Here is a 55590-nt window from a genome sequence, read left to right as displayed (position 1 = left end):
AGCTCGTCATGATCCACTGCTCGCAGCTCAACGGCTGCGGGTACTGCACGCGAATTCATGTCGATCGCGCCCTCGCGGCCGGTATCGACACCGACACGCTCATGCAGATCGCGACCTGGCGGGAGAGCGGGGTCTTCTCCGAGCGCGAGCAGGCGGCGCTCGAACTGGCCGAGGCCTTCACCTTCATCGCCGAGGAGGGCGTGTCCGACGATGTGTACGACCGTGTCGGAAGCGTCTTCACCGAGAAGGAGTACGCCGCCCTGAGCTGGGCCTGCGTCTCCATCAACGCGTTCAACAGGGTCGTCATCGCGGGCCGCTACCCGGTGCCGCCCCGCACCGCCGAGGGGCAACCGTGACCGTGCTCGTGGTCGACGGCGTCACCAACGTCCGCGATGTGGGCGGCATCCCCGCCGCGAAAGGCAGCATCCGCACGGGCGTTCTGCTGCGATCTGGCCAGCTCTCGGGGGCGACGACGAGCGGGGCCAGCGAGCTGCGGGCCCGGGTGCGCCACATCGTCGATCTGCGCGACGGGGAGGAGGTGGCGGCGGAGCCGAGCGAGATCGACGGACCCGACACCACGCACCTGCCGCTCTTCCTGGGGTCGGTGCGCTCGTTCTTCGAAGCCGACACCAGCCTCGACGATCTCTACCTCCACCTGCTCGAAGAGAGCGGCGAGCGGCTGGTCGAGGCGATCCGGATCATCGCTGCGGGAGAGCCGACCCTGGTGCACTGCACCGTGGGCAAGGACCGGACCGGCGTGACCGTGGCGTTGGCGCTCTCCGCCGTCGGCGCCGATCGAGACGCGGTCATCGCCGACTACGCGCTGACCGAGTCCCAGCTCCCGCCGGAGCGGAATCGGCGCATCGCCGCCTATCTGCGGCAGCAGCATCCGGAGGCGGTGCACGCGATCGCGCTCGCGACGCAGTCTCCTGCTCCCGTCATGCGTCGGCTGCTCGACATGATCGACGAGCGGTGGGGATCGGCGGCGGGCTACCTGCGCGCACAGGGGATGACCGATGGCGAGCTGCGCGATCTCGAGGCCGCGCTCGTGGAGCCGGCAGCCGGAGCGAGCTGACGCGACGAACCAAGGTTAGGCATGCCTTGGTGGGTGTTACGATGGACGCATCATGGAAGCATCCCTCGACAGCCGCAGCGCGCGTGCCCGGCGGCGGGCAGCCCGTCGGCGTTCCCACCACCTGGTGACGGCCGACGAGAACTCGCTCGTCGATCTCGAGCTCTTCCTCTCCACCCTTCCGCTGTGCGCCTCGGGGCGTGTGTTCATCGAGGTCCCGACCGTGCAGGACATCCGTGTCATCGAGGCACCGGCACGCATGACCGTGACCTGGCTCGCTCGTGAGCAGCGGTCGGGCGCCCCCGGTAGCGGACGCTCGTGCGCTCCCGGCGAGGCGCTTGCACGGGCGACCTGCGCCTGGGCAGACGAGATGCTCTGCGATGAGGAGGACGCCACTCGGGTGACGCTTCTCGGCGGCTATCTCGGCTCCGCCGACATCGTCGACCACCTGACCTCCCGGCTCGGCGTCGAGGCGGGTCGCATCAGCGCTCCGGAGCGTTTCGGACTCCTCCCCGCCGAACGCTGACGTCAGGGGCGGCGAGGCAGGTAGTTGCCGTCCTGCAGGCCCGCCTCGATCTCGAAGCGGTTGCGCAGCGGATCGCGCCCGGCGAAGAAGTACAGGACGGGCATCAGGAAGCCGTAGCGCAGCCACTGCGCCTTGTGCACCCGCTCGTGTCGGAGCACGGCCTCGGAGGGCATGGCGTCTCCGGTCAGGAAGCAGCCGCCGACACAGACGCCGCCGCGGTTGAACGTCCAGGACGGCATGCCCCGGAAGATCCAGAGTCCCCCGCGGCGTTCGACGGGGCCGGTGCTCCAGAGCCCGCCCCAGATCCACCCGACGGCCGTTCCCCACGCATAGCCGACGCGGCTGATCGGCGATCGCAGGAGGAAGGACGGGATGCGGCGGTCGAGTCGACGGCCCCGTTCCAGCACGTCCGAGGTCGTGCGCTGATCGCTCATGCGACCGCTCCTACGAGGCGGAGCAGGGCTCCGAGGTCGTCCACCGCATCGGCCGGCGTGCGCGGTGCGAAGCCGGCGATGGTCGCCCCCGCGAGCGGGAACTCCTCGCGGAGGCGGCGGATCGCCGCGGCCAGCGTGGCGGGGGAGAGCCCGAAGGGGGCGGGGTCGGACACGCCGCCCAGCTCCGACGGGTCGAGCACGTCGACGTCGATGTGGACCCACACCCGCGACGCTCCGGTCGCCCGTACCGCATCGGCCAGCGCCTCCGCGCGGTCGAGGTGGGTGACGCGGAGGTTCGTGAGTCTCGAGAGGGCGTCCGGCTCGGCGTCGTCGAGCGTGCGCACCCCGACCGTCACGACGCGGTCGCGGGGGACGCCGGGATCGAGCGCCAGCTGAGGCTCGCCCTGGCCGAGGACGGCGCTCAGGGCCATGCCGGAGAAGGCCCCCGACGGCGAGGTCTCGGGAAGGTTGAGGTCGGCGTGCGCATCGCACCAGACGACCGCGAGGTCGTCGACACCGCCCGGGAGAGCCGCGAGCGCGGCGACCGTGATGCTGCAGTCGCCCCCGATGAGCACGGTGTCCGCGGTCAGGTTCTGTGCGACGAGCTCGCGTGTCCGCAGCAGCGCGCTCAGTCGGCGCACCCCGGTGCCGAGCGCCTCCCCGGCTTCGACGGGTACGTCGAGGACCGTGGTCGCCGCGCGGGGGAGATCCCCGGCGATCGCCGAGGCTCCGTCCACGAGGAGCATCGCGCGCGCCGCAGGAGAGCCCTGCCACTGGGGGACGACGAGAAAACGCACCATGGGTGCCTCCCGGAAGAGGAAGAGCGGATGCCCCGGACATCACGTCCGGGGCATCCGCGAGGGGGTCAGGAGCCTTCGATGGCCGAACGCGGTGCGCTGCCGCCCGCCTTGAGCTCGGCGAGGCGCGCCTCCACCTCGGTCAGCTCGCCGAGGTCCTCGAGGCTCTCGAACTGGGCGTCGAGGCTCGAGGCGGCCAGCTCGGCCTTGCCCTGCGCGAGCGCCTCCTGGCGACGCACCTTGTCCTCGAAGCGGCCCAGCTCGCTGGTGGGGTCGAGCACGTTGATCGAGCCCACGGCGTCCTGCACCTTGGTCTGCGCCTCGGCGACCTTGGCGCGCGCGAGGAGCTCGCTGCGCTTGTTCTTGAGCTCGCCCAGCTTCTCCTTCATGCCGTTGAGGCCGCTCTTGAGCTTGTCGACGATCTCGGTCTGCGCGGCGATCTGCGGCTCGGCACCGCGAGCCTCGCGCTCGGAGCTGATCTGACGCTGCAGGGCGATCTTGGCGAGACTGTCGAACTTGTCGGCATCCGCCGTGTTGCCGCTGGAGCGCATCTCGTCGGCCTTGCGGCTCGCGGCGAGGGCCTTGTTGCCCCACTCGGTGGCCGCCTGGACGTCTTCCTCGTGGTCCCGCTCGAGCAGACGCAGGTTGCCGATCGTCTCGGCGATGGCGGACTCGGCGTCGGCGATGTTGTTGGTGTAGTCGCGGACGAGCTGGTCGATCATCTTCTGCGGGTCCTCGGCGGAGTCGAGGAGGGCGTTGATGTTCGCTCGGACGAGCGTGGAGATACGTCCGAAGATGGACTGCTTGGTCATGCGAGGTTCCTTTCGAAGGGTCGGAGTCGAGGTCTGTGTGGGTGGTCGTTGCGGATCAGAAGCGTCCTCCTCCGGAGCTGCGGCGTCCTCCACCGGAGCGTCCGCCCCCGCCGCCGAAGCCGGAGCTGCGGAATCCGCCGCCGCTGGAGCGCCATCCGCTTCCGCGGGAGGAGCGCCCGCCCCCGCCGCTGGAGAGGATGCCGCCGATGATGCCGCCGAGGATGTCGCCGCCGAGGCCCGAGCCGCCCGAGCCGGAGCCCCCGCCGAACAGGCCTCCGCTCCACCCGCTGTCGTTCCACGAGGGCGAGGTGTAGGACGAGACGTCCGCCGAGGCCGCGGAGAGCGACTGGCGGGCGAGATCGAGAGCGCGTCTCGCCTCGGCGAGAGCGGGCTCGGGAGCCGTGGCCCGCAGGTTCAGCGCCTGAGTGAGGCTCGCCTCGGCCTGCGAGAGACGCGTGCGCGCGGTCGACCCGACGGTTCCTCGGCGGGTCTCGATGAACTCGCGCGCCGTGCGGATCTCGGAGTCGGCCTGGCCGAGCGTCTGGTCGAGCATCTGCTGGGCGCGCCGCGCCCGCTCGACGCTCTCGCGCCCTCGGTCGATCGCCCCGTCGATCTGCACGTTCGCGGCGGTCAGGGCGTCGAACGCGCGGCGCGGGTCACGGGCGCTGCCGACGAGGTCGGCCTGCGCGTGCTGCAACTGCTGGAGCGTCGCGGCGATCGCCGAGCCGATCGAGCCATCGGGATCGGGCAGCTGCCTGGCGGCGGCGACGTCCGCCTGCAGCTCGGTGACGAGCGCGGGTATCCGGGACTCCGTGCTCTGCAGATCGGCGGCCAGGGAGGAGATCGCCTGGACGAGCTGCGCCGCTTGCGCCGTGGACTGCTCGGCCGTGCGGATCGCGAAGGCGGCTTCTCCTGTCCGGCCGGCCGCGATCGCCTCCGCGGCGGCATCGATCGAACGGTCGGCGAGGGCCGCGCGCTCCTGCGCCTGCTCCGGGTTGTCGGCGACCGTGGCGAGGGCCGAGGCGTCATAGGTCGCCGAGAGGCCGGCGAGTGCCGCAGCGGCGCCGTCGAGCTGCGGCTGCAGCGCCGCCCGCTCGGCGCGCACGCGCTCCAGCTCCTGCGGGGCGTTCTGCTCCAGCTTGCGCAGCGCGTCGAAGGCCTCCGTGTTGGCGTCGAGCAGATCGTCGATCTCGTCCGCGATCCGGATGATCCGGATGTGCCAGGCCCGGCGATCGTGGATCGTGTCCTCGATCTCGTCATCGAGCTTCTGCCTGAGATCGAAGGCTTCCGACAGGCGCTCCTTGGCGGCGTCCACGGCCTGGACGAATCCGGCCGTGGCGTCGTCGCCGAACTGGGCGATCGCGAATCCGAGCTCTTCGCGGCTCGACGTGATCGCGTCGTCGGCCTGCACCAGCGCCGACCCCGCCTGTGTCTCGACCTGCTCGTCGGTGAGCGTCGAGAAGGGGTCGTGGGGGTCGGGATGCTCGGGCATCGCGCCGCGGCGCCTGATCTCGGCGTTGCGGCGACCGCGCCGGACCAGTGCGATCACGAGCCACACGATGAGGGCGAACGCGACGACGCCCACGACGAGGAGCAGCACTCGGAGGGCACCGGCTCCGCCGTCGCCCTGGATCTCGTCGGCGGCGACGAGGATCGCGCCGTCCCAGTCCTCCTGTGCGAGAAGCGGCTGGATCTTCTGCTCGATGTCGTCGAGCTTGTCGTTGCTGAGGGGACCGCCCTCGACCGCCGAGATGAAGTAGCTGCGCTGGTCCGTCGCGATCGCCAGCAGGTACTGGTCGGGTCCGAGGCCGTTGCGGGTCGCGACCGCGTCGGCCCACCCGACCCGGTCGGACGGCGAGGTGAAGGCGTCGACGAACACGACGAACAGGTCCGCCGAGGAGTTCTCGGTGAGCTCCTGCAGACGGGACTCGAGGGCGTCGTCCTCGCCCGCGCTCAGCACGCCCGCCCCGTCGGTGACGTAGCCGGCGTCGAGCGTCACCGGGTCGGTCGCGGAGGCCGACGACGACGCGAACAGGCTCGTCAGCGCGGCGAGCGTCAGCGCGGCCAGCGCCAGCCCCCGTGTCTTCATCGTGATCCCTCCGACCGGCAGCCGAGCCCCATGGCACGAGTCTATTCACAGAGCCCGACACGCGTCACCATCGGGCGGGGGATCGCCGTTCGCCCTCAGCGGAGGCGCATACGCTGGAGGGCATGGACGACAGGTACGGATCGGATGTACTCGCCGCGGGCTGGCGCGAGCGCGCCGCGAAGCCCGTCCCGACGGTGCCGGCCGAGGTCGACCTCGTCGTGGAGGTGGCGGAGGACGGGTACTGCGGAGCCGTGACGCGCGTGCAGGCGGGGAACGTCGAGCTCGAGGACTGGAAGGGACGCAGGCGCCTGTTCCCGCTGGGAGGCGGCTTCCTCATCGACGGCGCCCCGGTGCGGCTCGCCGCCCCGGCCGCCCGGCCGGAGGGGCCCAAGCGCACGGCATCCGGGTCGTTCGCGGTGGCCGATCAGCGGGCCCGCGTCGCGCTGCCCAGCCGCATCCTCGTGGAGGGCAAGCACGACGCCGAGCTCGTGGAGAAGGTCTGGGGAGACGACCTGCGTGTCGAGGGCGTCGTGGTCGAGTTCCTCCAGGGGGTCGACCTTCTCGACGAGCTGCTGGCAGCCGAGCCGCCGACGGCCCGACGCCGCTACGGCGTGCTCGTCGACCACCTCGTGCCGGGATCCAAGGAGTCCCGGATCGCGGATGCCGTCGCCCGGGGTCCGCACGGACGCCACGTGCGCATCGTGGGCCACCCGTTCGTCGACGTCTGGCAGTGCGTCACGCCGCAGGCCCTGGGCATCGCGCGGTGGCCGGAGGTCCCCCGGGGGACCGACTGGAAGACCGGGATCTGCCGCGCCTTCGGATGGCCGCACGAGACCCAGGCCGACACCGCCCGGGCCTGGCAGCGCATCCTCGCGTCGGTGCACAGCTACCGCGACCTCGAGCCGGCCCTCCTCGGACGGGTCGAGGAGCTCATCGACTTCGTGACGGCTCCGGCCGCCTGACCGCCGCACGGGGCGCGAAGGTTCCGCGGCTACCCTGGAACCATGCCCGAACCCCGCACCTTCCGTGACGAGCCCGTGTCCTTCGTGCGCCGGAGCGGGCGGATGTCCGAGGCGCAGGAGCGCGCCTTCTCGGACCTCGCGCCGCACTACCTGCTGGACGTTCCGCGGGATGTCGCCTGGACGTCGGTGCACCCCGAGGCGCGGCTCGACGTCGCCGCGGAGTACGGACGCGAGGCCGATCTGATCGTGGAGATCGGATCCGGACAGGGCCACGCGATCGTCGCCGCCGCGACCTCGCGCCCGGACGAGGACTTCCTCGCGGTGGAGGTCTTCCGCGCCGGCCTCGCCCGGACGATGCTCGACGCCGACCGCGAGAATGCCCGCAACCTGCGGGTGGTGGAGGCGAACGCCCCCGAGGTGCTCTCGTCGTACCTGCCCGAGGCGGCGGCCGCCGAGGTCTGGATCTTCTTCCCCGACCCGTGGCACAAGAAGAAGCACACGAAGCGGCGTCTCGTGCGCCCCGGATTCGCGGACAACGCGGCCCGCGCCCTCGCCGACGGCGGTCTGCTCCGCCTCGCGACGGACTGGGAGGACTACGCGCTGCAGATGCGCGAGGTGCTGGACGGCGAGCCGCTGTTCGAGCGCGCCTTCGCCGGTGAGTGGGCGGATCGCTTCGAGGGGCGCGTGATGACCGCCTTCGAGCGCAAGGGCATCGCCAAGGGCCGCGACATCCGCGACCTCGTCTATCGACGTCGGCCCCGCGCGTGAGTGCCGCACCGCGCTCGGTGGTCGTCGGTCCGGCGATCGCGCCCGCGGTCCTGGTGTGCGCGGCGGCGCCCGCGTTCTTCGTGCTGCAGGTGCCGTGGGTGGGCTGGCTGCTCCTCGCGCTCGGCATCGGGGCGGCCGCCTGGCTCGAGCGCGGACGGATCGCGGCATCCACGCCCTCGCTGACCCGCGACCTGTCGCTCATCGCGCTCGGGCTGCTCATCGTGAGCGTGATCCCGCTCGCGGCCGAGCTCGACAACCTGGCGATGCTCCGGTTCACGCTGGCGCTGGGCGGTGCCGTGGCCGTGCCCTACGCGGTCTCCCGCTTCGTGTACCGCGATCGGGCGATCTCATTCCCCTGGCGTGCGCATCGTCGCTGGGGTCGCCTGCAGTGGGGCTGGCTGGTCGCCGTGCTGGTGCTCGGCTGGGCGATCCTGCCGTTCTACTTCATCACGAGCGGCGTGTACCAGAACTGGCCGGTCGTCGACACGCCCGACCTGATCGCGCGACTCTTCGTGGGCGTCGGCGCCGTGGGCATCTGGGACGAGCTGTTCTTCATCTGCACCGTGTTCGCGCTCCTGCGCCGGCACTTCCCGGATGCGCTCGCGAACGTGCTGCAGTCGGTGGTGTTCGTCTCGTTCCTGTGGGAGCTCGGCTATCGCGAGTGGGGCCCGGTGCTGACGATCCCGTTCGCACTGCTGCAGGGCTTCATCTTCCTCCGGACGCATTCGCTGGCGTACGTGGTGACCGTGCACCTGCTGTTCGACGCCGTGGTGTTCGGTGTGCTGGTGCACGCGCACAATCCGGGGCTGCTGCCGATCTTCCTGGTCTGACTCGTCTTTGATTGCCGCGGGTCGCCGCGGGGCGCGAGAATCGGAGCATGCTCATCGCCGGTCTGGTCCTCGCGGCGGCTGCCGCCGCCTTCCACGTGTTCATCTTCGCCCTCGAATCGCTGAAGTGGACGGAGCCCGAGACGCGCCGGATCTTCGGTGTCGCGAGCGAGGCGGATGCCGTCACGATGAAGCAGCTGGCGTTCAACCAGGGCTTCTACAACCTGTTCCTGGCGCTGACGACGCTGTTCGGGATCGGCTTCGTGCTGTTCGGCTTCACCACGATCGGGCTGACGCTGACGTTCGCGGGAACGGGCATGATGCTCGCCGCCGCGCTCGTGCTCGTGCTCTCGGACCGCACGAAGGCGCGGGCGGCCGCGATGCAGGGCACGCTGCCGCTGCTGGCCGTCGTCGTCACGGCCGTGGGCGTCGCGATCGCGTGAGCGGGTTCAGTCGCGGAGCACCGCGGCGACCGCGCTGATCTCGATCACGGCGCCCGGGACACCGAGTGCGACCACGACGGCGGCCGTCACCAGCGGCGGAGCGCCGTCGCGTGCGAGCTCGCCGGCCACGGCCCCGTATGCGGCGCGGAGATCGGCGTCCTGATGGATCAGCACGGTCCAGTGGATGACGTCGTCCAAGGCGGCGCCGACGGCCTCCAGCGCCGTGGCGGCGTTCCGCACGGCACGCAGGGCCTGCTCGCCGGCATCCGTCGAGACGATGGCGCCGCTCTCGTCCACGCCGTTCTGCCCCCCGACGTGAATGGTCGTGGCACCCGGGGGCACGACGGCGACGTGGCTGAACGCGGGGCTGGTGACGAGCCCCGGAGGGCTGAGGAGTGTGATGTCCATGCCGAGATGATGCCCTCGGCCACTGACACTGCTGAGAGGCGCCCGGGTGCGGGACGAGGCGAGCGTGCCGCCCGCCTCGTCCCGCCATGCGTCAGAAGCGCAGCAGAACCTTGCCGACGCGCCCCGCGCTCTTGCTGAGCCGTACGGCGTCGGCGGCGTCCGCCGCATCGAACACACCGGCGACCGGGAGCGTCAGGGTCTCGTCGGTGACCCTCCGGATGAGTTCGCCGAACAGTTCGGCGCGGATGGCCGGATCCAGCTGCTGGATCACCTTGCTGCCCCAGAACCCCTTCACGGTCGCCTGCTTGAAGATCACGTCTCCGGAGGCGAGCTCCATGACGGGGGAGCCCATCGCGCCGAAGGCGACGAGGGTGCCGCCCTCGGCGAGGAGCGAGAGCACCTCCCCGGAGGCTGCACCGCCGACAGAGTCGACTCCCACCGCGGGCTCCGCGCCGTCCAGGAGCCGCGCGACCTCTTCACGCCAGCCGTCCTGATCCGTCGCGACGACGTTCTCGATGCCCTGGGAACGCAGCTCCTCGACCCCCTCGGCGCGCCGCACGAGTCCGAGCACGCGGACACCCCGCGCGGCGCCGAGCTGCGTGAGCATGCGGCCGACCGCGCCGTTCGCCGCGTTCTGGACGATCCACTGGCCTTCGGCGACGTCGAGGGACTGCAGCAGGCTGATCGTGCTGAACGGCATCGACACCAGCTGCGCGGCGCTCTCGTCGGAGAGTCCTTCCGGCACGGGGATGAGGCCGGCCGCGTGCGCCACGAGGTACGGGGCCCAGGCGCCGAAGGTGCCGCCGGTGGCCACGCGCTGGCCCATCTGGAGATGCTCGACCCCCTCGCCGAGCGCTTCGACGATGCCGAGCGCCTCGGTGCCCGCGGGGGCGGGGAGATCGGGCACGAAGCCGTACGTGCCGCGGATCGTCCACAGATCGTGGTTGTGGATCGGGGACAGCACGACGCGGAGCAGGACCTGTCCGGGGCCGGGCGTCGGGACCGGTCGCTCCTCGAGGCGGAGCACGTCCTCCGCCTCGCCGAACGAGGAGTGCACGAGGGCGCGCATGGTCGTCGGAGTACTGCGCGGCTCAGTCATCGGACACCGTGATCGTGACGTCGATGTTGCCGCGGGTGGCGTTCGAGTACGGGCAGACCTGGTGCGCCGCATCGGCGAGCGCCTGGGCCTGGTCGTGGGGGAGCTCGGGAAGGACGACCTCGAGCTGCACGGCGAGGCCGAATCCGCCTTCGCCGTTCGATCCGATCTGCACCCGGGCACCGACCGAGGAGTCGGTGAGGGTGACCTTCTGCGCCCGGGCGACGGCCTGCAGCGCCGAGTGGAAGCAGGCGGCGTATCCGGCGGCGAAGAGCTGCTCGGGGTTCGCCCCGTCGCCGCGGCCTCCCATCTCCTTCGGCACGGCCAGGTCGAATTCGAGACGGCGGTCGCTCGTGGCGACGCGGCCGTCGCGGCCTGCTCCGGTGGCGAGGGCCTCTGCGGTGTAAAGGGCTTCCATGTGTCGGTTCCTTTCTGGGGGTGGAGGGAGGGTCAGCGGTTCGCGCGGTCGTCCGCGCCGGGGAGGAGCGCGGTGAGCTCGTGGAGCTGGGCGATGAGGCGTCGCCGGTGGGCGTCGTCGCGCACGCCCAGCAGTCGCGCGATCTCGGCCGGGACGTGGGCGAGTTCCCCTCGGAGCTCCTGGCCGCGGTCGGTCGGCGCCACCTCGACGACGCGCTCGTCGTCTGCGCGGCGGCGCTTCGTCACGAGACCGGCGCTCTCGAGGCGGCGGATCAGCGGGGAGAGCGTTCCCGAGTCCAGCTGCATGGCGTCGCCGAGCGAGCCCACGGTCTGGACGCCCTCGTTCCAGAGCAGCACGAGCACGAGGTACTGGGGATAGGTGAGGTCCCACGGCGCGAGCAGGGCGCGGTACGCCTGCGTCGTCGAGCGCGCGGCGGAGTACAGCGTGAAGCAGACCATCTCATCGGTCACGGGCATGAGATAACTCTTGCACGCAATCGAATTGTGCACAACCGGATTATCCGGTGGCCTCGTCTCCCTTCTGCAGCGCGTCGCTCAGCCATCTCGCGTAGAGGTTCCACGGCTCTCCGGCCGCCTGGAGCCGGTGGATGTGCGCGGCGAGCTCCGGAGTGAGCGTGAACCACTCGCCGCCCTCGCGCGCGGCCGCGAAGTCGCGATGACGCTGCTGCTCGACCGCGCGCCCGCCGCGCTCGAAGGCGAGGAGCTCCTCGTGACGGATGCTGGACAGCCGTTGACGGGGGCGCCGGCTCGTCCCGATCTTCACGCGTCGGTCGAAGCGGATGTAGTAGACGACGTCGATGCGGGGGAGAGGGAGGTCAGGGTCGGGGGCGTCGCCGAAACGCCATCCGCACGTGGCGCACTCCCACCCGTCCGCCGTGCGTCGCCCGGCGCGATTCCCGCACAGGTTGCACGGGCCGGGAAGGGCGGGCGGCGTCGACATGTCCTCGACGGTACGCGCCGGGGCCGACATCGCACCGACCCGCCCCGCCGTCTCACGCGGGTACACCCTCGTCGGCGACGGGCGCAAGGGGTGGTCGCCGGTCGGACGGGTGTGACAGGTTGGGCGCATGCTCGCCCCGAGCGTGAGGAGACTTGCATGAGCACTGCTGCAGAGCCGGCGCCCGCCACCGCGTCCATCCCCATCCTGACGCAGGAGCCGTTCCCCGACACCCCGGGGAGCCCGGAACCCGAGTGGTTCAAGACCGCCGTGTTCTACGAGGTGCTGGTCCGCTCATTCAAGGACGGCGACGGCGACGGATCGGGCGACTTCCGCGGGCTGATCGACAAGCTCGACTATCTGCAGTGGCTCGGAGTCGACTGCCTCTGGATCCCGCCGTTCTTCCCGTCGCCCCTGCGCGACGGCGGATACGACGTCGCCGATTACACGGGCATCCAGTCCGACCTGGGCACGACCGCGGACTTCCAGCAGTTCCTCGACGAGGCGCATGCCCGCGGCATCCGCGTCATCATCGACTTCGTCATGAACCACACCAGCGACGAGCATCCGTGGTTCCAGTCGAGCCGGAGCGACCCCGAGGGGCCGTACGGCGACTTCTACGTGTGGAGCGACACCGACGAACTCTACGAGGACGCGCGCATCATCTTCGTCGACACCGAGCCGAGCAACTGGACGTGGGATCCGGTGCGCCAGCAGTACTTCTGGCACCGGTTCTTCTCGCACCAGCCCGACCTCAACTTCGACAACCCGAAGGTGCACGAGGCCATGATCGACGCCATGCGGTTCTGGCTCGACATGGGGCTCGACGGCTTCCGGCTCGACGCGGTGCCGTACCTGTACGAGCGGCCCGGCACGAACGGCGAGAACCTCCCGGAGACGCACGAGTTCCTCCGCAAGGTGCGCAAGGTCGTCGACACCGAGTACCCGGGCCGGGTGCTGCTCGCCGAGGCGAACCAGTGGCCAGCCGACGTCGTCGACTACTTCGGCGACCCGGAGGTCGGCGGCGACGAGTGCCACATGTGCTTCCACTTCCCGGTGATGCCCCGCATCTTCATGGCGGTGCGCCGGGAGTCGCGGTACCCCATCAGCGAGATCCTCGCCGAGACGCCGCCCATCCCCTCGGGGTGCCAGTGGGGCATCTTCCTGCGCAACCACGACGAGCTCACGCTCGAGATGGTCACCGACGAGGACCGCGACTACATGTGGAGCGAGTACGCGCAGGACCCCCGCATGAAGGCGAACATCGGCATCCGCCGTCGCCTCGCGCCCCTGCTCGACAACGACATCGACCGCATCGAGCTGTTCACCGCCCTGCTCCTGTCGCTGCCGGGCTCTCCCGTGCTGTACTACGGCGATGAGATCGGCATGGGCGACAACATCTGGCTCGGCGACCGCGACGGCGTGCGCACACCGATGCAGTGGACCTCCGACCGGAACGCCGGCTTCTCGACCGCGAACCCCGGCAAGCTCACCCGGCCGGTCGTGCAGGATCCGGTCTACGGGTACCTGGCCGTGAACGTCGAGGCGCAGCAGGAGGACCGGTCGTCGCTGCTGCACTGGACGCGTCACATGATCCAGGCGCGCAAGCGGCACCCCGCCTTCGGTCTCGGCAGCTTCAACGATCTCGGCGGCTCGAACCCGGCGGTGCTGTCGTACTCGCGTGAGCACACGAACGACGACGGCACGGTCGACGTCATCCTGTGCGTGAACAACCTGTCCCAGTTCCCGCAGCCGGTGGAGCTGGACCTGCGGCGCTTCGAGGGCCTCGTCCCCGTCGAGCTCGTGGGCGGCGTGCCGTTCCCGCGGATCGGCGAGCTGCCGTACCTGCTGACGCTGGGCGGGCACGGGTTCTTCTGGTTCCAGTTGCAGGCGACGACCGACGACGCAGAGGAGGTGGGGATGCTGTGATCGCGATCGACCATTCCCTTCTGGAGGATTATCTGGTGCGGACCCGCTGGTTCGCCGGAAAGAGCCGTCCGTTCCGCGTGACGCGCGTGCAGGCGCTCGCCGACGTGCCCGGCGGCGAGCGCGGACCCGATGTCACGGTCTTCCTCGTGACCGTCGAGTACGGGGATCAGGAGGCCGGCACCGAGCAGTATCAGGTGCCGCTCGCCCGCTACGACGACTTCGAGGAGCGCATCGGGCACGCGTTCATCGGCTCGGTCGAGGCGGACGGCCGCGTGCACCACCTGTTCGACGCGGTGCACGACCGCGACGCGATGTCGCTGTGGCTGGACGGATTCATCGGCGCCGAGCAGGTGGGCGTGCACGAGGTCGGCGGGCTGCGGTTCCGGCGGGTCGCGGGCGGCGACCCGCTCGATGCGGCGCTCCGGGGGTCGCCGATCTCGGGCGAGCAGTCCAACTCGTCGGTGCGCTTCGACGACACGGCGATCATGAAGCTCTTCCGCAAGGTCAGCCCGGGGGTGAACCCCGACATCGAGATCCACCAGGAGCTCACCCGCGGGCACTCCGAGCACATCGCCGCGCTGTACGGCTGGATCGAGACGGAGGTCGACGGAGAGGTGCTGCAGCTCGCCATGCTGCAGGAGTTCCTGCGCACCGCGGCAGACGGCTTCGAGCTCGCGACCGGCAGCGTGCGCACCCTTCTCGCCGACCCCGCGCAGAGCATCGAGGAGTCCGGCGGCGACTTCGCCGGCGAGGCCGCCCGGCTCGGAGCAGCCATCGCCGAAGTGCACGCCATGCTGCGCGAGCGCTTCCCTGCGGAGCGGCGCGGGGCCGAGGCGACGGCCGAGCTCGCCCGCGCTCTCGCCGAACGGCTCGATCGGGCGCTGCTCGCGGTGCCGGAACTCGAGCCGCATGCCGAGCGTCTGCGCGCCGCGTTCGGAGCCGTGGCGTACCTCGGCGGACTCGACGTCCAGCGCGTGCACGGAGACCTGCATCTCGGCCAGACCCTGCGCACCTCGCACGGCTGGCGCATCGTCGACTTCGAAGGGGAGCCCGGCCGCCCGTTCGGTGAGCGAGCCCTGCCGGACTCGCCGTGGCGCGACGTCGCCGGCATGCTGCGGTCCTTCGACTACGCGCCCGGCGTGGTCGAGATGTCGCAGGGCGGCACCGCTCCCGAGCAGGACGAGGAGAAGGAACTCCGCGCGGCACGGGCGAGGGAGTGGTCCCATCGTGCCCGAGAGAGCTTCCTCAGCGCGTACACCGCGGCGCTCGCCGAGGCGGAGCAGCCCGGCGACGAGGCCTCGGATGCCGACGCCGCACGCTCCGCCGCCGACCGCCGGGTGCTGCTCGACGCGTACGTGCTCGACAAGGCCGTCTACGAGGCGGTGTACGAGAAGCGCAACCGGCCCGGCTGGATCGGGATCCCGCTGGCCGCGTTCGAGGAATTCGAGCAGACACGGCCGGACATCGGCTGAGCGACGCGAGAAGGGCCGCTTCGTGAGAGCGGCCCTTCTCAGTCCCGCCTGGACACCTCGAGTGCGCGCCGGACGCCCCAGGCGTAGTCCGCCGGACGCTCCCACGCGGCGAAGTGGCCTCCGAGCGGGAACTCGCGCCAGGCGACGACGCGGAAGAAGCGCTCCGCGAACCGGCGCGGCGCGTTGACGAGGTCGTGCGAGAAGATCGTGAACACGCAGGGGGCGTCGATCCGTGGCCAGGGTTTCGGTCCTGCGAGGGCATAGGGCGCGAACGAGGTGCCGATGGTCCCGGTGAACCAGTAGGCCGAGATCCAGGTCAGTGCCTCGTCGAGGGTGAAGACGTCTCCCCATCGTCCGTCCGAGTCGGTCCAGCGCATCAGCTTCTCGCCGATCCATGCGGCGAGCCCGGCGGGGGAGTCGCCCAACCCGACGGCCACCGTGACGGGACGGGTGGACTGCTCGTGCATGTAGCCGCCTTCGGCCGCCTGCCACGCGTGGCCGCGGGCCGCGTACGCGCGCTCGCTCGCATCCAGGTCGTCCGGGGGATCGACGAGGAAGTGGTACTGCGAGACATCGGTGAGATGCATCGCCGTCACCGCGTCGGGGTGCCGGGCCGCGAGGGCCTCGGCGACGTCGCACCCCACGTCGCCAGCGGAGACCACGTAGTGGTCGAAGCCGAACTCGGTCATCGCGACGGCCACGGCATCGGCCATCTCTATCGAGGACAGGCCGCCCTGCGCGACGGGTGCGGCGAAGGGGAAGCCCGGGAGGGCGGGAGCGACGAGCGTCACGTCCGGCAGGAGCGGGAAGAGTCTCTCGAAGCGCAGCACGGAGTCGGGCCAGCCGTGCAGGAGGAGGACGACCGGCGCGTCGGCCTCTGCCTTGCGCACGATCGCGCGGACCGGCGTCGCGGCGGAGGCGGTCTGCACCCACGGATACGCCGCGATGCGGGCCTCGTGCCGTGACCAGTCGAACCCGTCTCGCCAGTGCGCGAGCAGCCGATCCAGCTCGTCGATCGCGATGCCCCGGTCGGGCGTGGGATCGACCAGGGAGACGCGTCGCAGGCGTTCCAGGCGGAGCCTCAGATCGGCCATCGCCTCGGGCGGTGTCCTCTCGAACGTGTGCGCCATCATCGCCTCCCCTCGTCAGGATACGGCGGGGCCGACGGTGACGGGCGGACCCGCCGGCCCGAACGAGGGTGAACGAAGAGAAGCCGCCTGGATACCAGGCGGCTTCTCTTCGTGACGTGCTCCGCGCGAGACGGACCCGCGCGGATGAATCGTGTGCCCCCGACAGGAGTCGAACCTGCGACCTACGGTACCGGAAACCGGCGCTCTATCCACTGAGCTACGGAGGCGTACCGAACGACGATATCACTGCTCGGGGGTGGTCTCCGAACCACCGGCCACGGTGACCGGCGCGCCGGTCAGCGCATCGAGGTCGGCAGCAAGCCTCTCGGCGAGGTAGCGGTGCCCGTCGGTGGACGGATGCTTGCGCCCGATCTCGACGTCGATGACTGCCAGGTAGTTCTGCTCGGTGATCCAGTCCTCGGCGATGGGGGAGATGTACCACCAACCGCGGGCGGCGGCACGATCCGCCAGGTCCGCGTCGATGCGGGCGGTGCCCTCGCCGATCGGCAGCTCGTGCGGAGCCGGTCCAAGGATCACGATCGTCGCCTCCGGGTACTTCGCCGCCATGGCGTCCCACGCCGCATCGACCGCCTCGCGGTAGCCCGCCTCGCCCTGGGCCCGGTCGTTGATGGAGCCCTGGATGACGATGAGATCCGGATCGATGCCCGGGTCGAGGGCTGCGATGCGCTCACCGAAGGGCGGACGGTCGAGTCCGGGCTTGAGGTAGCCGCTGCCTCGGCCGCCGTCGACGACCGTCTCGCCGTCGAGCAGATCGGCGAGCACGTACGCGTACCCGAGCGTCGGGTCGGAGGCCGCCGAGCCGTAGGTCCAGGAGTCGCCGAAGACGAGGACGCGCGGGTGGTCCGGGAGCGCGAGCGGCGCCGGAGCGATCGCGGCCGTCGGCTCGCCTTCCGCCGCGCCGACGGGGGCCGCGGCGGGGAGCGGCGCCCAGGGGCGCCAGACGCCCAGGACCCCGGCGACGACGGCGAGCGTCAGGGCGACGGACGCACCGGCGAGGCGCAGTCGTCGGCGGGCGGAAGCGGCGGTCATGGCATGAGGGTAAGTCACGAAGGCCGCTCCGCAAATTCGGCCCCGCGCCGCGCCGTAAACTGGGGGGTCTATGAATCCTGAAACGCTCGCCGCAGCCCTCCTCTCCGTCCTGACCCCCCTCGCGGACGAGCGACGCCCCGGCGAGCCTCTGGAGCTCACGGCATCCGACATCGTGTTCGAGCGGCCGCGCAACCGCGACCACGGCGACTGGGCCTCGAACATCGCCATGCGCCTGGCCAAGCCGCTGGGCGCCAGCCCCCGGGAGCTCGCCCAGCAGATCGTCGACGGCCTGATGCGCGTCGACGGCATCGCGAGCGCCGAGGTGGCCGGCCCCGGTTTCATCAACATCCGTCTCGACGCCGCCGCCGCCGGCGCGCTCGCGAAGACCATCGTCGAGGCGGGCTCCGCGTACGGGACCAACAGCTCGCAGGAGGGGGTCAGCGTCAACGTGGAGTTCGTGTCGGCGAACCCCACGGGCCCGCTGCACATCGCCCACACACGCTGGGCGGCATTGGGTGACGCGATCGTGCGCCTGCTCCTGGCCAGCGGCGCCCGCGCGGTGCGCGAGTACTACATCAACGACGCCGGCGCCCAGATGGACCGCTTCGCCGGTTCGCTGGTCGCCGCCGCCAAGGGCGAGCCGACCCCCGAGGGCGGGTATCCCGGGGAGTACATCGCGACGCTCGCCGCACGCATCCTCGAGGCGCGCCCCGACCTGCTCGACCTGCCCGAGGCGGAGCAGCTGCGGGTCGCGCAGGACCGCGGCTACGAGTACCAGCTGGCCGAGATCAAGCACTCGCTCGACCGCTTCAACGTTCCGTTCGACGTCTGGTTCTCCGAGCGCACGCTCCACGCGAAGGATTCCTCGGGCACGAGCCTCATCGACCAGGCCGTCGACCGCCTCCGCGAGCAGGGACACGTCTTCGACGAGGACGGCGCGGTGTGGGTGCGCACCACCGACTTCGGCGACGACAAGGACCGCGTCATCCGCCGCTCGAACGGCGAGTACACGTACTTCGCCGCCGATGCCGCCTACTACCTCAACAAGGGCGACCGCGGCTTCGAGAACAAGATCTACCTGCTCGGCGCCGACCACCACGGCTACGTGCACCGCCTGAAGGCCGTCGCGGGCGCCGCAGGCCAGGACCCCGAGAAGAACGTCGAGGTGCTGATCGGCCAGATGGTGTCGATCAACGGCGCCCGCCTCAGCAAGCGCGCAGGCAACATCATCGAGATGGACGACCTGCTCGACTGGCTCGGGACGGATGCTCTGCGCTACTCGTTGGAGCGCTCGCCGGCGGACTCGCCGCTCGACCTCGACCCCGAGCTGCTGCAGAAGCGCACGAACGACAACCCCGTGTTCTACGTGCAGTACGCGCACGCCCGCACCCACAACGTGAGCCGCAACGCCGGGGACTCGGGAGTCGACCGCTCGGAGTTCGCCCCGCAGACGCTCACGCACGAGACGGAGGCCGCCCTCCTCGGAGCCCTCCAGGAGTTCCCCCGCATCGTGGCGTTCGCCGCCGAGGTGCGTGAGCCGCATCGTATCGCCCGCTATCTCGAGGAACTGGCCGGGCTCTACCACCGGTGGTACGACAACTGCCGCGTGATCCCGCAGGGCGACGACCCGATCGAGAGCGTCCACCGCACGCGCCTGTGGCTCAACGACGCGGCGGGTCAGGTTTTCCGCAACGGGCTCGACCTTCTCGGCGTCTCCGCGCCCGAACGCATGTGAGCGACCGGCGTCCGGGGCGGCAGGAGAGGATGGCAGCATGAGCGATCGCAACGAGACCCTGCCGTACCCGGAGCCGGACGCCCAGCATCCGACGCTGGTGATCCCCGGCGCGGACCCCGTCGACGAACCGCGGAGCGGCCGTCGGCGTCGGCGGTGGCCCTGGGTCGTGCTGGTCGTGGTGCTGGTCCTCGCAGCCCTTGTGGTCGCGGCGGAGTTCGCGGCGCGCTCGATGCTGCCCGGCATCGTGCGCGGTCTCGTGATCGAGCAGCTCGATCTGCCCGCCGATCAGCAGCTCGACGTCGATGCCGACGGCATCCTGCTGCCGCAGCTGATCGCCGGACGCCTCGACACCCTTCGCCTGTCGACCGATGCGGTCACGCTCGAAGGCGTCACGGGCGCGGTCGACGTGACCGCGACGGGCGTGCCGCTGCGGGGCGGCGACCTGGGCGGCGCGGACGGGACGATCCGCATCGATCAGGACCAGTTCACGTCGCTGCTCGCCTCCACCGATCTGCCGATCGAGACCGTGGAGTTCGCGGAGCCGAACGCCACCGTGGGCGGGGCCATCGCCGTCTTCGGCATCGAGGTGCCGCTCTCCCTCACCCTGACACCCGGAGCCGTCGAGGGAGACCTCGAGCTGACGCCGGTCCGGGTCTCGGTGGGTGGTGTCGAGATCGAGGCGTCGCAGGTCGGAGCCGACCTGGGCTCGATCGGACAGAATCTCACGCAGTCGCGGCGCATCTGCATCGCTGATCAGCTGCCGGCCGGACTCACCCTCACCGGCGTCGCGATCGTCGGCGACGAGGCGGTCATCGATGTGGACGTCGACGGAGCGATCGCCACCGATCCCGCTCTCCTCGAGAAGGGCGTGTGCCCGGCCTCCTGAGTCACGACGCGTCGCGAGCCGCCTCCTGCGCCTCGCGGAGCTCGGCGGTGGCGATCTCGACGTCGACCTGGGCACGCTGAACGCGCCGCTGCGGGAACGTGGTGGCGCCGAAGCGGGCGCGAACACGATCGCGGGCCTCCTCCTCGCCGGTGACGATGTACGCGCAGGCGATGAGGATGACCTGGGCCGAGAGGTTCAGCCAGATCAGCAGGGCCAGCAGTGACGCGAAGGAGGCCAGCAGGGGATTGCTGGTGGCGCCGCCGACGAACAGCGAGGAGAGCTCCTGCAGCACGAGCAGTCCCGCGCCGCCGAGCAGGGCGCCGGTCCACAGCGAACGTGCGGCCGGGCGCACACCGGACAGCAGGAGGAACACGGCCACGATCAGCAGCACGTCGACCGCGAACACCACCAGGAGGGAGACGATCCGGACGCCCCATGCCGTGGCGGGGGAGTCGGCGGGGAGACCGAACAGGTCGCTCAGCCAGCCGATCCCGATGCGTCCCACCACCGTGACGAGCGCGGCGGCGACGAAGGACACCCCGATGCCGATGGCCAGGGCGAGGTTGCGGAGGATGACCCAGATGAACAGGATGTCGCTCTGCGCCGTGCCGGCGACCACGCGCACGGCCGTGCGGAGCGAGCCCACCGCTCCGAGCGCCGCCCCGAGCAGGGCGATGATCGAGATGATGCCGGCGATCGACAGGGATGCGGGCTGCGTGAGGTCGGCCGGATCGATGACACCGCCCTCGCCGATGAGACCGGGGACCACCGACTGCACGGCGTCGATGATCGCGTTCCAGGCGGCCGGGTTGCCGGAGAGCCACAGCGCGGCCACGGAGAATCCGAGCAGCACCCCGGCGAATACGCTGAACAGGGCGCGGTAGGTGATGCTGTCGGCGAGCATGGCCCCGCGGCGCTCGCTGTACAGCAGGAAGGCGCGCACCGGCTTCCGGATCAGCGCCCAGCGGATCACCGCCGCCACGAGGCGGGGGATGAGGGGCGTGCGGGCGGTCGAACCGGGCGTCGTCGAGTCTTCCATCACTGCCACTCTAGGAGCGCCGCGCCCCGGGCGGACAGGGGTTGCGCGGGGGTCGTCACCATGGCAATGGGGTCCGCGACGGTGCCCTAGAATCGGGGTCATCCTCGATGTGCGATTCCGCCCGAGACCCGCTCCACGATTGGTGATCGTTGCTTCCCCCTGCCGACTCGCTCGCTCCCGCCTGGCTCACCGTGCCCGAGGACGCGAACGACCTCGCGGCCGGTGTGTGGCCCGCCTCCGCCGTCCGAGACGACGACGGTGGCCTGGTGCTCGCCGGCGTCAGCGCCGCATCGCTCGTCCGCACCCACGGCACCCCGGTCGTCGTGATCGACGAGGACGAGGTGCGCACGCGCGCGCGGGCGTTCCGGCTCGCCTTCGAGCGCGCCGCCTCCGACGCCGGCACCACCGCCCAGGTCTACTACGCGGGCAAGGCGTTCCTGAGCACGACCGTCGCCCGGTGGGTCATCGACGAGGGCCTCCGCGTCGACGTCTGCACACGGGGCGAGCTCGAGATCGCGCTCGCCGCGGGTGTCGCCCCCGGATCGCTCGGCTTTCACGGCAACAACAAGTCCGTGGCCGAGCTGGAGAGGGCCGTCGAGGTCGGCGTCGGCAGCATCATCGTCGACAGCGCCATCGAGATCGAGCGCCTCGCGGCGATCACGGCACGGCGGGATGCGGTCCAGCGCGTGCTCGTGCGCGTCATCAGCGGCGTACACGCCGAGACCCACGACTTCCTCGCGACGGCGCACGAGGACCAGAAGTTCGGATTCCCGCTGGAGGATGCCGCGGCGGCCGTCGCCCGCATCCGCGAGGTGCCGGGACTCGAGTTCGCCGGCCTGCACTGCCACATCGGGTCGCAGATCTTCGGCGTCGCCGGGTTCCGCGAGTCCGCGTCGCGCCTGCTCGAGCTGCACGCGGCGCTGCTGCAGGACGGGCCCGTGCCGCAGCTCAACCTCGGCGGAGGGTTCGGCATCGCCTACACCCGCGTCGACGACCCGACGCCGATCGACGTCCTCGCCGCGGAGATCGTGTCCGCCGTCGCCGAGGGCTGCGCCGCCCGCGGCATCCCGGTCCCGGCCCTGTCGTTCGAACCCGGTCGCGCGATCATCGGCACCGCGGGCGTCACGCTCTACGAGGTGGGCACGACCAAGGACGTGACGATCGCCTCGGGCGCCGTGCGGCGGTACATCAGCGTCGACGGCGGCATGAGCGACAACGCGCGGCCCGCGCTGTACGGCGCCCAGTACTCCGCCCGGCTCGCGTCGCGCCGGGGCGACGGCGAACCGCAGCTGAGCCGTGTGGTCGGCAAGCACTGCGAGTCCGGCGACATCGTGGTGGACCACGAGTACCTGCCCGCCGATCTCGTGCCGGGCGATCTGCTGGCCGTCCCCGTCACCGGCGCGTACTGCGTCTCGCTGGCGAGCAACTACAACCATGTTCCGCGTCCGCCGGTCCTCGCCGTGCGCGACGGCCGTTCGCGGGTGATCGTCCGGGGCGAGACCCTCGACGACCTCCTGTCGCGGGACGCGGGCATCGACGGGGCATCCGCCCCCGAGGGAGAGAAATGACCCACCCCCGAAGGAGCAATCATGGCTGACTACCGACGACTTCGAGTGGCGCTGCTCGGCGCCGGAGCGGTCGGATCCCAGGTCGCCGACCTCCTGCTCCGACACGGGGACGAGCTCGCGGATCGCGCCGGCGCCTCCCTCGAGCTCGCGGGCATCGCGGTGCGCGACGTCGACGCCCCGCGCGACGTCGACCTGCCCCGCGAGCTGTTCACCACGGACGCCGAGTCGCTGATCGTGGGTTCGGACATCGTCATCGAGCTCATGGGCGGCATCGAGCCGGCCCGCACCAGCATCCTGCAGGCCATCGGCTCGGGCGCCGACGTGGTGACGGCCAACAAGGCGCTGCTCGCCACGCACGGCCCCGAGCTCTTCGAGGCCGCCGACCGCGTCGGGGCGTCCGTGCACTACGAGGCGGCGGCGGCGGGGGCGATCCCGATCATCCGCCCGCTGCGCGACTCGCTGGCCGGCGACCGCATCGTGCGCATCATGGGCATCGTCAACGGCACGACCAACTACATCCTCGACCGCATGGACACCGAGGGCGCCGACTTCGCCGACGTGCTCGCCGACGCCCAGCGTCTCGGCTACGCGGAGGCGGACCCGACGGCCGACGTCGAGGGGCACGACGCCGCGCAGAAGGCCGCGATCCTCGCCAGCCTCGCCTTCCACACCGCCGTGCCCCTGGCCGCGGTCCACTGCGAGGGCATCACCGCGATCACGGCGTCGATGATCACCGAGGCCCGGGCCGCCGGCTTCGTCATCAAGCTCCTCGCGGTGTGCGAGCGGCTCACCGTCGACGGCACCGAATCGATCTCGGTGCGCGTCTACCCGGCCCTCGTGCCGAACTCGCACCCGCTCGCCTCCGTGCACGGGGCGAACAACGCGGTCTTCGTCGAGGCCGAGGCCGCCGGCTCCCTGATGTTCTACGGCGCCGGCGCCGGCGGCGTGCAGACCGCCTCCGCCGTGCTCGGCGACGTCGTGTCCGCCGCGCGCCGGCACATCGCCGGCGGCGTCGGCGTGGGGGAGTCCACCCGCGCCAACCTCCCGGTCGTGCCGATCGGGCACGTGATCACGCGCTACCAGATCACCCTCGAGGTCGCCGACGCCACGGGCGTCCTCGCCACCGTCGCCGGGATCCTTAGCGACGGCGGCGTCTCGGTCGCCACGATCGTGCAGACGGTCGAAGGCGAGGAGGAGCCCACGGCTCGTCTCATCATCGGCACCCACCGCGCGGCGGAACACGCCCTGAGCGCCGCCGTCGCGGCCCTGGCCGACAGCTCGGTCGTCGAGCGCGTCGTGTCGGTGCTGCGCGTGGAAGGCGAGTGACGATGGCCGTCGGACGCACCGTCGACGTGCGCGTCCCGGCGACGAGCGCCAACCTCGGGCCCGGGTTCGACACCCTCGGGCTGGCGCTCAGCGTCTACGACACGCTCGTGGCGACCGAGCTCCCCGCGGGGCAGCTGGAGATCGAGGTCGCCGGCTCGGGCTCGGCGGACATCCCGCGCGACGCGTCCAACCTCATCGTGCGCACGGTGGCGCACGTCTACGCGGACGCCGGCCGGCCGATGCCCGGTCTGCGGATCGTCGCCGACAACGGCGTGCCGCATGGCCGCGGCCTGGGGTCCTCCGGGGCCGCCGTGGTCGCCGGCGTGCTCATCGCCAAGGGGCTCCTCGCGGGTGACGTCGACCTCGACGACACCGCGCTGCTGCGACTCGCGACCGAGATCGAAGGGCACCCCGACAACGTCGCTCCGGCGCTCTTCGGCGGCCTGACGATCGCCTGGATGGGCGAGCGCGGCCCCCAGCACAAGAAGCTGCTCGTGCACCGCGGCGTCTCGCCCCTGGTCCTGGTTCCGGCGTACACGATGTCGACCTCGCAGGCGCGCTCGCTGCAGCCTCCGCAGGTCTCGACCGCGGATGCCGTCTTCAACGTCTCCCGGTCGGCCCTGCTGATCGCGGCGCTGACGCAGAGCCCGGAGCTGCTCCTCGATGCCACGGCCGACCGCCTGCACCAGGACTACCGGGCCGGCGCCATGCCCGAGACGCAGCGACTCGTGCAGTCGCTGCGCGCGGCGGGGTTCGCCGCGGTGGTCTCGGGCGCGGGTCCGAGCGTGCTGGTGCTCGCCGACGGTCCGGGCAGCCGTCTCGACGCCGTGGAACTCGCCGACCGCGTCACCGACACTCCGTGGGAATCGCTCCTGCTCGCCGTCGATGTGCGTGGTGGTACAGTGGGGGATCGAGCGGAGGGCTCCACGTAACTTCTTCGTGAATCTGGCCCCATTGCACCTCTTGCAAGACCCGCACGCCAATCCTCACGGCATACGTGCCAAGGCCGGCTGACGCCGAGCGTCAGCCCGTGCGATCGTGCGCAGCACCCGTTGCGCACGTTCACCGCTCACATCCCGAGACATAGAGGGAGTACTCGTGGAGAACCTCTCCGAGACCCAGACCGAACAGGCCGCACCGGCCGTCGAGGCGCCGGCCGCAGCGAGCGGCGACGCCCCTGCGCAGGCGGCACCGGCACGCAAGCGCGCACCGCGACGTGCGACGACCGCGTCCGCCGCCGACAAGGCGCCGGCGGCCGAGAAGCCCGCCGCCGAGGCGCCGGCCGCAGACGCCGCGCCCGCCGCGAGCGGCGACGCCCCCGAGGGCGCCGACGCCGCGCCGAAGGCCAAGGCGCCGCGACGCTCGCGCGCCAAGAAGGCGGACTCCGAGGCCTCCGCCGCGGAGCCGTCCACCGACGCACCTGCCGCTGAGCCCGCTGCCGCCGCCGAGGCTCCGGCCGACGCACCCAAGACGGGTCGCGGGCGCCGGGCGCCGAAGAAGGCGGCCGAGTCCGACGCGCCGGCCGCCGAGACGACCGCGGTCGAGACGGCGCCCGCGGAGAACGCCCCGGCCGAGGAGAAGACCGCCGAGTCCGGCGGCTCCGGCGACTCCGGCGAGGAGCAGGGCGGTCGCAGCCGGAACCGCAACCGCAGCCGCAACCGCGGGCGCGGACAGAACGGCTCCGCCCAGGACCAGCCCTCGACGCCCTCGACGGACGACGAGCAGGCGGGCGCGAACGGCCGCAACCGTCAGCGCAACAAGCGCCGCAGCGGCACCCCGAACGACGAGTTCGACACCGAGATCGGCGAGGACGACGTCCTGATCCCGATCGCCGGCATCCTCGACGTCCTCGACAACTACGCCTTCGTGCGGACCACCGGCTACCTCGCCGGCCCGAGCGACGTCTACGTCTCGCTCGGCCAGGTCAAGAAGTACAACCTCCGCAAGGGCGACGCGATCGTCGGCGCGATCAAGCAGCCGCGCGAGGGCGAGCAGCAGGGGCGCCAGAAGTACAACGCGCTGGTCAAGGTCGACTCGATCAACGGCCTCTCGATCGACGACGCCGCGACCCGCGTGGAGTTCGGCAAGCTGACGCCGCTGTACCCGCAGGAGCGCCTGCGTCTGGAGACGGCTCCCGAGAAGCTCACGCAGCGCATCATCGACCTCGTGGCGCCGATCGGAAAGGGCCAGCGCGGCCTCATCGTCGCGCCGCCCAAGGCCGGCAAGACGATCGTGCTGCAGCAGATCGCCGGTGCGATCGCGCAGAACAACCCCGAGGTGCACCTGATGGTCGTGCTCGTGGACGAGCGCCCCGAAGAGGTCACCGACATGGAGCGCACGGTCAAGGGCGAGGTCATCGCCTCGACCTTCGACCGCCCGGCCGAGGACCACACCACGGTCGCTGAGCTCGCGATCGAACGCGCGAAGCGTCTGGTCGAGCTCGGTCGCGACGTCGTCGTGCTGCTCGACTCCATCACCCGCCTCGGACGCGCGTACAACCTCGCCGCACCGGCATCCGGCCGCGTGCTCACCGGCGGTGTCGACGCCTCCGCGCTGTACCCGCCCAAGCGGTTCTTCGGCGCCGCGCGCAACATCGAGAACGGCGGATCGCTCACGATCCTCGCGACCGCTCTCGTCGAGACCGGCTCCAAGATGGACGAGGTCATCTTCGAGGAGTTCAAGGGCACCGGCAACAGCGAGCTCCGCCTGTCCCGCGCCCTGGCCGACAAGCGCATCTTCCCGGCGGTCGACGTGAACGCGTCGAGCACGCGCCGCGAGGAGATGCTGCTGTCGTCCGACGAGGTCAAGATCACCTGGAAGCTGCGTCGTGCCCTCGCGGGTCTCGACACCCAGCAGGCCCTCGAGGTCGTGCTCGGCAAGCTCAAGGAGACCCAGTCCAACGTCGAGTTCCTGGTGCAGATGCAGAAGTCCATCCCGACTCTGCCTTCCGGCGCGCACGACAACAACATCCGCTGAGCGGAGCCGGTGTGTTCGAGTCCGTCCAGACTCTGATCGACGAGCACCGCCGGGTGCAGGAGGAGCTCTCCGACCCGGCGGTGCACGCCGACGCGGCACGGGCGAAGCGCGTCAACCGGCGGTACGCCGAGCTGTCGCGGATCGTCGCCGCGCACGAGGCGTGGGTCGCGGCATCCGACGACCTCGACGCCGCGCGCGAGCTGGCGCGCGAGGACGACGCGTTCGCCGACGAGGTGCCGGCGCTCGAGGAGCAGGTGCAGGGCGCGCAGGAGAGACTGCGGCGGCTGCTCATCCCGCGCGACCCCGACGACGCACGCGACGTGATCATGGAGATCAAGGCGGGGGAGGGGGGCGCGGAGAGCGCCCTGTTCGCCGCCGACCTCCTGCGCATGTACATCCAGTACGCGGCCTCGATGGGGTGGAAGACCGAGCTGCTCGAACGCAACGAGTCCGACCTCGGCGGGTACAAGGACGTCCAGGTCGCCATCAAGGGCTCGTCCAGCGACCCGGCGCAGGGCGTCTGGGCGCACTTGAAGTACGAGGGCGGGGTGCACCGCGTGCAGCGCGTTCCCGCGACCGAGTCGCAGGGGCGCATCCACACCTCGACGACCGGCGTGCTGGTCTTCCCCGAGGTCGATGAGCCCGACGAGATCGAGATCAATCAGAACGACCTCAAGATCGACGTGTTCCGCTCCTCCGGCCCCGGCGGCCAGTCGGTCAACACCACCGACTCCGCGGTCCGCCTCACGCACCTCCCCACCGGGATCGTGGTGTCGATGCAGAACGAGAAGTCGCAGCTGCAGAACCGCGAGGCGGCCATGCGCGTTCTCCGTGCCCGCATCCTCGCCAAGCAGCAGGAGGAGCGGGATGCCGCAGCGTCCGACGCCCGGCGATCGCAGATCCGCGGCATGGACCGCTCCGAGCGGATCCGCACCTACAACTTCCCGGAGAACCGGATCGCGGACCACCGCACGGGCTTCAAGGCCTACAACCTCGACCAGGTGATGGACGGCGCCCTCGGCCCGATCATCGAGTCGGCGATCGCCGCCGACGAAGAGGCGAGGCTGGCCGCCGTCGGATCCGAGTCCTGAACCGCCGGACCCCGCGCTAGGCTCGGCGCGTGATCACCTTTCTGCTGCGCGCTCTGCTCTACGTCGCCTCGGCGGGCGTCGGGCTGATCGTCGCGGACCTCCTGCTGGAGGGCTTCCGCATCCAGTGGGCGCGGTGGTGGGGCTTCGCGCTGTGCATCGTGATCTTCGCGGTGCTGCAGAGCATCCTCTCGCCGTTGATCACCCGGGTGACCGACCGGTACGCACCGGCCCTGATCGGCGGGATCGGCATCATCTCGACTTTGATCGCCCTGCTCATCGTGGTGCTGCTCCCGCTCGGGGGCCTGCGGATCGTCGACGCCACCGGGTGGATCCTCGGCGCGGTGATCGTCTGGGTGGTCACTGCCCTCGGCACGGTGCTGCTCGGGCGGGTCTTCCTCCGACCGCGGCCGAGCGCGGAGCGGGCGCGCCGCGACCGCTGATCGCGCGTCAGATCGAGTAGTCCGGGGCGGTGAGCAGCGCCCGGGTGTCTTCGCCGGGCGTGTGATGGCGCGGTTTGGCGGGAACGCCGACGAGCACGCTCCCCGCCGGCGCGTCCCGCGTCACGACGGCGTTCGCCCCGACGATCGAGTGCGCGCCGATGACCACGGGGCCGAGGATCTTGGCTCCCGCGCCGACGGCCACGCCGTCGCCCAGGGTGGGGTGCCGCTTGCCGGTCGTGCGCGAGCGGCCGCCGAGGGTCACCCCGTGGTAGAGCATCACGTCGTCGCCGATGACCGACGTTTCGCCGATCACGACGCCCATGCCGTGATCGATGAAGAACCGCCGGCCGATGCGCGCACCGGGGTGGATCTCGATGCCGGTCAGCCAACGCGCGAGCTGGGAGTTCGCCCGGGCGAGCAGTCGCAGGCGCCGCCTCCAGAGGGCGTGGGACAGGCGATGCGCCCACGCCGCGTGCAGGCCGGGGTAGAGCAGGGCGACCTCGAGCGCGGTGCGCGCCGCCGGATCGCGGAGCCGTGCCGCCGCGATGTCCTCGCGCATTCGTCCGATCATGCGCGGGGCGTCAGTCCTCGCGCAGGTCTTCGAACAGCGCAGTGGAGAGGTAGCGCTCTCCGGTGTCGGGGAGGATCACGACGATGTTCTTGCCGGCGTTCTCCGGACGCGCCGCGACCTGCAGCGCCGCCCACGTCGCCGCTCCGCAGGACATGCCCACGAGGAGGCCCTCCTTGGCGGCGAGCTCGCGGGCGACGCGGAGGGCGTCGGCGAACTCGACCGTGATGACCTCGTCGAGCACGTCGCGGTCGAGGATCGCGGGCACGAAGTTCGGTCCGATGCCCTGGATCTTGTGCGGCCCCGGGTGGCCCTCGCTGAGCACGGGGGAGTCCTTCGGCTCGACGGCGATCACCTGCACGTCGGGGTTGTGCGCCTTCAGCGCCTGGCCCGTGCCCGTCACGGTGCCTCCCGTGCCGACACCCGCGATGAAGATGTCCACGGCCCCGTCGGTGTCGCGCAGGATCTCCTGCGCGGTCGTCTCGCGGTGGATCTGCGGGTTCGCCGCGTTCTCGAACTGACGCACCCAGACGGCTCCGGGGGTGTCCTCGACGATCTGCTTCGTGACCTCGATGGCCCCGCTCATGCCCTTGGTGGGGTCGGTGAGGACGATCTCGGCGCCGAACGCCTTGAGGAGGATCCGTCGCTCCTTCGACATCGAGGCCGGCATCGTGAGGATGACGCGGTAGCCGCGCGCGGCGCCGACCATGGCGAGGGCGATGCCGGTGTTCCCGCTGGTGGACTCCACGATCGTGCCGCCGGGCTTCAGCTCGCCGGAGGCCTCCGCGGCGTTGATCATCGCGATGCCGATACGGTCCTTCACGCTGGACGCCGGGTTGTAGTACTCGAGCTTCGCGAGGACGTTCGCACCGAGGCCTTCGGTGACGCGGTTGAGCCGGACCAGCGGGGTGTTGCCGAACGCGGTCGTGATGTCGGAGTGGATGCCGGACATGGGAGAGCCTTCCTCTGCGGTTCGCTGGACTCCAGCCTAAGGGGAGGGGAGCGCGCGGCGCCCTTTGTGACGGGGCCGCGCCCTAGGCTGGAGGGATGCCCGACTCCTCTCTCGCCACGGTCGTCCGCGCCGCCGCGCAGCGTCTCGCCGACGCCGGGGTGCCCGATCCGCTGGTCGACGCCGAGCTCCTCGCCGCGCACGTCCTGGGAGTGCGCCGGGGTGAGCTCCAGGCGGCGGTGATCCGCGGAGACGCGATGGATGAGGACCGCCGGGTCGAGCTCGAGGGGCTCCTGGAGCGGCGAGCCGGCCGCGAACCCCTGCAGCATCTCACCGGTACGGCGCCGTTCCGTCACCTCGAGCTGTCCGTGGGACCGGGGGTGTTCGTGCCCCGTCCCGAGACCGAGACGGTCGTGCAGCATGCGATCGACGCGCTCCTGGGCGACTCCGATCCGTCACCCATCGCCGTGGACCTCGGGACGGGGAGCGGTGCGATCGCGCTGGCGATGGCGACCGAGGTGCCGCACGCGCGCGTCTTCGCCGCCGAGATCTCGCCGGACGCCCACGCGTGGGCCCGACGGAACACGGCAGGGCACGAGAACGTGACACTGGTGCTGTCGGATCTCGCCGACGCCTTCCCCGAGCTCGACGGCACGGTCGCGGTCGTGGCCTCGAACCCGCCGTACGTGCCGGATGCCGCCGTCCCGCGCGACCCGGAGGTGCGGCTCTTCGACCCGTCTCTCGCGCTGTACGGCGGGGAGGACGGGCTCGACGTCGTGCGCGTCCTCAGCACCACCGCACTGCGGCTGCTGCGTCCGGGAGGGCTGCTGGTGATCGAGCACGGCGAGTCGCAGGGAGCGGAGATCCGCGATCTGCTGGTCGCGGACGGGTGGCGCGCACCCGCCACGCATCGCGACCTGACCCTTCGCGACCGCGCCACCACGGCGCTGCGTCCCTGACCGCCGGGCACGGGTCTCGCGTTCCCGAATCCGCTCAGGTCGCTCCCCTAGAATCGACGTGACATGTCCTCCATCTTCGACTGCGGCGACGAGGCGCAGCTTCTCGCCGGAATGCGCCACGCACGCCAGGCGATCGGCCGCGGCGAGCTCATCGTCATGCCCACCGACACCGTCTACGGCGTGGCAGCGGACGCCTTCTCGCCCGCCGCCGTGCAGCGTCTCCTGGACGCGAAGGGCCGGGGCCGGAACCAGCCTCCGCCCGTCCTGATCGGTTCGCGCGAGACCCTCGCGGCGCTCGTCGAGACGATCCCCGAGCCCGTGCAGCGCCTGGTCGACGCGTTCTGGCCCGGCGGCCTCACGATCGTGCTCCCCGCTCAGCCGTCCCTCGTGTGGGACCTGGGGGAGACCGAGGGCACCGTCGCGGTCCGCATGCCCGAAGGGCGGGTGGCCCTCGAGCTCCTCGCCGAGACGGGTCCGCTCGCCGTCTCGAGCGCGAATCTGACGGGGCAGGCCGCGGCCATCTCCGCGTTCGACGCCGAGAGGATGCTCGGCGACAGCGTCGCGGTGTACCTCTCGCACGGGATGAGCCGCGACGGCATCGCGTCGACCATCGTCGACGCGACCTCGCTCGTCCGCCGCGGTGCATCGGACGAGGACGGCCGGGTCCGCATCCTCCGCGACGGCGCGGTCACCCGGCAGCAGCTGGAGGAGGTGCTGGGCGAGCTGCTCGAGCCCGCGCCCGTCCCCGACTCGCCGGCGGGCCGACAGGGCGGGGATTCGTGAAGCAGTACCTCTTCACGATCATCCTGACCGCGGCCATCACCTTCGTGCTGACCTGGGCGGTCTGGAAGCTCAGCCTCCGATTCAAGCTGTATCCGGGCATCCGCGAGCGCGACGTCCACACGACGCCCACCCCGCGGCTCGGCGGGGTCGCGATCTTCCTCGGGATCGCGGCGGCCATGGGGTTCTCGGCGGTCAACCCGTTCTTCCAGACGATCTGGATGCCTCCGCAGACGATGTGGTCGATCCTCGTCGCGGCGCTGCTGATCGTCGTCATCGGCGTGGTCGACGACCTCTGGGATCTCGACTGGATGATCAAGCTCGGCGCGCAGTTCCTCGCCGCCGGCATCCTCACGATCGGCGGAGGACTGCAGATCCTGTCGCTGCCCGTCGGCGATCTCCTGGTCTTCTCCAGCTGGCTCAGCATCACCATCACGATCTTCGCGATCGTCGTCGTGATGAACGCGGTCAACTTCATCGACGGTCTCGACGGCCTGGTCGCCGGCGTCTGCCTGATCGCGAACGGCGTGTTCTTCGCGTACTCCTACATCTTCACGCGCGACTCCGGAGCCTCCAGCTACTTCAACCTCTCCACGTTCCTGGCCGCCGTGCTCATCGGCGGATGCCTGGGCTTCCTGCCGTGGAACTGGAGCCCGGCGAAGCTGTTCATGGGCGACTCCGGCGCGCTGGTCATCGGCCTGCTGATGGCGACCTCGGCGGTCGCCCTCACGGGGCGGATGGACCCGTCCGCGCTGGACCCGGAACGGCTCGGCCGCTCCCAGCTCCTCGGCGCCTTCATCCCGATCCTGCTTCCGCTGATGGTCGTGCTGCTCCCTCTGCTGGACTTCGGCCTCGCCGTGCTGCGCCGTATGCACGCCGGCAAGTCGCCCTTCTCGCCGGACCGCAAGCATCTGCATCATCGGATGCTGGACCTGGGGCACCGGGACCGCGACGCCGTGCTCATCTTCTACGCGTGGACGGCGGTGATCTCGCTCGCCGTGCTGCTGATGTACGTCGGCGCGCGCGAGGACTGGCCCGGCCAGTACCTCCCCGGCGTGGCCTTCGGCGTCGTCGGCGTCGCCGCCTGCCTCGTGATCACGCTCAACCCCACCCGACGCCGCGCTCGGCCCGCGGCCCCCGCCGAACCCGACCCGACCCCCGTGGAGCCCTCATGAGCCCGAACCCCGTGTCCAGCACGCCGATCCTCCGGCGCACCCTGATCTGGTCGGCGGTCGCCACGGTGGTCCTGGCCGTCGTCGCCGGCGTCGCCGGATTCCTGGTCGCCGAGGGGGAGGGGCTCGTCAGCGGGCTCCTCGGAGTCCTCCTGGCGGCGCTGTTCCTCGCGATCACCGGCATCAGCATCCTCGTCGCCAACCGCTGGTACGGCGATCCCCTCTACGTGCAGCTGTTCTTCGCGATCGTGCTGGGCGGGTGGCTGCTGAAGCTCGGCGTGTTCGTGGTCGTGATGATCGTGCTCAGCGGTCAGCCCTGGATCGAGCCGATGGTCTTCTTCCTCTCGATCGTCGCCGGGGTGCTCATGTCGCTCGTCATCGACGTCCTCGTCCTCACCCGCATGCGCCTGCCGCACGTGAGCGACACGTCGCTCCCGACGGAGGTCCCCGAGGACCGGGCGCCCGGCGCCGCGCCCTCGAACGCCGACGCGCGTCCGGACGAGGGCGGCGCGGACTCGCGCACCCCCTGACTCTGATAAGGTTTACCTGTGCCCGCCGCTCGCCCGCGAGCGCTTGCGCTTGAAGCACACCGACCATCGTCGCCCCGGTTCTGACCGGTGCCCCGAAGCTGGAGCCCGCGCTGTTTAATCTTGCTGCGACCCTGACCCCCCTCGCCTCCGATGGTGAGTTCCACGGCCCTTCGATCGACGAGTTCTTCCCGGAGATCCTCTTCTCGGTCGCCGGCATCCCCGTGCACCGGATCCACCTGGTCCAGCTGCTGTCGGTCATCGCCGTGGTACTGATCCTCTGGCTCGGCACGCGACGCATGAAGGTCGTCCCCGGCCGCTTCCAGAGCCTGGTCGAGATGGGTCTCGGCTTCGTCCGCGGCGGCATCGCGCACGACCTGCTCGGTCGCAAGGACGGCGATCGCTTCCTGCCGATCCTCACCACGATCTTCTTCATGGTGCTGTTCATGAACATCACGGGCATCATCCCGTTCCTGAACATCGCCGGCACGAGCATCGCGGCGGTTCCGCTGCTGCTCGCCGTCGTGAGCTACGTGACCTTCATCTACGCGGGCATCCGCCGGCACGGCTTCCGCTTCTTCAAGAACGCGCTGCTGCCCCAGGGCGTGCCCGGCTTCGCGCTCCCGATCGTCGCGCTCATCGAGCTCGTCTCGACGTTCGTCCTGCGCCCGGTCACCCTCATGCTCCGACTCCTGATGAACATGGTGGTCGGCCACATGCTCCTGGTGCTGTGCTTCGCAGCCACCCAGTTCTTCTTCTTCACCGCGGGCGGCGGCTGGGCAGCCCTCGGTGTCGGAACCCTCGCCTTCGGCGGCGCCTTCACTCTCTTCGAGATCCTCGTCGCCGTCCTCCAGGCCTACGTCTTCACCGTCCTCACCGCGGTCTACATCCAGCTCGCGGTCGCAGAAGAGCACTGAGCGGGTCGGCAACACTGCCGTCCCACCCAACGAAAGGAAAAACCCGTGGACGCTACTACGGTTCTCGCAGACATCAACGGTCACCTCGCCTCCGTGGGCTACGGCCTCGCAGCGATCGGCCCGGCCATCGGTGTGGGCATCGTCGTCGGCAAGACCATCGAGGGCGTGGCCCGTCAGCCCGAGCTGGCCGGTCGTCTCCAGGTCCTCATGTGGATCGGTATCGCCTTCACCGAGGCGCTTGCGTTCGTCGGCATCGCCGTCGGATTCATCCCCTTCCCGTAATCCCCACCGACTTCTGAAGGAGACAGGATGCTGAACGCTCTTGTCACGAACCTCGCGGCTGAGGGTGAGGCGGCGCACAACCCGCTGATCCCCGCGTGGTACGACATCATCTGGTCGGGCCTGTGGTTCATCGTCATCCTCGTGGTGGTGTGGAAGGTCGCCCTTCCGAAGCTCACCGCCATGCTCGACGAGCGGTCCGCCGCCATCGAGGGCAACATCGCGAAGGCCGATGAGGCGCAGAAGCAGGCGGAGGCGGCACTCGAGGAGTACACGCGTCAGCTCGCCGAGGCTCGTACCGAGGCCGGGGAGATCCGCGAGGCCGCTCGCGAGGACGGCAAGAAGATCGTCGCGGAGGCGAAGGAGACGGCTGCGGCCGAGGCCGCGCGCCTCACCGCGACCGCGCACACGCAGATCGAGGCAGAGCGTCAGACCGCTCTCGTCTCGCTGCGCAGCGAGGTCGGATCGCTCGCACTCGACCTCGCCGGCGGCGTGGTCGGGGAGACGCTCTCCGACGACGCACGTGCGACGGCCGTCGTCGACCGCTTCCTCGCCGACCTCGAGGCATCCGAGAAGGCGGCTCAGTAATGGGCAGCGCGACCACTCAGGCACTCGCGGCATCCATCGAGACGCTTGCCGCAGCGAAGGACGTCACCCTCGACACGGCCCGGGAGCTCTTCGCTGTCGCGCACACCGTAGGAGACTCGTCTCAGCTGAGCGGCGCGCTGTCCGACCCGTCGGCTCCCGCCACGGCACGGCAGAACGTCGTGTCCGCGGTCTTCGGCGGGTTGTCGGCGAACACGCAGACGGTCGTCCAGGCCGTCGTGGCGGAGCGGTGGTCGAACGCCGACGAGCTGCTCGACGGCATCGATGAGCTCGCGATCCGGGCGGCGACCCTCGCCGACCCCGGTGCCGACATCGAAGGGGAGCTGTTCGGATTCTCCCGCGTCGTCGCGGCGAACCCAGAGTTGGAGCTCGCCCTGGGCAGCCGGCTCGGCAGCCAGGAGGCGAAGGTCGCCCTGGTCGATCGCCTGCTCGCCGGGACGACCAGCGCGCCCGCCGCCCTGATCGTCTCCTCGCTGGTGCGCCAGCCGCGCGAGCGCCGCATCCGTCAGCTCCTGACGCGCGCCATGCGCATCGTCTCCTCCCAGCGCAACCGCGTGGTGGCGACGGTGTACAGCGCCACGGAGCTCAACGACGGGCAGCGCGCCCGTCTCGGCGAAGCGCTCTCGCGTCGCTACGACGGTGAGGTCGCGCTCAACGTCGTCATCGACCCCAGCGTCCTCGGAGGGCTGCGCGTGCAGATCGCCGATGACGTGATCGACGGCAGCATCTCCGCACGACTCGCCGACCTTCGCCAGAAGCTCGCGGGCTAACACGACTTCGCGCGGGGAACCGCGCACCCAGATACAAAGGGAAGACAATGGCAGAACTATCGATCAGCCCCGACGTCATCCGTGACGCGCTGAAGGACTTCGCCGCCGCGTACGAGCCCACCGGGGCAGCGGCGACCGAGGTCGGCACGGTCATCGACGCCGCTGATGGCATCGCGCACGTCGAAGGACTGCCCGGTGTCATGGCGAACGAGCTCGTGACCTTCGCCGACGGCACCAAGGGTCTCGCTCTGAACCTCGACGAGCACGAGATCGGCGTGGTCGTCCTCGGCGACTTCACCGGCATCGAGGCCGGACAGGAAGTCACCCGCACGGGTGAGGTCCTCTCCGTCCCCGTCGGAGACGGCTACCTGGGCCGCGTCGTCGACCCGCTCGGCAACCCGATCGACGGCCTCGGCTCGATCGCCACCGACGGCGTCCGCGAGCTCGAGCTGCAGGCGCCCGGCGTCATGCAGCGCAAGTCGGTCCACGAGCCGATGCAGACCGGCATCAAGGCCATCGACGCGATGATCCCCGTCGGCCGCGGCCAGCGTCAGCTCATCATCGGCGACCGCCAGACCGGCAAGACGGCCATCGCGATCGACACGATCATCAACCAGAAGGCCAACTGGGAGTCGGGCGACGTCAACAAGCAGGTCCGCTGCATCTACGTCGCCATCGGCCAGAAGGGCTCGACCATCGCCTCGGTGAAGGGCGCGCTCGAAGAGGCCGGAGCACTGGAGTACACCACGATCGTGGCGGCTCCGGCATCCGACCCCGCCGGCTTCAAGTACCTGGCCCCCTACACCGGCTCCGCCATCGGCCAGCACTGGATGTACGGCGGCAAGCACGTCCTCATCATCTTCGACGACCTGTCGAAGCAGGCCGAGGCCTACCGCGCCGTGTCTCTGCTGCTGCGCCGCCCGCCGGGCCGCGAGGCCTACCCGGGTGACGTCTTCTACCTGCACTCCCGTCTGCTCGAGCGGTGCGCGAAGCTGTCCGACGAGCTCGGTGCGGGATCGATGACGGGCCTCCCGATCATCGAGACCAAGGCGAACGACGTCTCGGCGTACATCCCGACCAACGTGATCTCGATCACCGACGGCCAGATCTTCCTCCAGTCCGACCTCTTCAACGCCAACCAGCGTCCGGCGGTCGACGTGGGTATCTCGGTCTCGCGAGTCGGCGGTGACGCGCAGGTCAAGTCGATCAAGAAGGTCTCCGGAACGTTGAAGCTGGAGCTCGCGCAGTACCGCTCCCTCGAGGCCTTCGCGATGTTCGCGTCCGACCTCGACGCGGCGTCGCGTCGCCAGCTGTCGCGTGGTGCGCGTCTGACCGAGCTGCTCAAGCAGCCGCAGTACTCGCCATACCCCGTGGAGGAGCAGGTCGTTTCGATCTGGGCCGGCACCAACGGCAAGCTCGACACGATCGAGGTCGAGGACGTCCTGCGCTTCGAGCGCGAGCTGCTCGACTACCTGCGTCGCAACACCTCGGTGCTCGACACGCTCCGCGAGACCAACGTCCTCGACGACGCGACGGTCGCCGAGCTGGAGAAGCAGACGGACGCCTTCGTGCTGGAGTTCCAGGGCGGCAAGGGCCAGTCGATCGGTGCTCCGGGTCACGAGGAGCACGCGGCAGCCGAGGCGGACGACGTCAACCAGGAGAAGATCGTCAAGGGTCGTCGCGCGTAATCGCGTGAGGTACTGATTCATGGGCGCACAACTCCGGGTCTACAAGCAGAAGATCAGTTCTGCTCAGACGACCAAGAAGATCACGAAGGCGATGGAACTCATCGCGGCTTCGCGCATCCAGAAGGCGATGGGACGCGTCAAGGCGTCCACTCCCTTCGCGCGGGCCGTGACGAGGGCCGTGTCCGCCGTCGCGACGCACTCGAACGTCGACCACCCGCTCACCCGCGAGCCCGAGACGATCCGCCGTTCCGCGGTCGTGATCTTCTCGTCGGACCGCGGCCTGGCCGGTGCCTTCAACTCGCAGATCCTCCGCGAGGGTCTCGAGGTGGCCGAGCTGCTGCGCGGTCAGGGCAAGGAGCCGGTTTTCTACCTCGTCGGTCGCAAGGCCGTCGGCTACTTCCAGTTCCGTCGTATCGAGGCGGCCGCGGAGTGGACCGGTGACACCGACACCCCCTCGTTCCACACGGCCGAGGAGATCTCGTCGACGCTGCTCGACGCGTTCTCGCGCGGCGGTGACGACGGCGGGGTCGACGAGATCCACCTCGTGTACAACCGCTTCGTCAGCATGATGACGCAGTCTCCCGAATCGGTGCGCCTGCTTCCGCTGGAGATCGCGGAGGCCGACGACTCGGAGGCGGGGAGCGCCGTCTACCCGCTGTACGAGTTCGAGCCGGACGCCGAGACCGTTCTCGACGCGATCCTGCCGGTGTACATCCAGAGCCGTGTCTTCAACGCGCTCCTGCAGTCGTCCGCTGCCAAGCAGGCGGCGACGCAGAAGGCGATGAAGTCCGCCAGCGACAACGCCGACAAGCTCATCACCGACTACACCCGCCTGCGCAACAACGCGCGCCAGGCCGAGATCACCCAGCAGATCGCCGAGATCGTCGGTGGCGCCGACGCTCTCGCATCGAGCTGACAGACCCTCAGGAAAGAGACGAAGAAATGACCACCACCGCTACGGCTGACCAGCCCGCGACCGCGGTCGTCGGGCGCGTCGCACGCGTCAACGGTCCGGTTGTCGACATCGAGTTCCCGCACGACTCGATCCCCGACATCTACAACGCACTGAAGACCACGATCACGATCGGCGAGGAGTCGACCGAGATCACGCTCGAGGTCGCGCAGCACCTCGGCGACGACCTCGTGCGCGCCATCGCCCTCAAGCCGACGGACGGCATCGTCCGCGGCCAGGAGGTCCGCGACACCGGCGAGGCCATCGCGGTCCCGGTCGGCGACATCACCAAGGGCAAGGTCTTCAACGTCATCGGCGAGGTCCTCAACGGCGAGCCCGGTGAGACCATCGAGGTCACGGAGCGCTGGCCCATCCACCGCAAGGCGCCGAACTTCGACCAGCTCGAGTCGAAGACCACCATGTTCGAGACCGGCATCAAGTCGATCGACCTCCTGACGCCGTACGTCCAGGGTGGCAAGATCGGTCTGTTCGGTGGCGCCGGCGTCGGCAAGACCGTCCTCATCCAGGAGATGATCCAGCGCGTCGCGCAGGACCACGGTGGTGTTTCGGTGTTCGCCGGTGTCGGTGAGCGCACCCGTGAGGGCAACGACCTGATCCACGAGATGGAAGAGGCGGGCGTCTTCGACAAGACCGCGCTCGTGTTCGGCCAGATGGACGAGCCGCCGGGGACGCGTCTGCGCGTCGCCCTCTCGGCGCTCACGATGGCGGAGTACTTCCGCGACGTGCAGAAGCAGGACGTGCTGCTCTTCATCGACAACATCTTCCGCTTCACGCAGGCCGGTTCCGAGGTCTCCACGCTGCTCGGCCGCATGCCGTCGGCCGTGGGTTACCAGCCGAACCTGGCCGACGAGATGGGCCTCCTCCAGGAGCGCATCACCTCGACGCGTGGTCACTCGATCACCTCCCTGCAGGCGATCTACGTCCCGGCCGACGACTACACCGACCCGGCTCCGGCGACCACCTTCGCCCACCTCGACGCGACGACGGAGCTCTCTCGTGAGATCGCGTCGAAGGGTCTGTACCCGGCCATCGACCCGCTGACCTCGACGTCGCGCATCATGGACCCCCGCTACTTGGGCGAGGACCACTACCGCGTCGCCACGACGGTCAAGCAGATCCTCCAGAAGAACAAGGAGCTGCAGGAGATCATCGCGATCCTCGGTGTCGACGAGCTCTCCGAGGAAGACAAGATCGTCGTGTCTCGGGCGCGTCGCATCCAGCAGTTCCTCTCGCAGAACACCTACATGGCGAAGAAGTTCACGGGTGTCGAGGGTTCGACGGTTCCGCTCAAGGAGACCATCGAGTCGTTCGACGCGATCACCCGCGGTGATTTCGACCACGTGGCGGAGCAGGCCTTCTTCAACGTCGGTGGAATCTCCGACGTCGAAGAGCGCTGGGCGCAGATCCAGAAGGAGAACGCCTGACCATGGCGCTCAACGTCAGCCTCGTCTCCGCCGACGCGGAGGTCTGGACGGGAGAAGCGAGCCTCGTGATCGCCAAGACCGTCGAGGGTGAGATCGGCTTCATGTCCGGTCATGAGCCGGTGCTGGCCATCCTCGCCGAGGGCCAGGTCCGGATCACCCAGACCGATGGCACCAAGGTGCTGGCGAACGCGCAGGACGGGTTCCTCTCGATGGAGGGCAACGTCCTGACGATCGTGGCCGGCAACGCGGCTCTCATCGCCTAGCAGTCCATCTCGATGCGTCCGCCTCGGACCCCCCAGGGGGTTCCGGGGCGGACGCTTCTTCGTCTCCCGAGGCCCCATGAAGATCCTGCTCCCGCCGTCCGAGACCAAGCGTCCGGGCGGCGACGGTCCGCCGCTCGACCTGGACGCCCTCGCCCTTCCGACGCTTCGTCGAGAGCGGGAAGCGGTGATCGATGCCCTGGTCGAGCTGGCCGGCGACGAAGCGGAGTCCCGCCGCATCCTGAAGCTCAGTGCCCGTCAGGCGTCCGACGTCGCCCATAACCGGAGGCTGCGCGAGGCGCCCACCATGCCCGCGGTCGATCGCTACACGGGCGTGCTGTTCGACGCGCTCGACGCGTCCGCCTTGGCGCGCCCGTCGCGGCGGTGGCTCGCCGAGCACGTCTGGATCCACTCCGCGCCGTTCGGCCCGGTCGGCGCACTCGACGATGTGCCGCTCTATCGTCTCGCCGCCGGTGCGTCGCTTCCGGGTATGCCGGCCCTCCGCCGTCACTGGGCGGAGGCGACGTCAGCGGCGATCGCCGCCGACCGACCGGGGTTCGTCCTCGACCTGCGGAGCGAGGCGTACGTGGCGCTCGGCCCGATCCCGCCATCGGTCAAGTCCGCCTACGTTCGCGTCGTGACGGAGCAGGGCAGGGCGCTCAACCACTTCAACAAGAAGTCCAAGGGAGCGCTGGTGCGGATGCTGGCGGAGGACCGTCCACGGATCGGGTCTCTGCGCGCCCTACGGGGCTGGGCCGAGGCGCGGGGAGTGGTCCTTCGCGACGCGGACGAGCCCGGCATCCTGGAACTCGTCGTGGCGGAATGATCCCCCTGACCATGGGTATTCCTTCCCCGCGCGCGCCGTTGCTGGGAATATCGACGCTTCGCTAGGGTGGGTGTCGCGGCGCGCACGGCGCTGACTCCATCGGATCCGGAGGGGATTCATGTACGACGACATTTACGGCTATGGCGGATTGACAGGTGGTGCGCTCGTCGCGCTGATCCTGGTCTACACGATCCTGCCGCTCGCGATCTACGCCCTGTACTCGTGGTTCTACATGAAGATCTTCGAGAAGGCCGGCGTCGAGGGCAAGTGGCGCGCCTGGGTGCCCGTGTACAACACCATGATCTTCTACAAGCTCGCCGACCTGAGCCCGTGGCTGGTGCTGTACATCGTCGGTGGACTCTTCCTCGGCGGCATCATCCCGTTCCTGGGGTGGTTCCTGCTGCTGCCGCTCATCGGCATCGCCGCCCGCATCCTCGATCTCATCGCCGCATGGCGCGTCGGTCTGAAGCTGCAGAAGGACGCCGTCTGGGTGGTCCTCTACTTCTTCCTGCCGCCGGTGTGGCTCGGCATCAACGCGTTCGACAAGTCGCGATGGAACCCGAACATCGTCCCGGCCTCCTGGGCGAACAACGGTCTGCTCGGCGACAAGACCGTTTGGCAGGGCATCCCCGTGCAGCCGCGGCCCGCGGCCGCTCCCGGCTACGGCGCTCCGCAGGGCTACGGTGCCCCACAGGGCTACGCTCCGCCGGCCCCGCAGGGCTACGCTCCACCGTCTCAGCCCGGCTATGCTCCGCCGGCTCAGCCCGGGTACGCGCCTCCTGCGCAGCCCGGCTACGCTCCGCCCGCACAGCCCGGGCAGACCCCGCCCGCACCGCCGGTGACGGGAACACCGGGCAACCCGCCGGTACCGCCGGCCACGCCTCCGGCACCGCCTGCGCCCCCGGCCACGCCTCCCGCACCGCCCACCGCACCGCCCACGGCTCCGCCGGCGCCTCCCACGCAGCCGCCGACGCAGCCCCCGGCCTGATCCGGTCCCGCAGAGCCCCCGACCTCGGTCGGGGGCTCTGTGCGTTCCCGCGACATCGCGGGCGGTCCGAGGGCATGACGGACTCGGCTAACGTGGAGGGATGGTCATGTCACAGCGCCGTGTGGGCGCGTCCGGACTGCTCGTGTCGGCCACGGGTCTCGGCTGCAACAACTTCGGACGGGCGGGAACCGCGACCGAGACGATCGACGGGACCCGCGAGGTGATCGATGCGGCGATCGCGAACGGCATCACCCTCTTCGACACCGCAGACATGTACGGCGCGGTCGCGGGCACCAGCGAGACGCTGATGGGCGAGGCGCTGCAGGGCCGACGCGACCGCGTCGTGCTCGCCACGAAGTTCGGTCACGAGCGCGACATGGGGTACGACTTCCCGGCCGGGCGAGGGTCGCGCCGGTACGTGCGCCGAGCGGTGGAGGAATCGCTGCGTCGACTGCAGACGGAGTGGATCGACCTCTATCAGCTTCACCTGCCCGATCCGGAGACCCCGATCGCGGAGACCATCGACGCCCTCGACGAGCTCGTCCGCGAAGGCAAGATCCGCTACTACGGCCACTCCAACTTCACCGGATGGCAGATCGCCGAGGCCGAGTTCACGTCGGCCGCGCGCTCGTCGGGTCGGTTCGTCTCCGCGCAGAACCACTACTCCCTCCTCGCCCGCGCCGCCGAGCGCGAGGTGCTCCCTGCGGCCGAGCGCTACGGCCTCGGGTTCTTCCCGTTCTTCCCGCTGCACAACGGGCTGCTGACCGGCAAGTTCACCCGGGAGGGCGGACCGGACTCCAGCCGGATCATGTCGTCTCGCCGTCACGTGTGGGAGAACGCCCCCTGGGACGCGCTCGAGTCGTTCGCGTCGTTCTGCCGGGAGCGCGACATCACCATGGTGCAGGCGGCCTTCGGATGGCTCCTGTCGCGGCCGGCGGTGTCGAGCGTGATCGCCGGCGCCACGTCGGCGGCGCAGGTGGAGGCCAATGCCGAAGCGGGGGACGCCTGGCGGCCGACGACCGACGATCTCGCTGCCATCGACGCTCTCTTCCCCCTTCCCGAGGATCCCGGGGCGCGGGTGTGAGCGGGCAGAGGGAGTCGACTACGATGTGTGAGAACCATGCGGCTGGCCGATTGTCCGCAGGTCCCTCGGAGGCATCAGGTGGCTGAGACGACAACGACGACGCACAGCGTCACCGTCGGGCAGCGACGCATGCTCGTGTCCTGGGCGGGGACGACGGATCAGGGTCGGCGCCGTGACACCAACCAGGACGCTTTCCTCGCGGACTATCCGCTCTTCATCGTCGCCGACGGCATGGGCGGTCATGCCGGGGGAGAGATCGCCAGCCAGAGCACGGTGCAGCGCCTGCAGGCCGTGGTCGCCGACGGCGGCGTGGGTCGCGAGGCCATCGAAAAGGCCCTCGAACTGGCCGTGGCGGACATCGCCGACCACCCGGAGACGACCGACGAGGGCACGGGCACGACGCTCACGGGCGTTTTCCTCGAGTTCCAGGAGGGCGAACCGCACTGGGTGTCGCTGAACATCGGCGACTCGCGCGTGTACCTGCTGCGCGATGACCGCCTGCTGCAGGTGACCACCGACCACTCGGTGGTTCAGGAGCTGATCGCCGCCGGCAAGCTGAGCCCGGAAGAGGCCGAGGGACACCCGTACAGCAACGTCATCACCCGCGCGGTCGGCGCGAGCGAACTCACACCGCCCGATTACCTCACGATCGACATCCGGCCCGGCGACCGGTTCGTGATCTGCTCCGACGGGCTGACCAAAGAGCTCACGGACTACGGCATCCAGCACTTCCTCCGCGAGAACCCGGAACCGGGGCCTGCCGTCGACGCGATGCTCGCGGCGGCGCTAGAGAACGGCGGTCGCGACAACGTGACGCTCATCATCGTCCAGGTCTCGGAGATCGACTCGTCCTCCACCGACGACGGATCCGGGGCCTGAGGGCTTCGAGCCTGTGAGGGGCGGGGGTGGGCCCGCGCCCCTGATGTCCAATGGTGGGCATGGACCCGCTGCCCATCGTTCTTCCCACCGTGCCGCCTCCGACGCGGCGTCCGAGCCTTCCCCTCCTCGCGGCGGCCATGCCCGTTGTCTCCGGATTCGTGCTGTGGGCGATCACCGGATCCCTGTTCGCCCTCTGTTTCGCGGCGCTCGGGCCGCTCATGATGCTGGCATCGCTCGCCGATGCCGCCCGGGGTCGTCGTCGGGAGCGGCGCCGGAACGCGGACGAGGCGGAGGAGGGCTGGTCCCGCGCCGAGTCCGAACTGGCGCGGCTGCACGGCGAGGAGCTCCAGCGGCTCCGCTCCCGGCACCCCGACGCGGCGTCAGCGCTTCTCGAGTCTCCGTTGCGCGGTGCTCCCGCCGACGTGAACACCCTGGTGACCGTGGGCGCGGGCGACGGCGTGAGCGTCGTCCGCAGCACGGGAGGCGAGGGCGAGCGGGCGCGGAGCTTCCAGGAGCGGAGCAGGGTGATCGCGGATGCTCCCGTGCGTGTGCCCCTCGGTACGGGCATCTGCCTGCGCGGACCGCGACGCCTGGCGGACGCCGGCGCTCGTGCCCTCGTGATCCAGCTGTGCCTCCGGTTCGCCCCCGCCCAGCTCGTGTTGGTTGGCGAGAGCCTCGAGGAGCACGGCTTCGCGGAACTGCCCCATGCGTCCGGAGGTCACAGCGGGATGCGTGTGGGGGTCGGCGCCGCCGGTGATCGTCGGCCCGCGGCGGACTGCCTGATCTGGGTCGTCGACAGCGAGGGAGAGGTTCCGGACGGCATCACGACGGTAATCGATCTCGAGGATCCGCGACGGGCGACACTCCGGACTCCCGAGGGGTCGTCGGAGCTCGCAGTCGAATGCCTGTCACGAGATCAGCTCCAGGCCGTCGCCCGACATCGCCTCGAAACAGGCGGTGGAGGCGCGTCCCTGCCGACCACACTGGCGTTCCCCGATCTCGACCAGCATCCGTCTCCGAGCGGTCTGCCGGCCGCCATCGGCAGGGCGCTCGACGAGGACGTCGTGATCGACCTCGTCGAGGACGGTCCCCACGCCATCGTCACCGGCACCACGGGCACCGGGAAGAGCGAGCTGCTCGTGACCTGGGTGACGGCCATCGCGAGCGTCCACGGTCCGGATCGTGTGAACTTCGTGCTCGCCGACTTCAAGGGCGGGACGGCGTTCGAGCCGCTGCGTCAGTTGCCCCACGTCGTGGCGGTGGTCACCGATCTGGACGAGCACGGCGCCCGTCGCGGCGTCTCGAGTCTCACTGCCGAACTGCGGCGCCGGGAGGGCCGACTGGCGGCGGCCGGAGTGCGCGACATCCGCGACGCCGACATGCCGCGTCTCGTGATCGTCGTCGACGAGTTCGCGGCGCTCCTCCATGAGCATCCGGACCTCGGCGCCGTCTTCACCGACATCGCCGCCCGAGGCCGAGCCCTCGGGATGCATCTCGTGCTGGGTACGCAGCGAGCGTCGGGCGTGATCCGCGATGCCCTGGCGGCGAATTGTCCGCTGCGGCTGAGCCTGCGCGTCGCCGACGCGGCTGACAGCCGGGTGATGATCGGCACGACCGCCGCCGCCGAACTGCCCGGGGGAGCGGACGGCCGCGGCCTCGCGATGGTCCGTCGACCGCAGGATCAGCAGCCCCGCGCGCTGCGCATCGCCCGGACGGGCGCGAAGGATCTGGCCGGGGTCGCCGCACGCTGGGCGGACGCCGCCCCGCCCCGAAGTCCGTGGCTTCCTCCCCTCGCCGAACTGCTGCCCCTGACCGAGCTGCAGGCGGCCGAGGGAGGAACGGGAGAGGGGGAAGCCCTCTGGGGACGCGCCGACGATCCGGCGGCGCAGGCGCAGCCGGCCTTCCGCGTGCGGATCGGTCAGGATCGCGGGATCGCGGTCATCGGCGCGGCAGGATCGGGGAAGACGACCGCCCTGCGGGTGCTGGAGGAGCAGATACCGGATGCGACGCGCATACCGACGGATCCCGAGGCGATGTGGGACGCCGTGACGGAGCTCGCGGCCGGAGGCGCCCCGCCGTCCCGGCTCGTGGTCTGCGACGACATCGACGCGCGCCTCGCCGAGCTTCCGGCCGAGTACGCCCAGCAGCTGGTGCAGCACTGGGAGAGGATCCTCCGGTCGAATCCGGGGACGACCTTCGCGATCAGTGCGTCTCGACCCTCGGGGCCGGCGGGACGCCTGCTCGAGTTCCTGCCGACGCGTGCGCTGCTTCGGACTGGGTCTCGCGTCGAGCACCTCGCCGCGGGCGGGGAGACGTCCGGCTTCGACCCGCACCGTCCGCCGGGGAGGGCGCGGGTGGGGGAGAGCGAGGTGCAGATCGCCTGGACGGATCCGCGAGGCTCCGCGACGGGCGACCCTGCCGTTCCGGAATGGGCGCCGACCTCCGCGCTGTCCGGGCTGGTGACTCCGGCGCCGGCGGCCATGACGGAGCGGCTGCGCGCAGCCCATCCGCAGTGCGATGTCCGGATCGTGGCGGCGTCGACCGGTTCCGCGGCGGCGCAGGGTGCGCAGAGCTCCGGTCCTGTCGTGCTGGTGGGCGATGCCGAGTCCTGGCAGCGCGAGTGGTCGCTCGGGCAACGCGTGAGAGCAGAGGGCGATCTGCTGGTCCGGGCCGAGCGCCCCGGAGACCTGCGTCAGCTGACGGGGATCCGCGAGGTCGCCCCCTACTGCCGTCCGCATGAGGGACGAGCGTGGCTCGTCCGGGGCGGCGAGCAGCCGCTCCGGGTCGTGCTGCCGTGGGCGGTGCAGCGAGCCGTCCCGCAGCCCGGTCTCGGGCGGAGCGACGCCGGGCCGAGCGATGGCGGGCCGAGTGATGCCGGCTCCCGGCCCGCGACGACCGTGTCGCGATCGGCGACGGCGTCGTCACGACGAGAACGGCGCGTGCAGGGTCAGTGAGGCGCGGGTTGCGCAGAAGTCCGCGCTCAGAGGCCGCTTCCGGGGCGGATCGACCCGACCGGCTCGCCGCCGCCCAGCACCGACAGGGAAAGAGCCTCGGTGAGGGTCGAGATGTGCGCGGCGGTCAGCCCACCGGCCCGGGCGAGCAGGGTGGCCGCGACGATCGTGGTCGCGCGTGCCGATCCGTCGAGCATCTTCAGCGCCACTGTCGTGCCGTCCGGGGCGACCATCACCATGACGCCCTCGGCTCCGCCCTTCGCGAAGACTCCGAGGGTCTCGATCGCCACCGTGTCCGGGCGCCCCGGACCCTCGATGGTCCAAGGATTCTCGCGCACCGCCTTGACCAGCGAGCCCGCCACGCGATGCAGGGCGAAGGGGGAGCGGTCCGATGCGGTGCCGATGCGGTGGATCGCGCGGGCGAGTCCCGTGAGAGTCATCGCGTACACCGGGGCACCGCATCCGTCGATGGCGGTGTGGGCGATCTTCTCGCCGGTCAGCCGCTCGATCACGTCGCGGATGTGGACCTGGAGCGGGTGGCCCGCGTCGAGGTAGCCCTCCGTCGGCCATCCGGTCGCGACGCACGCGCGGAGCATGGCGGCGTGCTTGCCGGAGCAGTTCATGCGCACGCGCGCGGGCTCGCCGTGCTCGCGGACCATCTCGTCGCGGGTCGCCGTGTCCCCGGGCCATGCGGGCGGGCACCCGAGCGCGTCCTCCGTCAGCTCTCCCGCGGCCAGCACGTCCCGCACGGTCGCGGCATGACGGTCGGTGCCCGAGTGGCTCGCGGTCGACATCGCCAGTTCGGCCCCTTCCAGGGCGGCGCCCGCCGTGACGCAGGCGACCGCCTGCAGGGGCTTCATGCTCGAGCGCGGCAGGATCAGGGCGTCGGCGTTGCCGTAACGAGCGACGACCTCGCCCTCCGGCGACAGGACCACCGCAGCGCCGGCGTGACGCGACTCGATGAACCCGCTCCGTTCCACGACGGCGAGTTCGACGGAATCCTGAACGGTGAGAGTCTCGAGCATCCGACAAGACTATCGCCGCACCCCGGACGCGGCCCACCCGGAGCAGCGATCCGGATGAGCGGTCGGCTGGCAGACTGGACCCATGGCCGAGAACTCCGCGATCCCCCTGGGGGAGCACCGTTACGCCCTCACCGCCCAGTGGACCGGCAACACCGGAACCGGGACGAGCGGGTACCGCGAGTACCGACGCGACGTGACTATCGCGGTCGAGGGCAAACCCGAGCTGCTCGCCTCCGCCGACAAGCCGTTCCGCGGGGATCCGACGCGCTGGAACCCCGAGGACCTGCTGCTCGCGTCACTGTCGGAGTGCCATCTGCTGTCGTACCTGCACGCCTGCGTCACCGCCGGGGTGGTCGTCGTGTCGTACCGCGACCGCGCGACCGGCGTCATGAAGGAGGACGGTGCCGGGGGCGGAGCGTTCGTCGACGTTCTGCTGCGGCCGGAGGTCGTCGTGGCCGAGGCCTCCATGATCGAGGCGGCCGAGCGCGCCCACCAGCAGGCGCACGACTGGTGCTTCATCGCGAGGTCGATGAACTTCCCGGTGCGTCACGAGGCCACGGTCACCGCCGACGCATGACGAGCGCGACGACTCTCCATCGCGGCGATGGACGCCCGGTCAGCGACGCTCGTGCGGGAGGGCCTGCCTGATCTTCTCGATCGCTCCCTGGGCGGGAGCCTCGTTGTAGGCTCCCGCCAGCTCCTGCCCGGACAGGCCGTGGATGGCGGCCATGATCTCGTCCGTCGCCAGGCGCCGCGCGCGTCCGCTGGACGCGGGGCCGTGCGGCGAGAGATCGAGCGGCGTGCCGAAGCGCACGGTCACGCGTTCCTTGAGCGTCGGCATCTTCGCGCCCACCGGCATCACGCGATCGGTGCCGATGAGTCCCACCGGGACCACGGGCGCGCCGGTCTGGAGAGCGAGGAACGCGACCCCCGTCCGTCCCTTGTAGAGCCGACCGTCGGTGGACCGCGTGCCCTCCGGGTACAGCGCGACGGCCAGCCCTTCGTCGAGCAGCTGGCGCTGGAGGTCGAGGGCGTCCAGCGCCGCCTGGCCCGCTCCTCGCTGCACCGGGATCGCGCCGATCGACTCGAAGAAGGTCTTGCTCAGCCAACCGCTGAATCCCGGGCCCTCGAAGTAGCTGGCCTTGGCCAGGAAGTGGACGGGGCGGGGCGCGGCGACCGGAATCGCGATCGAGTCGATGAACGACAGATGGTTGCTCGCGAAGATCACCGCTCCGGAGCGAGGGACGTTCTCCCGGCCTTCGACCCGAGGGCGGTAGATCGTCCGGGCCAGGGGGCTGATGATGCTGCGGCCCAGCGCATAGGCGAACCCCGCATGTCGCGGCTTCGCCGTCTCAGCGGTCTCGGCGGGCGCATCTTCCGGGTCCACGGACGGCTCAGAGGTCATCTGTGCAGGCTACTCCGGGGCGCATGCCTTCCTCGGAATGAAGCAGACACGGCCGCTTCCCAGCGCGGGCAAAGGGGGATGGGGGAGTATGGAGTGTCCGTCCCGCGATCTCGAGGTCTCACTGTGCGCACCCGCCCGCTTGTCCTTCTGTCCACCGTCGCGGCAGCGACCCTGCTTCTCGCCGGATGCTCCGGGACCTCCGAGCCGGATGCGTCGAGCACTCCGACGCCCTCCAGCTCGTGCGCCCTGGACGCGCAGCCGGGCGAGACCTCCGACGCGGTGACCGTCGAGGGCGAGGGCGTCGACGCCACCGTCTCCGTGCCCGCCGACGCGGCCTTCGCGGGGGTCGAGCGCACCATCGTGGCCGAGGGCGACGGCGAGGAGATCGGCGTGGGCGATCTCGTGTCGGTGCAGTACCAGATCATCGACGCGGCGTCCGGCGAGGTCCTCGACTCCTCCGCCCGCGGCGAGGGCGGCGTGCTGCCGATGCTGCTGGACACCACCAACTCCTCCCTGTTCGTCGCCGCCCTCGAGTGCGAGCCCGTGGGCAGCCAGGTCGCCCTGGCGCTTCCGGGCAGCGTCCTGGGCGAAGGCGCGAACAATGTGGTCGTGTACGCCGAGGCCATCGAGCAGCTTCCGGAGGTCGCCACGGGCGCGGCCGTCGACCCGACGCCCGGCATGCCGACGGTGTCGCTGGACGACGAGGGAGCACCGACGGTGACCATCCCCGAGGGGGACGCGCCGGCGGAGACGCAGGTGGCCGTGCTGAAACAGGGCGACGGGGCGACCGTCGGCGCGGGCGACCTCGTCGTGGTGCAGTACCTCGGCGTCAAGTGGTCCGACGGCTCGGAGTTCGACTCCAGCTGGAGCCGCGACGCGACGCCCGCGCAGTTCCAGACCACGGGTGTCGTGACCGGTTTCCGCAAGGCGCTGGAGGGTCAGCAGGTCGGCTCCCAGGTGGTCGTCGTGATGCCGCCGGCGGACGGATACGGGGCGAGCGAAGGGCACGAGCTCCAGAACGAGAGCCTGGTGTTCGTGGTCGACATCCTCGCGACCTCGCCGGTCCAGCAGTAGTCGAGCCGCTTCCCGGGTGTCCTAGGCTGGCGTGATGCAGCGCATCGTCGTCCTCGGCTCCACCGGTTCCATCGGCACGCAGGCGCTCGAGGTCATCCGGGCGAATCCGCGGCGCTTCGAACTCGTCGGCCTCGCCGCCGGGTCCAACGTCGAGGCGCTGCGGGCGCAGGCGGCCGAGTTCGGCGTGGAAGACACCGCGCTCGGCGCCGCGGAGGCCGAGCAGCTGGTCCGCGACGTCGACGCCGACGTGGTCCTCAACGCCATCACGGGGTCGATCGGTCTCGGTTCGACCCTGGCGGCGTTGACGGCGGGACGCACCCTCGCCCTCGCGAACAAGGAATCCCTCATCGTCGGAGGCGAGCTCGTCCTCGCAGCCGCGGCGCCCGGACAGATCGTGCCCGTCGATTCCGAGCACTCCGCGATAGCGCAGGCTCTGCGCAGCGGCGAGCACGGCGAGGTGCGTCGGCTGGTGGTCACGGCATCCGGCGGCCCGTTCCGCGGACGCCGTCGCGACGAGCTGACCGAGGTCACTCCTGCTCAGGCTCTCGCCCACCCGACCTGGGACATGGGCCGGGTCGTGACGACCAACTCCGCGACCCTCGTCAACAAGGGGCTCGAGGTGATCGAAGCCCATCTCCTCTTCGACGTCGCGTACGACGACATCGAGGTGGTGGTGCATCCGCAGTCGATCGTGCACTCCATGGTCGAGTTCGTCGACGGCTCGACCATCGCGCAGGCGTCGCCCCCCGACATGCGCCTGCCGATCTCCCTGGGGCTGGACTGGCCGCACCGCGTGGGCGGCGTCGGGCGACCGCTGGACTGGACCCGCGCGTCGTCGTGGACCTTCGAACCCCTCGACGACGAGGCGTTCCCTTCGGTGTCCCTGGCGAAGGCCGTCGGCCGGGCCGGTGCGACCTTCCCCGCCGTGTTCAACGCCGCCAACGAGCAGGCCGTCGACGCGTTCCACGAGGGTCGTCTGCCGTTCCTCGGCATTGTCGAGACGATCGATCGCGTCGTGGACGCGCACGAGCCGCCGTCGACGCTCACCATCGAGTCCCTCGCCGCCGCCGAGCGCTGGGCGCGTGCAACGGCGGACCGGCTCATCGCCTCCTGATCCGGCGTCAGTCCTCGTCGGGATACGGGACGGGCCACCGGGGCTCGGGCACGGGCCAGCCGGCCGCGCGCAGGGCTCGCCGTGCCAGCTCGCGTGCGGAGTAGGGCGTGCGCACGCCGCGGATGTCGCGGTAGTCCTGGTGGCCCGGGCCGGCCCAGAGGATGGCATCGCCGTCGCCGACGAGCGCGACGGCCTCGACGATCGCGCGCTCCGGCGGGGAGTACTCGTGGATCTCGGCATCCGGACGCGCCGTGCGCGCACCCTCGACGAGCGTCGCGCGGATCGAATCGGGATCCTCGAATCGGGGGTGGTGATCCGTGACGACGAGGACGTCGCTGCCCTGGACCGCGGTACGAGCCATGTCGAAGCGCTTGCTCGCATCGCGGTCGCCGTCGGCGCCGAAGAGCATCAGCACGCGGCCGGGCGTCACGCGGCGGACGCCGGCGAGGGTCTTCTCGAACGCGTCGGGGGAGTGGCCGAAATCGACGAAGACGGCCGGGCCGCGATCGCCCGAGACCAGCTGCGTGCGCCCGGGGAGGTACGCCCGGATGCCGCCGTCGCGCTCCAGCGCGTCGACGATGCGCTCCCACGCGTAGCCGCCCTCCAGCATCATGACGATCGCCAGGGCGGCGTTCGCCGCCATGTGCGGGCCGATGACGGGCACCGTCGTGGTGAGCGAACCGGCCGGGCCGGTCAGGGTGAAGGTCGTGCCGGAGGCGCGTTCGTCGTCGATCCGGACCACCCAGTCCGCCCTCTCGGCAGCATCGGGGTCGGCGGCGATGAGGGGCGTGGCGACCGTGACGACGGGGATCTCGGCACGCTCCACGACGACAGCGCCCGCGGCGGAGTCGAGACAGACCACGGCGCGATCGGCGCGGTCCGGGCGGAAGAGCGGCAGCTTCGCCTCGAAGTACTCCTCCATGTCGGCGTAGTCGTCGAGGTGATCGTGGCTCAGGTTGGTGAACCCCGCGACGTCGAAGCGGATGCCGTCGACGCGATGCCGCGAGAGGGCCTGCGCACTGACCTCCACCGCGACGGCCTCGACCTCGCGCTCGCGCATCAGCGCCAGGAGCGCGTGCATCTCCGAGGCCTCGGGCGTGGTGAGGCGGGAGACGATGACCTCGCCGGCGATGTGCCGTTCCGCGGTCGAGGACAGGCCGGTCACCACGCCGATCTGGTCGAGGATGCCCTCGAGCAGGTGCGACACGCTGGTCTTGCCGTTCGTGCCGGTCGTGGCGAAGAGGAGGGGGAGCGGGTCGTCCGCCCCCGTCCCGTACACCCAGGCGCTGAGATCGCCCAGGACGCCCCGCGGGTCCTCGACCACGAGGATCGGCAGCCCCGCGTCCGCTGCGATCCGGGCTCCGGCGTCGTCGGTGATGACCGCGACGGCGCCCTGCGACGCAGCGGCCGCCGCGAAGTCGGCGCCATGCCGGTTCACGCCCTGGATGGCGACGAACGCCTCGCCGGGGCGGAGGTCGGCCGTGGCGAGCGTGATCCCGCTGAGGGAGACGCCGGCGATGTCGCCGCGCACCTCTCGGGCGAAACGGGAAGCGAGTTCGGACAGCTCACGCCGGGGCGGGTTCGCGGGGCGGAGCACGGGAGGCAGGCTTGGTTGTTCCATCGACATGTCGCTTCCATGATCTCACGGGGGCGCCCGAAACCCCCGAGCGCGGGCGTGCCGCGGGCGCGCCGCCGGTGGACGACGGTCCGAGGCGGATTCCTAGACTGCAGGCAGTACCTTTGCCTGGTGGAATTCCTGCTCTATGCGGGTGGCATCCTCTTCATGCTGATCGGCCTCGGGCTCTCGATCGGACTGCACGAGATCGGCCACCTCCTGCCCGCCAAGCTCTTCGGCGTGCGCGTCGGCCAGTACATGATCGGGTTCGGCCCGCGCCTGTGGTCGCGTCGGATCGGCGAGACCGAGTACGGATTCAAGCTGCTGCCGGTGGGCGGATTCATCTCCATGTCGGGGATGTACCCCGCATCGAAGACGTCCAGCCCGGCGAAGGGGATCTTCCGCGCCCTGGTGCAGGACGCCAGGGCGGCGAACGACGAGACCATCGCCGCGGGGGAGGAGGACCGGGTCTTCTACCGCCTCCCGGTCTGTAAGCGCGTCATCGTCATGCTCGGCGGCCCGTTCATGAACCTGGTCCTCGCACTGCTGATCTTCACCGTTCTCGCATCGGGGATCGGCCTCCAGCAGGGGACCACCACGATCGCCTCGGTGACCGAGTGCGTGCTGCCCGCGTCGTCGACGCAGACGGAGTGCGCGGCGGACGACCCGCCGTCGCCTGCCGCGGAGGCCGGCATCCGCCCGGACGACGTGCTCGTGTCGATCGACGGCACGCCCGTGTCGACCTTCGCCGAGGCCACCGCGATCGTGCAGGCGGCTCCCGGCGAGACGCTCGAGGTGGTGGTGCGCCGGGATGGCGCGGAGCGGCCGCTCGAGATCACCCCGGTCGCAGCGAAGCGCACGCTCACGGATGCGAGCGGACAGCCGCTGCTGGACGACGACGGCTCTCCGATCGTCAAGGAGGTCGGCTACGTCGGCATGGGGGCGCAGATGGGCTTCGTGCCGCAGCCGCTCTCGGTGGGGCCGAGCATGGCCGTCGAGAACGTCGGCCGGGTCGCCTCGCTGATTGCCACGCTGCCCGTGCGTCTGTGGGACGTCGGCGTCTCGCTCGTGACCGGAACCGAGCGCGACCCGAACGGCCCGCTCAGCGTCGTCGGGGTCGGCCGCATCGCGGGCGAGGTCGCCGCCACCGAGGCGCCGGTGCTGAACCGCTTCGCCGTGCTGCTGAACCTCCTCGGCTCGCTCAACATCGCCCTGTTCGTGTTCAACCTGATCCCGCTGCTGCCCCTCGACGGAGGGCACGTCGTCGTCGCCCTCTGGGAGGGGATCAAGCGAGGGTGGGCGCGTCTCTTCCGCCGCCCGCCGCCCGCCCCCGTGGACGCGACGAGGCTGGTGCCGTTGACCGTGGTCGTGGCCACGCTGCTCATCGCGATGGGCGCCCTGCTGCTGCTCGCGGACCTCGTCAATCCGGTGAACATCCTGCAGTAGCAGGACGACGCGACGCTCAGCTCAGCGCGTGGGCGACGAGGCGCTCCAGCGTGCGGATGCCGTCACGGGACAGGATCGACTCCAGGTGTCCCTGCACCGACGCGAAGCGCTTCCCGCGCAGGGCGTAGACGTCGCCGGTGCGCGCATCGGCCGAGACCTCCGCGGCGCCGACCGTGCGCGTGCCCGGTGCCACGCGCGCGGTGAAAGTGTTGTAGAACCCGATCGAGGCGTCCTCGCCGAACACCGGCACCGACTTCTGGAGTCCCTGGTGCGGTGCCGCGAGCGGCTCCAGATCGATCCCGAACCGGTTTGCGAGGATCTGATGACTCAGGCAGACGGCGAGCAGGGGCGTGCCGGCGTCCAGGCGGAGGGAGACGACCTCCCGCATGCGTGCGACGCGCGGGCTCGCCGCATCGCGGGGGTCGCCCGGACCGGGACCCGCGACCACCAGATCGGCCGATACGACATCGGCATCCCCGACCTCGCTCCAGGCGACGATGTTGACCGCGAGGCCGAGGTGGCGCAGCTGGTGGGCGAGCATCGTCGTGAAGCGGTCCTCGGCATCGACGACCGTGGCGGTGCGCCCGGCGAAGGGGCCGTCGTGATCGTCCTCCTGCGGGTTGAGCCAGAACTCCGCGAGCCGGGCGTTCCTCGATGAGAGCAGGGCGGCGACCTCCGGGTCGGCGGCCAGGGATCGCGTCTCGCCCGGGGCGTCGGGATCGGTGCGCGCCTCGGCAACCGTGTCGCGGTCGATCGCGCCGATCGCGCCGAGGACTCCGGCGGCCTTGCCGTGGGTCTCGCTGACCTCGCCCCGCGGGTCGGAGTGGCGGACCAGGGTCGCGCCGACCGGGACCCGCAGCTCGTGGTCGGCGAGGTACACCGTGCGGATGAGGATGGGGGCGTCGAGGTCGTGGCCGCCCGCGCCGTCGGGCGTGAAGAGCGCGGCCACGCCGGAGTAGTAGCCGCGGGGCTGCCGCTCGTGCCGGCGGATCACGGCGCACGCGTTCTGCATCGGCGACCCGGTGACCGTCGGGGCGAACATCGTCTCGCGGAGGATGTC

General features: G+C 70.6%; 56 protein-coding genes and 1 tRNA gene (2 of these 57 only partly in view). 38 read left to right on the top strand and 19 right to left on the bottom strand.

Features of this window, described 5'->3' with window-relative positions:
- The 3 genes in view from AB3M82_RS02490 to AB3M82_RS02480 are tightly spaced (at most 52 nt apart) and all read left to right on the top strand, a layout consistent with a single transcriptional unit that may run on beyond the window.
- Window positions 1–356 carry the 3' portion of a carboxymuconolactone decarboxylase family protein gene (locus tag AB3M82_RS02490; protein WP_412955403.1) on the top strand. Its footprint begins 121 nt before the window's first position, so only the last 356 of its 477 coding nucleotides appear in the window; its start codon lies off the left edge, out of view; the stop codon is at window positions 354–356.
- Complete coding sequence (locus AB3M82_RS02485; RefSeq protein ID WP_412955402.1) at window positions 353–1075, top strand: tyrosine-protein phosphatase; 723 nt, start codon at window positions 353–355, stop codon at window positions 1073–1075. The genes AB3M82_RS02490 and AB3M82_RS02485 overlap by 4 nt, the downstream gene beginning before the upstream one ends.
- 52 nt (window positions 1076–1127) lie before the next feature.
- Window positions 1128–1598: an SIP domain-containing protein gene (locus tag AB3M82_RS02480; protein ID WP_412955401.1), complete on the top strand. Its 471-nt coding sequence runs from the start codon at window positions 1128–1130 to the stop codon at window positions 1596–1598.
- A gap of 2 nt (window positions 1599–1600) precedes the next feature.
- Here AB3M82_RS02480 and AB3M82_RS02475 read toward each other — a convergent pair whose 3' ends face one another.
- The 4 genes from AB3M82_RS02475 to AB3M82_RS02460 all read right to left on the bottom strand — a co-directional run bounded on the left by AB3M82_RS02475 (window position 1601) and on the right by AB3M82_RS02460 (window position 5730).
- Window positions 1601–2032 carry a Fe-S oxidoreductase gene (locus AB3M82_RS02475; RefSeq protein WP_412955400.1) on the bottom strand — a complete coding sequence of 144 codons (432 nt, stop codon included), beginning with the start codon at window positions 2030–2032 and terminating at the stop codon, window positions 1601–1603.
- Window positions 2029–2832, bottom strand: coding sequence for an arginase family protein (locus tag AB3M82_RS02470; RefSeq protein ID WP_412955399.1), 804 nt, complete (start codon window positions 2830–2832; stop codon window positions 2029–2031). The genes AB3M82_RS02475 and AB3M82_RS02470 overlap by 4 nt, the downstream gene beginning before the upstream one ends.
- Before the next feature lie 65 nt (window positions 2833–2897).
- Window positions 2898–3641 (bottom strand): PspA/IM30 family protein, encoded by a 744-nt coding sequence (locus tag AB3M82_RS02465; protein ID WP_412955398.1) that lies wholly within the window; start codon window positions 3639–3641, stop codon window positions 2898–2900.
- A 55-nt stretch (window positions 3642–3696) separates the two neighbouring features.
- Window positions 3697–5730 carry a TPM domain-containing protein gene (locus tag AB3M82_RS02460; RefSeq protein WP_412955397.1) on the bottom strand — a complete coding sequence of 678 codons (2034 nt, stop codon included), beginning with the start codon at window positions 5728–5730 and terminating at the stop codon, window positions 3697–3699.
- A gap of 122 nt (window positions 5731–5852) precedes the next feature.
- Between AB3M82_RS02460 and AB3M82_RS02455 the strand changes: the two genes are divergently transcribed.
- The 4 genes from AB3M82_RS02455 to AB3M82_RS02440 are packed head-to-tail and all read left to right on the top strand — an operon-like array spanning window position 5853 to window position 8730.
- A complete protein-coding gene (locus AB3M82_RS02455; protein WP_412955396.1) occupies window positions 5853–6692 on the top strand; it encodes a DUF3097 domain-containing protein in 840 nt (279 codons plus the stop codon).
- A 42-nt stretch (window positions 6693–6734) separates the two neighbouring features.
- Window positions 6735–7460 carry a tRNA (guanosine(46)-N7)-methyltransferase TrmB gene (gene trmB, locus AB3M82_RS02450; RefSeq protein WP_412955395.1) on the top strand — a complete coding sequence of 242 codons (726 nt, stop codon included), beginning with the start codon at window positions 6735–6737 and terminating at the stop codon, window positions 7458–7460.
- The gene (locus AB3M82_RS02445) at window positions 7457–8290 is read left to right on the top strand and encodes a CPBP family intramembrane glutamic endopeptidase (RefSeq protein WP_412955394.1); all 834 of its coding nucleotides are present in this window, start codon (window positions 7457–7459) and stop codon (window positions 8288–8290) included. Before trmB ends, AB3M82_RS02445 begins: the two co-directional genes overlap by 4 nt.
- Window positions 8291–8337: 47 nt before the next feature.
- Entirely contained in the window at window positions 8338–8730 is a 393-nt protein-coding gene (locus AB3M82_RS02440; RefSeq protein WP_412955393.1) for a DUF1304 domain-containing protein, read from the top strand.
- A 6-nt stretch (window positions 8731–8736) separates the two neighbouring features.
- On the opposite strand, the gene AB3M82_RS02435 is transcribed toward AB3M82_RS02440, so the two are convergent.
- The 5 genes from AB3M82_RS02435 to AB3M82_RS02415 form a co-directional block, all read right to left on the bottom strand.
- Window positions 8737–9138 (bottom strand): RidA family protein, encoded by a 402-nt coding sequence (locus AB3M82_RS02435; RefSeq protein WP_412955392.1) that lies wholly within the window; start codon window positions 9136–9138, stop codon window positions 8737–8739.
- Between the two features lie 91 nt (window positions 9139–9229).
- A complete protein-coding gene (locus AB3M82_RS02430; RefSeq protein WP_412957989.1) occupies window positions 9230–10207 on the bottom strand; it encodes a zinc-binding dehydrogenase in 978 nt (325 codons plus the stop codon).
- A 22-nt stretch (window positions 10208–10229) separates the two neighbouring features.
- The gene (locus AB3M82_RS02425; protein WP_412955391.1) at window positions 10230–10652 is read right to left on the bottom strand and encodes an organic hydroperoxide resistance protein; all 423 of its coding nucleotides are present in this window, start codon (window positions 10650–10652) and stop codon (window positions 10230–10232) included.
- A 32-nt stretch (window positions 10653–10684) separates the two neighbouring features.
- Window positions 10685–11128, bottom strand: coding sequence for a MarR family winged helix-turn-helix transcriptional regulator (locus AB3M82_RS02420; RefSeq protein ID WP_412955390.1), 444 nt, complete (start codon window positions 11126–11128; stop codon window positions 10685–10687).
- A 40-nt stretch (window positions 11129–11168) separates the two neighbouring features.
- Window positions 11169–11612 carry a GIY-YIG nuclease family protein gene (locus tag AB3M82_RS02415; protein ID WP_412955389.1) on the bottom strand — a complete coding sequence of 148 codons (444 nt, stop codon included), beginning with the start codon at window positions 11610–11612 and terminating at the stop codon, window positions 11169–11171.
- A 156-nt stretch (window positions 11613–11768) separates the two neighbouring features.
- Between AB3M82_RS02415 and treS the strand changes: the two genes are divergently transcribed.
- Window positions 11769–13538, top strand: coding sequence for a maltose alpha-D-glucosyltransferase (gene treS, locus AB3M82_RS02410; protein ID WP_412955388.1), 1770 nt, complete (start codon window positions 11769–11771; stop codon window positions 13536–13538).
- A gap of 35 nt (window positions 13539–13573) precedes the next feature.
- Window positions 13574–15010 carry a maltokinase N-terminal cap-like domain-containing protein gene (locus tag AB3M82_RS02405; protein WP_412955387.1) on the top strand — a complete coding sequence of 479 codons (1437 nt, stop codon included), beginning with the start codon at window positions 13574–13576 and terminating at the stop codon, window positions 15008–15010.
- A 38-nt stretch (window positions 15011–15048) separates the two neighbouring features.
- On the opposite strand, the gene AB3M82_RS02400 is transcribed toward AB3M82_RS02405, so the two are convergent.
- From AB3M82_RS02400 to AB3M82_RS02390, 3 genes are all read right to left on the bottom strand, one after another.
- Window positions 15049–16143 (bottom strand): alpha/beta fold hydrolase, encoded by a 1095-nt coding sequence (locus AB3M82_RS02400; protein WP_412955386.1) that lies wholly within the window; start codon window positions 16141–16143, stop codon window positions 15049–15051.
- A 151-nt stretch (window positions 16144–16294) separates the two neighbouring features.
- Window positions 16295–16367 (bottom strand) — tRNA-Arg (locus AB3M82_RS02395).
- Between the two features lie 16 nt (window positions 16368–16383).
- Window positions 16384–17190 (bottom strand): SGNH/GDSL hydrolase family protein, encoded by an 807-nt coding sequence (locus AB3M82_RS02390; protein WP_412955385.1) that lies wholly within the window; start codon window positions 17188–17190, stop codon window positions 16384–16386.
- A gap of 70 nt (window positions 17191–17260) precedes the next feature.
- Between AB3M82_RS02390 and argS the strand changes: the two genes are divergently transcribed.
- Entirely contained in the window at window positions 17261–18925 is a 1665-nt protein-coding gene (argS, locus tag AB3M82_RS02385; RefSeq protein WP_412955384.1) for an arginine--tRNA ligase, read from the top strand.
- Between the two features lie 37 nt (window positions 18926–18962).
- On the top strand, window positions 18963–19811 hold the full coding sequence (locus tag AB3M82_RS02380) for an LmeA family phospholipid-binding protein (protein ID WP_412955383.1): 849 nt from the start codon (window positions 18963–18965) through the stop codon (window positions 19809–19811).
- A 1-nt stretch (window position 19812) separates the two neighbouring features.
- Here the strand turns inward: AB3M82_RS02380 and AB3M82_RS02375 are convergent, their stop codons facing one another.
- Window positions 19813–20850, bottom strand: coding sequence for a YhjD/YihY/BrkB family envelope integrity protein (locus AB3M82_RS02375; protein ID WP_412955382.1), 1038 nt, complete (start codon window positions 20848–20850; stop codon window positions 19813–19815).
- 149 nt (window positions 20851–20999) lie between these two features.
- Between AB3M82_RS02375 and lysA the strand changes: the two genes are divergently transcribed.
- From lysA to AB3M82_RS02345, 6 genes are all read left to right on the top strand, one after another.
- Complete coding sequence (gene lysA, locus AB3M82_RS02370) at window positions 21000–22418, top strand: diaminopimelate decarboxylase (RefSeq protein ID WP_412955381.1); 1419 nt, start codon at window positions 21000–21002, stop codon at window positions 22416–22418.
- A 21-nt stretch (window positions 22419–22439) separates the two neighbouring features.
- Window positions 22440–23744: a homoserine dehydrogenase gene (locus AB3M82_RS02365; protein ID WP_412955380.1), complete on the top strand. Its 1305-nt coding sequence runs from the start codon at window positions 22440–22442 to the stop codon at window positions 23742–23744.
- 2 nt (window positions 23745–23746) lie between these two features.
- Window positions 23747–24676: a homoserine kinase gene (thrB, locus tag AB3M82_RS02360; protein WP_412955379.1), complete on the top strand. Its 930-nt coding sequence runs from the start codon at window positions 23747–23749 to the stop codon at window positions 24674–24676.
- A gap of 166 nt (window positions 24677–24842) precedes the next feature.
- Window positions 24843–26720 (top strand): transcription termination factor Rho, encoded by a 1878-nt coding sequence (rho, locus tag AB3M82_RS02355; RefSeq protein WP_412955378.1) that lies wholly within the window; start codon window positions 24843–24845, stop codon window positions 26718–26720.
- An 11-nt stretch (window positions 26721–26731) separates the two neighbouring features.
- Complete coding sequence (prfA, locus tag AB3M82_RS02350) at window positions 26732–27811, top strand: peptide chain release factor 1 (RefSeq protein WP_412955377.1); 1080 nt, start codon at window positions 26732–26734, stop codon at window positions 27809–27811.
- A 29-nt stretch (window positions 27812–27840) separates the two neighbouring features.
- A complete protein-coding gene (locus AB3M82_RS02345) occupies window positions 27841–28251 on the top strand; it encodes a hypothetical protein (protein WP_412955376.1) in 411 nt (136 codons plus the stop codon).
- A 7-nt stretch (window positions 28252–28258) separates the two neighbouring features.
- On the opposite strand, the gene epsC is transcribed toward AB3M82_RS02345, so the two are convergent.
- Together epsC and cysK are read right to left on the bottom strand one after the other, a co-directional pair.
- Complete coding sequence (epsC, locus tag AB3M82_RS02340) at window positions 28259–28822, bottom strand: serine O-acetyltransferase EpsC (protein WP_412955375.1); 564 nt, start codon at window positions 28820–28822, stop codon at window positions 28259–28261.
- Between the two features lie 10 nt (window positions 28823–28832).
- Window positions 28833–29771 carry a cysteine synthase A gene (gene cysK, locus AB3M82_RS02335; protein WP_412955374.1) on the bottom strand — a complete coding sequence of 313 codons (939 nt, stop codon included), beginning with the start codon at window positions 29769–29771 and terminating at the stop codon, window positions 28833–28835.
- A gap of 95 nt (window positions 29772–29866) precedes the next feature.
- On the opposite strand from cysK, the gene prmC reads away from it, so the two are divergent.
- The 17 genes from prmC (at window position 29867) to AB3M82_RS02250 (ending at window position 46854) form a co-directional block, all read left to right on the top strand.
- Complete coding sequence (gene prmC, locus AB3M82_RS02330) at window positions 29867–30727, top strand: peptide chain release factor N(5)-glutamine methyltransferase (RefSeq protein ID WP_412955373.1); 861 nt, start codon at window positions 29867–29869, stop codon at window positions 30725–30727.
- Between the two features lie 63 nt (window positions 30728–30790).
- Window positions 30791–31510: an L-threonylcarbamoyladenylate synthase gene (locus AB3M82_RS02325; RefSeq protein WP_412955372.1), complete on the top strand. Its 720-nt coding sequence runs from the start codon at window positions 30791–30793 to the stop codon at window positions 31508–31510.
- On the top strand, window positions 31507–32682 hold the full coding sequence (locus AB3M82_RS02320; protein WP_412955371.1) for an MraY family glycosyltransferase: 1176 nt from the start codon (window positions 31507–31509) through the stop codon (window positions 32680–32682). The genes AB3M82_RS02325 and AB3M82_RS02320 overlap by 4 nt, the downstream gene beginning before the upstream one ends.
- Window positions 32679–33209 carry a Cg1360 family ATP-synthase-associated protein gene (locus AB3M82_RS02315; RefSeq protein ID WP_412955370.1) on the top strand — a complete coding sequence of 177 codons (531 nt, stop codon included), beginning with the start codon at window positions 32679–32681 and terminating at the stop codon, window positions 33207–33209. Before AB3M82_RS02320 ends, AB3M82_RS02315 begins: the two co-directional genes overlap by 4 nt.
- A 98-nt stretch (window positions 33210–33307) precedes the next feature.
- On the top strand, window positions 33308–34123 hold the full coding sequence (gene atpB, locus AB3M82_RS02310) for a F0F1 ATP synthase subunit A (protein ID WP_412957988.1): 816 nt from the start codon (window positions 33308–33310) through the stop codon (window positions 34121–34123).
- 45 nt (window positions 34124–34168) lie between these two features.
- A complete protein-coding gene (gene atpE / locus AB3M82_RS02305; RefSeq protein ID WP_042541851.1) occupies window positions 34169–34405 on the top strand; it encodes an ATP synthase F0 subunit C in 237 nt (78 codons plus the stop codon).
- A gap of 27 nt (window positions 34406–34432) precedes the next feature.
- On the top strand, window positions 34433–34990 hold the full coding sequence (locus tag AB3M82_RS02300; RefSeq protein ID WP_412955369.1) for a F0F1 ATP synthase subunit B: 558 nt from the start codon (window positions 34433–34435) through the stop codon (window positions 34988–34990).
- Window positions 34990–35778 (top strand): F0F1 ATP synthase subunit delta, encoded by a 789-nt coding sequence (locus tag AB3M82_RS02295; RefSeq protein ID WP_412955368.1) that lies wholly within the window; start codon window positions 34990–34992, stop codon window positions 35776–35778. The genes AB3M82_RS02300 and AB3M82_RS02295 overlap by 1 nt, the downstream gene beginning before the upstream one ends.
- 47 nt (window positions 35779–35825) lie before the next feature.
- Window positions 35826–37466, top strand: a complete 1641-nt coding sequence (gene atpA, locus AB3M82_RS02290) for a F0F1 ATP synthase subunit alpha (RefSeq protein ID WP_412955367.1) — start codon at window positions 35826–35828, stop codon at window positions 37464–37466.
- A gap of 19 nt (window positions 37467–37485) precedes the next feature.
- A complete protein-coding gene (locus AB3M82_RS02285) occupies window positions 37486–38382 on the top strand; it encodes a F0F1 ATP synthase subunit gamma (RefSeq protein WP_412955366.1) in 897 nt (298 codons plus the stop codon).
- Between the two features lie 26 nt (window positions 38383–38408).
- Window positions 38409–39863, top strand: a complete 1455-nt coding sequence (atpD, locus tag AB3M82_RS02280) for a F0F1 ATP synthase subunit beta (protein WP_412955365.1) — start codon at window positions 38409–38411, stop codon at window positions 39861–39863.
- Between the two features lie 2 nt (window positions 39864–39865).
- Entirely contained in the window at window positions 39866–40126 is a 261-nt protein-coding gene (locus tag AB3M82_RS02275) for a F0F1 ATP synthase subunit epsilon (RefSeq protein WP_247622775.1), read from the top strand.
- Window positions 40127–40202: 76 nt separating this feature from the next.
- The gene (locus AB3M82_RS02270) at window positions 40203–40949 is read left to right on the top strand and encodes a YaaA family protein (protein ID WP_412955364.1); all 747 of its coding nucleotides are present in this window, start codon (window positions 40203–40205) and stop codon (window positions 40947–40949) included.
- 118 nt (window positions 40950–41067) lie between these two features.
- Window positions 41068–41937: a large exoprotein gene (locus tag AB3M82_RS02265; RefSeq protein ID WP_412955363.1), complete on the top strand. Its 870-nt coding sequence runs from the start codon at window positions 41068–41070 to the stop codon at window positions 41935–41937.
- Window positions 41938–42037: 100 nt separating this feature from the next.
- On the top strand, window positions 42038–43021 hold the full coding sequence (locus AB3M82_RS02260) for an aldo/keto reductase (RefSeq protein ID WP_412955362.1): 984 nt from the start codon (window positions 42038–42040) through the stop codon (window positions 43019–43021).
- A 78-nt stretch (window positions 43022–43099) separates the two neighbouring features.
- Complete coding sequence (locus AB3M82_RS02255) at window positions 43100–43900, top strand: PP2C family protein-serine/threonine phosphatase (protein WP_412955361.1); 801 nt, start codon at window positions 43100–43102, stop codon at window positions 43898–43900.
- A 59-nt stretch (window positions 43901–43959) separates the two neighbouring features.
- The gene (locus AB3M82_RS02250; RefSeq protein ID WP_412955360.1) at window positions 43960–46854 is read left to right on the top strand and encodes an FtsK/SpoIIIE domain-containing protein; all 2895 of its coding nucleotides are present in this window, start codon (window positions 43960–43962) and stop codon (window positions 46852–46854) included.
- Window positions 46855–46880: 26 nt separating this feature from the next.
- On the opposite strand, the gene AB3M82_RS02245 is transcribed toward AB3M82_RS02250, so the two are convergent.
- Window positions 46881–47876, bottom strand: coding sequence for an asparaginase (locus tag AB3M82_RS02245; protein ID WP_412955359.1), 996 nt, complete (start codon window positions 47874–47876; stop codon window positions 46881–46883).
- Window positions 47877–47958: 82 nt separating this feature from the next.
- On the opposite strand from AB3M82_RS02245, the gene AB3M82_RS02240 reads away from it, so the two are divergent.
- A complete protein-coding gene (locus tag AB3M82_RS02240; RefSeq protein WP_412955358.1) occupies window positions 47959–48453 on the top strand; it encodes an OsmC family protein in 495 nt (164 codons plus the stop codon).
- Between the two features lie 39 nt (window positions 48454–48492).
- Here the strand turns inward: AB3M82_RS02240 and AB3M82_RS02235 are convergent, their stop codons facing one another.
- The gene (locus AB3M82_RS02235) at window positions 48493–49281 is read right to left on the bottom strand and encodes a lysophospholipid acyltransferase family protein (RefSeq protein WP_412955357.1); all 789 of its coding nucleotides are present in this window, start codon (window positions 49279–49281) and stop codon (window positions 48493–48495) included.
- Window positions 49282–49404: 123 nt separating this feature from the next.
- On the opposite strand from AB3M82_RS02235, the gene AB3M82_RS02230 reads away from it, so the two are divergent.
- Together AB3M82_RS02230 and dxr are read left to right on the top strand one after the other, a co-directional pair.
- Window positions 49405–50355 carry an FKBP-type peptidyl-prolyl cis-trans isomerase gene (locus AB3M82_RS02230; RefSeq protein ID WP_412955356.1) on the top strand — a complete coding sequence of 317 codons (951 nt, stop codon included), beginning with the start codon at window positions 49405–49407 and terminating at the stop codon, window positions 50353–50355.
- Between the two features lie 34 nt (window positions 50356–50389).
- Complete coding sequence (gene dxr, locus AB3M82_RS02225; RefSeq protein WP_412955355.1) at window positions 50390–51469, top strand: 1-deoxy-D-xylulose-5-phosphate reductoisomerase; 1080 nt, start codon at window positions 50390–50392, stop codon at window positions 51467–51469.
- A 7-nt stretch (window positions 51470–51476) separates the two neighbouring features.
- Here the strand turns inward: dxr and AB3M82_RS02220 are convergent, their stop codons facing one another.
- On the bottom strand, window positions 51477–53090 hold the full coding sequence (locus tag AB3M82_RS02220) for a Mur ligase family protein (RefSeq protein WP_412955354.1): 1614 nt from the start codon (window positions 53088–53090) through the stop codon (window positions 51477–51479).
- 126 nt (window positions 53091–53216) lie between these two features.
- Between AB3M82_RS02220 and AB3M82_RS02215 the strand changes: the two genes are divergently transcribed.
- The gene (locus AB3M82_RS02215; RefSeq protein WP_412955353.1) at window positions 53217–54530 is read left to right on the top strand and encodes a M50 family metallopeptidase; all 1314 of its coding nucleotides are present in this window, start codon (window positions 53217–53219) and stop codon (window positions 54528–54530) included.
- Between the two features lie 16 nt (window positions 54531–54546).
- Here AB3M82_RS02215 and AB3M82_RS02210 read toward each other — a convergent pair whose 3' ends face one another.
- A protein-coding gene (locus AB3M82_RS02210) for an anthranilate synthase family protein (RefSeq protein ID WP_412955352.1) crosses the window boundary here: on the bottom strand, window positions 54547–55590 show its 3' portion. It continues 840 nt past the right edge of the window; only the last 1044 of its 1884 coding nucleotides appear in the window; its start codon lies beyond the right edge, outside the window; it ends in the stop codon at window positions 54547–54549.

The organism is Microbacterium californiense (genome assembly GCF_047246625.1).
In the GTDB taxonomy this organism is placed as follows: Bacteria; Actinomycetota; Actinomycetes; order Actinomycetales; family Microbacteriaceae; genus Microbacterium.
This window is presented reverse-complemented; position numbering and strand designations above follow the sequence as displayed.

Excerpts from the sequence above, each read along its gene's own strand:
- AB3M82_RS02270 (WP_412955364.1), top strand. The coding sequence starts at position 40,203 with ATGAAGATCCTGCTCCCGCCGTCCGAGACCAAGCGTCCGGGCGGCGAC.
- epsC (WP_412955375.1), bottom strand. The coding sequence starts at position 28,822 with ATGATCGGACGAATGCGCGAGGACATCGCGGCGGCACGGCTCCGCGAT.
- AB3M82_RS02250 (WP_412955360.1), top strand. The coding sequence starts at position 43,960 with ATGGACCCGCTGCCCATCGTTCTTCCCACCGTGCCGCCTCCGACGCGG.
- cysK (WP_412955374.1), bottom strand. The coding sequence starts at position 29,771 with ATGTCCGGCATCCACTCCGACATCACGACCGCGTTCGGCAACACCCCG.
- AB3M82_RS02475 (WP_412955400.1), bottom strand. The coding sequence starts at position 2,032 with ATGAGCGATCAGCGCACGACCTCGGACGTGCTGGAACGGGGCCGTCGA.
- AB3M82_RS02465 (WP_412955398.1), bottom strand. The coding sequence starts at position 3,641 with ATGACCAAGCAGTCCATCTTCGGACGTATCTCCACGCTCGTCCGAGCG.
- AB3M82_RS02245 (WP_412955359.1), bottom strand. The coding sequence starts at position 47,876 with ATGCTCGAGACTCTCACCGTTCAGGATTCCGTCGAACTCGCCGTCGTG.
- atpD (WP_412955365.1), top strand. The coding sequence starts at position 38,409 with ATGACCACCACCGCTACGGCTGACCAGCCCGCGACCGCGGTCGTCGGG.
- AB3M82_RS02455 (WP_412955396.1), top strand. The coding sequence starts at position 5,853 with ATGGACGACAGGTACGGATCGGATGTACTCGCCGCGGGCTGGCGCGAG.
- AB3M82_RS02380 (WP_412955383.1), top strand. The coding sequence starts at position 18,963 with ATGAGCGATCGCAACGAGACCCTGCCGTACCCGGAGCCGGACGCCCAG.
- AB3M82_RS02425 (WP_412955391.1), bottom strand. The coding sequence starts at position 10,652 with ATGGAAGCCCTTTACACCGCAGAGGCCCTCGCCACCGGAGCAGGCCGC.
- AB3M82_RS02235 (WP_412955357.1), bottom strand. The coding sequence starts at position 49,281 with ATGACCTCTGAGCCGTCCGTGGACCCGGAAGATGCGCCCGCCGAGACC.
- AB3M82_RS02315 (WP_412955370.1), top strand. The coding sequence starts at position 32,679 with ATGAGCCCGAACCCCGTGTCCAGCACGCCGATCCTCCGGCGCACCCTG.
- AB3M82_RS02415 (WP_412955389.1), bottom strand. The coding sequence starts at position 11,612 with ATGTCGACGCCGCCCGCCCTTCCCGGCCCGTGCAACCTGTGCGGGAAT.
- AB3M82_RS02440 (WP_412955393.1), top strand. The coding sequence starts at position 8,338 with ATGCTCATCGCCGGTCTGGTCCTCGCGGCGGCTGCCGCCGCCTTCCAC.
- AB3M82_RS02275 (WP_247622775.1), top strand. The coding sequence starts at position 39,866 with ATGGCGCTCAACGTCAGCCTCGTCTCCGCCGACGCGGAGGTCTGGACG.
- AB3M82_RS02375 (WP_412955382.1), bottom strand. The coding sequence starts at position 20,850 with ATGGAAGACTCGACGACGCCCGGTTCGACCGCCCGCACGCCCCTCATC.
- AB3M82_RS02285 (WP_412955366.1), top strand. The coding sequence starts at position 37,486 with ATGGGCGCACAACTCCGGGTCTACAAGCAGAAGATCAGTTCTGCTCAG.
- trmB (WP_412955395.1), top strand. The coding sequence starts at position 6,735 with ATGCCCGAACCCCGCACCTTCCGTGACGAGCCCGTGTCCTTCGTGCGC.
- AB3M82_RS02220 (WP_412955354.1), bottom strand. The coding sequence starts at position 53,090 with ATGGAACAACCAAGCCTGCCTCCCGTGCTCCGCCCCGCGAACCCGCCC.
- AB3M82_RS02260 (WP_412955362.1), top strand. The coding sequence starts at position 42,038 with ATGGTCATGTCACAGCGCCGTGTGGGCGCGTCCGGACTGCTCGTGTCG.
- AB3M82_RS02470 (WP_412955399.1), bottom strand. The coding sequence starts at position 2,832 with ATGGTGCGTTTTCTCGTCGTCCCCCAGTGGCAGGGCTCTCCTGCGGCG.
- thrB (WP_412955379.1), top strand. The coding sequence starts at position 23,747 with ATGGCCGTCGGACGCACCGTCGACGTGCGCGTCCCGGCGACGAGCGCC.
- AB3M82_RS02400 (WP_412955386.1), bottom strand. The coding sequence starts at position 16,143 with ATGATGGCGCACACGTTCGAGAGGACACCGCCCGAGGCGATGGCCGAT.
- AB3M82_RS02430 (WP_412957989.1), bottom strand. The coding sequence starts at position 10,207 with ATGCGCGCCCTCGTGCACTCCTCGTTCGGCGAGGCGGAGGACGTGCTC.
- argS (WP_412955384.1), top strand. The coding sequence starts at position 17,261 with ATGAATCCTGAAACGCTCGCCGCAGCCCTCCTCTCCGTCCTGACCCCC.
- dxr (WP_412955355.1), top strand. The coding sequence starts at position 50,390 with ATGCAGCGCATCGTCGTCCTCGGCTCCACCGGTTCCATCGGCACGCAG.
- AB3M82_RS02365 (WP_412955380.1), top strand. The coding sequence starts at position 22,440 with ATGGCTGACTACCGACGACTTCGAGTGGCGCTGCTCGGCGCCGGAGCG.
- AB3M82_RS02390 (WP_412955385.1), bottom strand. The coding sequence starts at position 17,190 with ATGACCGCCGCTTCCGCCCGCCGACGACTGCGCCTCGCCGGTGCGTCC.
- AB3M82_RS02300 (WP_412955369.1), top strand. The coding sequence starts at position 34,433 with ATGCTGAACGCTCTTGTCACGAACCTCGCGGCTGAGGGTGAGGCGGCG.
- treS (WP_412955388.1), top strand. The coding sequence starts at position 11,769 with ATGAGCACTGCTGCAGAGCCGGCGCCCGCCACCGCGTCCATCCCCATC.
- AB3M82_RS02435 (WP_412955392.1), bottom strand. The coding sequence starts at position 9,138 with ATGGACATCACACTCCTCAGCCCTCCGGGGCTCGTCACCAGCCCCGCG.
- AB3M82_RS02480 (WP_412955401.1), top strand. The coding sequence starts at position 1,128 with ATGGAAGCATCCCTCGACAGCCGCAGCGCGCGTGCCCGGCGGCGGGCA.
- AB3M82_RS02295 (WP_412955368.1), top strand. The coding sequence starts at position 34,990 with ATGGGCAGCGCGACCACTCAGGCACTCGCGGCATCCATCGAGACGCTT.
- AB3M82_RS02265 (WP_412955363.1), top strand. The coding sequence starts at position 41,068 with ATGTACGACGACATTTACGGCTATGGCGGATTGACAGGTGGTGCGCTC.
- AB3M82_RS02420 (WP_412955390.1), bottom strand. The coding sequence starts at position 11,128 with ATGCCCGTGACCGATGAGATGGTCTGCTTCACGCTGTACTCCGCCGCG.
- AB3M82_RS02460 (WP_412955397.1), bottom strand. The coding sequence starts at position 5,730 with ATGAAGACACGGGGGCTGGCGCTGGCCGCGCTGACGCTCGCCGCGCTG.
- AB3M82_RS02240 (WP_412955358.1), top strand. The coding sequence starts at position 47,959 with ATGGCCGAGAACTCCGCGATCCCCCTGGGGGAGCACCGTTACGCCCTC.
- AB3M82_RS02325 (WP_412955372.1), top strand. The coding sequence starts at position 30,791 with ATGTCCTCCATCTTCGACTGCGGCGACGAGGCGCAGCTTCTCGCCGGA.
- atpA (WP_412955367.1), top strand. The coding sequence starts at position 35,826 with ATGGCAGAACTATCGATCAGCCCCGACGTCATCCGTGACGCGCTGAAG.
- prmC (WP_412955373.1), top strand. The coding sequence starts at position 29,867 with ATGCCCGACTCCTCTCTCGCCACGGTCGTCCGCGCCGCCGCGCAGCGT.